Consider the following 55,247-nt stretch of genomic DNA (forward strand, 5'->3'; position numbering starts at 1 on the left):
GCGCCTGATGATCGCCCCGACGTTGGCCACCCCCTGATTGACCGAGTCGCCGGTCGAGAACGAGCGCCGCCACGTCAGCAGCCTCTCCCCCGCGAGGTCCGTGGCCACGGCGGAGACGTGGTCGACGTTGATCTCGACCCCGATGGCGGCGTACGGCGAGCCGTCCAGGACCAGCATCGTGGCCGGACGGCCCACGCGGTTCTCCGTCAGGCCCGTCTCGCGTACCAGCCGGCGGTCGATGAGGTCGGCGACCAGGCTCGACACCGTCGCCTTGTTGAGCCCGGTGGAGGCCGCGATGTCGGCCCGTGAGCAAGGTGCGTGCTCGCGGACGAACCGCAGCACCACCGCCAGGTTGGTGGCCCGTACGTCGGCGAAGTCGGCCGGCTGCGGGCCGGTCGTAGAAGTGATCAATATCAGCCCCGTTCCCGCCAAGAGATGACCCCAGCATGCCGCATTCGTGGTCTCCCTTCACCAACAAGAAAGCTGCTCCTCAGACCGCCGCCCCACTGCCGCGTCTGGTCGATGCCGCAGCGGCTGTCCGCTTCGCACCTTTCTCATTGGCACCAACCTGTGACCGTAGCGGTCTCTTGTGGCTGCGACCACAGTCTACTAATTTGTTTGGTCGCAATACCAACTAAATCTTACTGAGGCCATCCCCACCGGAGAAGGGAGCGAGCCATGGCAACCAACACGACTCGCCGCGGGTTCCTCGGCCTGGTCGGCGCAAGCATTCTGGTGGCGGGCTGCGCCGAGAAGAAGGCGACGTCCAAGGGTACGGCCGTGGCGGCCGACAAGCTCAAGAGCCTGGTGCCCACGCGGATCCCGTTCGAGATCCCTGGGCTCAAGCCCGATCTGCCCGGCAGCGAGTTCGTCGCGCCCGGCTTCCTGTCGCGCCCGGCCAGCATGGTGCAGGCGATCACCACCAAGCCGCTGACCAGCGGCAAAGAGGTGACCGCGATGACGCCGCTTTGGGGCACGGTGCCACCCGGGCTGGGCGACAACTCCTACTACGACTACATGAACGAGCGCCTGGGCGGCGTCGTCCGGTTCAACATCTCCGACGGCAACACCTACGGGCAGAAGCTGTCCACCGTCCTGGCCAGCGGCGACGTGCCCGAGATGGTCATGGTCCCGGGCTGGGAGCTCATCAAGATCGGCCACTTCACCGAGGCGGCCAACAAGCTCTTCGCCGATCTGGGGCCCTACCTGGCCGGGGACAAGGCCAAGGAGTTCCCGCTGCTGGCCAACTACGACACCGCGGCCTGGCAGTACGGCGTCTTCGGCGGCGTCCTGCAGGGCATCCCCTGGCAGAACGAGCCGTTCCCGTTCGCCACCTTCGTCCGCCAGGACATCATGGAGGAGCTGGGCCTGCAGCACCCCAAGAGCGGCGACGACCTGCTCGTGCTCGGCAAGGCCATCACCGACGCGAAGAAGAAGCGCTGGGCGTTCGGCGGCGGCATGGAGCAGGAGATGCAGCGGGCCTTCGGCGCGCCGCGCGAGTGGCGCAAGAAGAGCGACGGCACGCTCGAGTACAAGTACGAGACCCCCGAGTTTCTCGCGTCGATCGAGTTCATGACCAAGCTCTTCGAGGCCGGCTACGTCCACCCGGACATCGTGGCCAACAAGGACGCCGACAACAAAGGCATCTTCGGCAGCGGCCAGATGATCATCTACCGTGACGGCCTCGGCGCCTGGCACGAGTCCCTGGGCCGGTTCCAGGCCGACAACCCCAAGTTCAACATGCAGGTCGTCACCCCTTACCCGGGGAAGCCCGGAGGCAAGACGATCATGTGGCGAAACGAACCCGCCGGCATGTTCGTCTTCATCAAGAAGGGCCTGGGCGACGCCCGCACCCGCGAGCTGCTCGCCCTGTCCAACTGGTGCTCGGCACCCTTCGGGACGCAGGAGTACGAGCTGGTCTTCAACGGCGTCGAGGGCAAGCACTACAACGTCGAGGACGGCAAGATCAAGCAGACGGCGCTCGGGCGCAAGGAGGTCGCGCCCACGTACCTGTTCCTGTCCGGCCGGCCCCCCGCCAATGAGAAGAGCCAGTACGAGGGCCTGGTCCAGGCCCAGTACGACTGGCAGACGCAGGCCTCGAAGATCCTGGACAACGACCCGTTCGTCGGGATCCGCGTGGAGGTCCCCTCCAAGATGGCCGGTCTTGCGCAGCCCACCGAGGACAAGATGCAGGAGATCCTCCGCGGCAAGCGGCCCGTCTCCGAGTGGTCGAAGATCGTCAAGGAGTGGCAGGACCAGGGCGGCAACGAGGCACGCGAGTTCTACATGAAGGTCGCGCGGGAGAACGGCAGGCTGTGACACCGGTGAGGAGCGATTCGCGGGCGCGGGGCCGTTCATGGACACGCTGACGCCGGGGGTACTCCGATGGGCGTGATCACGGCCAAGCGCCCGGTCAAGCAGGCGAAGGCGGCCGGCACGCAGGAGAAGCTGCACTGGCGGGCCAAGCTGCGGCGGGACCGGCCGCTGCTGCTGATGAACCTGCCGATGCTGCTGCTGGTCCTGGCCTTCTGGTGGGTCCCCGCGCTAGGCAACGTCATCGCGTTCCAGGACTACAACCCCTACACCGGCGGGATCATCGAGAGCCCGGTCATCGGGTTCACCAACTTCGCGCTGCTCTTCCAGGACCCCCAGTTCCTGCGCGCGATGGCGAACACGCTGTCGATCACGGCCTTCCAGCTCGTCTTCTACTTCCCCGTGCCGATCATGCTGGCGCTGCTGCTGCACAGCATCGTCTCGGCCCGGCTGAGGGCGTTCGTGCAGGGCGTGGTCTACATGCCGTACTTCTTCTCCTGGGTGCTGGTCGTGGCCATCTTCCAGCAGATGTTCGGTGGGGCCGGGCTGCTGGCGCAGCTCCTGCGGGAGCGCGGCCACGAGGGCGTCGACTGGATGACGAACTCCGACACGTTCATCCTGCTGATCACCACCCAGACCATCTGGAAGGACGCCGGCTGGGGCGCGATCATCTTCCTGGCCGCGCTGAGCACCATCGACCCGAACCTGTACGAGGCCGCCGCCGTGGACGGGGCCCGCCGGTGGCGGCGCATGTGGCACATCACGCTGCCCGGGCTGCGTCCCGTGATCCTGCTGCTGCTGATCCTGCGCCTGGGGGATGCGCTGAACGTCGGGTTCGAGCAGTTCATGCTGCAGCGCAGCGCGGTCGGCAGCGGGGCTTCCGAGGTGTTCGACACGTTCGTCTACTGGTCGGGCCTGCGTACCGGCGACCTCGGGTACGGCGCGGCGGCCGGGCTGTTCAAGGGCCTGGTCGGGTTGCTGCTGATCCTGGCGGCCAACCGGGTCGCGCACGCGTTCGGCGAGCGAGGGGTGTATTCACGATCATGACGTGGGCATTGACGAAGCCGGGCGGCGCTGGGAATCCGGCCAAGCTGGCGCCGTGGGAGGAGCGGCCTTCGCCGATCGGCCGGCTGAGCAAGGGCGCGCTGGTGACGCTCATCGTCCTCGCCGTGCTCGGTCCCCTCTACACGATCCTGCTGACCAGCCTGAGCTCGTCCGCCACGGTCAACCGTGCCGGCGGGCTCGTGCTGGTGCCCGACGGGATCACGTTGGAGGCGTACCGGCAGATCTTCTCCGACTCCGTGGTCAGCAAGGCGGTGCTGGTCAGCACCGGGGTGACCGTGGTGGGGACGCTGATCAGCACGGCGGTGAGCATCCTGGGGGCGTACTCGCTGTCGCGGCCGGGGTCGTTCCTGCACCGGCCGCTGCTGTTCAGCATCCTGCTGATGTTCGTGTTCTTCCCCGGCATCATCCCGGTGTACTTGATGGTGAGCGGCCTGGGCCTGAAGGACAGCTATTGGTCCCTGATCCTCCCGACCGCCGTTTCGGCGTTCAACGTGGTCGTGCTGCGCTCGTTCTTCATGAACATCCCCGGGGAGGTCCTGGACAGCGCCCGCATCGACGGGGCCGGGGAGTGGCGGATCCTGTGGCGGATCGTCCTGCCCATGTCGAAGGCGGTGACGGCCGTCGTGGCGATGTTCTACGCGGTGGGCTACTGGAACGCGTGGTTCAACGCGATGTTGTACATCGACGACACGCGCAAGTGGCCGCTGGCGTTGATCCTGCGCCAGTACGTGGTGGACTCGAACCCGCTGCCGGCGGCGACGGCGGGGGTGACGGGCGACGCGCCGCCGACGCTGGCCATCAAAATGGCCATCGTGGTCATCGCCGTCGTACCCGCCTTGATCATCTACCCCTTGGTCCAGCGCCACTTCACCAAGGGCGTGATCGTCGGCGCCATCAAAGGCTAAAGCGGCCCTCACCTTCGGCGGCGGCGAGTCGGCGGAGAGCGCGGCCACCTTCGGTCATATCCTCCCGCTCCTGCCGCTGATATACCTCGTGATGGCCAAGCTCCGGCGGCGCGAGGCGACCTGGCCGGGACTGGCGATCGGGTTCGCCATCATCTTCGGCCTGCGACTGCTGGACGTGATCCCGCCGTCCGCCGTCTTCACCGCGATCGCGCTGACCGTCCTGGTCTTACCTGGTGGCGGCGGGCTGGTTCTTCCACGGCGTCCGGGCTGTTTTATACACCGCGTATATACCTCCGGTATATAGTCCCCTGAGTCAGACCGCTCCGGGTCTTGCTGCGGACATGCGGAGATGCGGTCCCCTCCTGCGCTCTGCCGAGGCGGGCCGTCCCCACTGCTGAAAGGACGACCTCTCCATGCGTCAAACGATCGAGTCCGGCAATGCGGGAACATCAACGCCGCGCCGTCGCCTGGCCGCCGTCGCCGGGCTCCTCGCCGTGGCCGTCTCCGCCGGATTCCTCTACGCCCCATCCGCGTCCGCCCGTTCCACGGCCACGCCGGGCGTCACGCCGTTCCTGCCCAAGCCGACCGGTTCCCAGCCGGTCGGCACCACGTCGCTGTACCTGAAGGACACCTCCCGCCCGGACCCCTGGGTCCCTGCGATGAAGGCCCGGGAGCTCATGGTCTCCCTGTGGTACCCGGCGAAGTCACCGGGCCGCGACCGGGCGCAGTACATGACCCCGAAGGAGTCCGAGCTCCTCCTGAAGGACGGAGAGATCACCGGGCTGCCGATGGACGTGCTGAGCAAGACCCGGACGAACGCCTTCACCGACGCCGAACCCGCCGGGCGCAAGCGCGGCCTGCCCCTCGTCGTGCTCTCCCCCGGCCACTCCAAGCCCCGGTCCGAGCTGACGGGGCTGGCCGAGGATCTGGCGAGCAGAGGGTACGTGGTGGCCGCGATCGACCACACGTACGAGAGCGTCGCCACCACCTTCCCCGACGGACGGGTGACCACCTGCGTCACCTGCGAGATCAAGAAGAACCCGGCCTGGTGGGAGAAGCTGAGCAAGAGCCGGGCGGCTGACGTCTCCTTCGTGCTCGACGAGCTGACCGGGGCACGCCCGAAATGGAAGGGCGCCCGCCTGATCGATCCGTCCAGGATCGCGATGGCAGGCCACTCGGCCGGCGGGGCGAGCGCCATCCAGGCCCTGCTGACGGACTCCCGGGTACGCGCCGGCATCGACATGGACGGCACCACGGACGCCCCGATCCCGGACAGCGGGCTGTCGCGGCCGTTCCTGTTCCTGGGCAAGCCGTCCACGTACACCCCGGGGAAGGGGGACACCGCCGCGACCTGGGAGCGTGACTGGAAGCAACTGACCGGGTGGAAGCGCTGGCTCCTGGTGACCGGGGCGGAGCACACCTCCTTCAACGACCTCGGCGTGCTGACCGATCAGCTCGGCATCGACGACGGAGCCGAGATCCCCGGCACCCGTGCCATGAAGATCACCCGTGCCTACGTCGCGGCCTTCTTCGACCTGCACCTGCGTAAGAAGCGCCAACCCTTGCTGGACAAGCCGTCGAACCGCTACCCCGAGGTCGAATTCTGCGCCCCGGAGAAGAAGGCCTGCGCATAGCGGGCCGGTGGCGGGGAGGTGCCACTCCGGGGGCCGGGGTGGCACCTCCCCTTCACGTCACGCCGACGTGCAGGTGACGGTGGCGGGTGGGGGGCCGGTACCGGACTGGGTGCCGGTGAAGCCGAACGACGCGGACGCGTTCGGGGCCAGGTTGCCGTTGTAGCCGGCGTTCGCCACGCTGACCTCGGCGCCCGTCTGGGTGTGGGTGCCGTTCCAGAGCTGGGTGATCTTCTGGTCGCCCGGCCAGGTCCAGGTGACCTTCCAGCCGGTGATCGCCGAGGAGCCGGTGTTCTGGACCGACACCTCCGCCTGGAAGCCTCCCGACCACTGGGTGCCCGGCTTGTACGTGGCCGTGCAGCCCGTGCCCGCCGTCGGGGTGACCGTCGGAGTGACCGTGACCGTCGGAGTGACCGTGACCGTCGGCGTCACCGTGACGGGCGGGCCGGTGCGGTCGCCGTAGATGATGCCGCGGCCGTTGGTGCCCAGGTAGACGCGGCCGTACACGCGCGGGTCGCCGGTGAGCGCCTCGCCCATGTTGCCCCACTGGTGCTTGTCGTCGTTGATCCGGACCCAGTTCGCCCCGGCGTCGTCGGAGCGGTACAGGCCGGTGACGCCGTCGATCGTGGCGACCGCGAAGACCGCCATGTACGTCCCGCCGGGCGCCGCCTTGCCGAAGCCGACGTTCACGGACTTGGTGATGCCGGAGACCTTGGTGAACGAGGCGCCGCTGTTCGTCGAGTGCCACAGGCCGCCGTCGCCGGCCAGCCACAGGTCGCCCTCACGTCCGGGCACCGCCTTGAACTTGCCGCCGGTCGGCAGGCCGGTCGCGGCGGTGGCGGTGAAGGTCGCGCCGCCGTTCGTGCTGACGTACATGCGGCCGCCGCTGAAGCCGTAGAACTTCGACGCGTTCACCCGGTCCGACTCCACGACCGCGTCCGTGGGCAGGCCGGACGCCTGCTGCCAGGAGTTGCCGTACCCGACCGAATAGACCGGGGTCACCCCGCGAGGCGCCCACACGAAGCGGGAGCCGTCGGCGGCGGCGGCCACCGTGCCGCCCTCGTTGACGCCGCCCGGCTCCGTGCCCTGGAACCAGTTGGCGCCGCCGTCGGTGGAGAAGGCCACGTGGCTGTCGTTCGGGCGGTCGGCATCGGTGAAGTTGCCGGCCCTGACCATGATCGACGGCGATTTCTCCGCGTAGTCGAGGCTGGTGGTGGAGGTGAAGACAGGCTGGGTGAACATCATCGGCGGCACGGCGTCCAGATTGGTGTGCCGGAAGCCGGCGATGTCGCCGAGGCCGCTGATCAGGGGCGCGCCGCTGGGCGGGCTGATCAGGTCGAGGACGGCCGTCTCCTCCAGGCCCTTCGCCATGGGTTTGATGGTGAACTGGCCGCCGGAGTCCCACTGCGTGAGGTTCTCGGTGCCGTAGATCGTGGCGCCGGTGCCGTACATCATGCGGTTGGAGTCGAACGGGTCGATCTCCAGCGACTCGGTCATCCAGCCGAGCTTGGGTGTGACCTCGGGTGGTTGCGGGTTCGTGCCGAACGTCAGCCACGGATTCTCGGTGATGTCCATCGTGTAGCGGAAGCTACGGTTCGGGTACGAGGTCCAGTCCCACACGCGGGTCCAGGTGGCGCCCGAGTCGGTGGACCGGAAGAAGATCACATCGGGCCACCAGGAGATCTGTGTGGCGACCATGATCGTGCTCGGGTCCTGCCGGTCGATGGTCAGGCCGCTGTAGCCGAAGTAGTCGTCGCTGCTGGAGGACGGGATGGGGCTGATCTGGGTCCAGGTGCCGGTCGCGGTGGCGTAGCGCCAGACGTCGCCCTTGGCGCCGTCGTACGGGCCGCCGGTGTCGCTCGTGGCGAGGTAGAGGTAGCCGTTGACCGTGTCGAGCACGCCCTTGTGGGCGAGATAGCCGGTGGGCTGGCCGGCCAGGCGCGACCAGGTGGCGCCGCCGTCCGTGGTGCGGTAGACGGTGTTCTCCTTGTCGGCGACGCCCACGTAGATGGTCTTGGTCGGAGTGCCGCGGGTGGACGAGCGCGGGTCGTAGGTCACCCAGACCACGCCCGGCCTGTGGCTCAGGTAGCCGTTGGCGTCATTGGGGTCCGGGGCGTAGTTGCCCGGGTTGGGGAAACTCGCCACCTTGGCCCAGGTCGCGCCGTAGTCGGTGCTGCGCCACAGGCCGTTGCCGTTGGGGGTGCCGAAGTAGAGCACGCGGTTGTCGTTGGGGTCGACGGACAGCGCCTCCCCCATGCCGCGGCCGGGCATGTTGCCGCCGAGCTTGAACGGCAGCGCCGTGACCTGCCAGGTGTCGCCCTTGTCGGTGGAGCGCAGGATCGCGCCGTTGTTGGGGTCCCAGCTGTTGGTGTACATGCCGGCGGCGACGTACACGCGGTTGGTCTGCACGGGGTCGGTGGCGAGGCTGATCACACCGTTGTAGCCCCACTTGTCCCATCCGACCCAGTCGAGCAAGGGGGTCCACGACTTGCTCGACTGGTTCCACCGATACGCCCCGCCGATGTCGGTACGGGCGTAGATCAGGTTCCGCTCCGCCGGGTTGAAGATGATCCCGGGTACGAAGCCGCCACCGTCGATCCTGACGTTCTTGTACGCGTACGGATCCGAGGCGACCGCCGAGACCGGCGACATCCTCACGACAGCCACCGACAGCAGGACGGCGGCGGTCGCCAGCATGACGAATAATCTTCTTCGCATGCGCGGCTCTTCCTTTCCAGGCACGCCAGCAGGCGCCCCAAAGGCTTCAGATGACCGCCATGCACGAGCAGAGTGCAGGACCCTGACCGTCGCCGCGCCTTCGCGCATGAGCTCATGACCACGATAGTTTGGATGGTCAACGAATTAAAGGGGAGACAGATGGACTTTCCCGAGTTCCGGGTCGACGGAAAGGTCGCCCTGGTCACGGGGGCGGCGCGCGGCCTCGGACGGGCGATTTCGCTGGCCCTGGCCAACGCGGGAGCCGATGTCGCCATGGGCTTGCGGGACGCCGGCGACGACGGCGGGCTGGCCGGCGAGATCATCGGGATGGGCCGGACCGCACTGCCGCTGCAGATGGACATGGCCGTCCCGGGGCAGATCACCCAGGCGGTGCGGGAGGTGCTCGACCGCTTCGGCAGGATCGACATCCTGGTCAACAACGCCGGCATCGCCCCGGGCAACCCGGCCGAGGACGTCACCGAGGAGGACTTCGACCGCACGCTGGCGGTCAACCTGAAGGGCACCTTCCAGGCCTGCCAGACCGCCGGACGGGCCATGATCAGGCAGGGGTACGGCAGGATCGTGAACATCGGGTCCCAGGCCGGCGAGGTCGCCCTGCCCGGCGAGTCCGTCTACTGCATGACGAAAGCGGCGATCGCCCATCTCACCCGCTGCCTGGCGGTCGAGTGGGGGCCGCACGGCATCACGGTCAACAACGTCGCCCCGACCTTCATCCGCACGCCGGGGACCGCCGCGGCGCTGTCCGACCCGGCGTTCGAGGCGGACGTGATCGAGCGGATCGCGGCACTGCACCGCATCGGCGAGCCCATGGACGTGGCCGGCGCCGTGCTGTTCCTGGTCTCCCCCGCCGCCTCCCTGGTCACGGGGCACACGCTGGTCGTGGACGGCGGGTGGACGGTCCGATGAGGAAGCCGGCGTTCGAGGACACGTTCGACGGAGACCGTCTCGACGAGACGAAGTGGATCCCTTATTACCTGCCGCAGTGGGCCACCCGCGCCAGGTCCGCGGCCCGCTACCGGCTCGGCGACGGCCACTTGACGCTGCTGATCGAGGAGGACCAGCCTCCGTGGTCTCCCGAGTCGGAGGGCGACCTGCGGGTCTCGTCGTTGCAGACGGGGCTGTTCTCGGGCCCGGCCGGGAGCCGGATCGGACAGCACGGGCGTGGCGCCGTGGTCCGGGAAGAGCAGCCCGAAGTGCGGCTCTACACACCTCAGTACGGCCGGATCGAGATGCGCGCGAAGGCCGTCGACGACCCGCGGTGCATGGTGGCGCTCTGGATGATCGGCTTCGAGGACGAGCCTGAGCGCTCCGCCGAGATCTGCGTCGCGGAGATCTTCGGCCGTGACGTCGGCGCCGGCGAGGCGAAGATCGGCATGGGACTGCACCCGTTCGGCGATCCCTCGATCACCGACGACTTCACGGTGGAGACGCTGCCCATCGACGCCCGGGAGTTCCACGTCTACGCCGCCGACTGGACGCCCGGCCACGTCTCCTTCTTCGTGGACGGGCAGCACGTCAGGACCGTGAACCAGTCGCCGGCGTATCCGATGCAGCTCATGCTCAACATCTACGAGTTCACACCTGGAGGCTCCTACCCGAAAGAGTTCCCCGTGGACTACGTTCGCGGATTCGCGTCGTAGCCACCCACAGCGCGATCCCGATGTAGAGGACCTGCTCGGGAATGCGCTGCCACAACGGCGACGCCGGCTCGCCTCCGAAGCTGATGTCGCTGAGCGCGGCGTAGATGTTCGCCGGGAGCATGACCACGAAGAGCAGCGCCAGGCAGATCCCGGCCGCCCTGCGGGTCCCCTCGAGCACGAGCCCCACAGCCCCGGCCAGCTCCAGCACGCCGGTCAGATAGACCATGAAGGCCGGGAACGGCACGAACGGCGGCACCATGGCCACCATGTCGGCGTGGTTGGGCATGAAGGTCACGCCCGCCGGGACGAAGTGCGCGCCGGCCGTCATGACCAGCATGACGGCCAGGCCGTGGGCGGCGCTGACCCGCCAGGTGGCGAACCGGGCCACGCCCAGCACGCCCAGCAGCCGGAACACCAGCATGGCGACCAGCAGAACGATCACAACCATCAGAACCCCCTTGGATAGCTAAGCTATCTAGATAATAGATAACGTTGCTATCCAAGAGCAAGCGGGTTCCGTGGCGGCCACGACAATGATCATGACCGCCACGAAAACGTCACCGGGCGAGCGCGAAGTCCTTGACGCGCAGGTCGCCCTTGAACACGAGGTACAGGGCCCCCGTGCCGGCCTTGACCGCGGCGTTCGCCGCTCCGTACTGATAGATCCCGCCGGTGGCGGGAACCTGGACGGTGCCGAGCAGCGTGCCCGTCGGCGAGCCGAGCCGCAGCTCGAACGAGCCGCCGTTCACCGAGGCCACCGAGGCCGTGAGGCGGGAGCCCCACGAGGCGCCGGTGAAGGAGATCCAGTCACCCGCCGACCCCTCGACGACCTCGCCGCTCTCCTTGCTCTCGTCGGCGAAGAAGACGCCCGAGTAGTCGTCGAAGTCCATCGCCCTGGTCGTCTTGGCCAGGTCGCGGACGGGGACGGTCTCGCCGGACACGCGCAGCGTGGTGGCCTGGCGGATCCGGTCGGAGGAGGAGCCGACGAGGACGTCATGGGTGGCGGTCTCGACGACCCACTTGTTTCGGGTGTGGTCCCAGACGGCCAGGTCCGCCTTCTTCAGGGTGAAGGTGACGGTACGGGTCTCGCCCGGGTTCAGCGTGATCCGCTGGAAGCCGCGCAGTTGCTTGACCGGCTGCTTGAAGCGGGAGTCGCGCTGGTGGGTGTAGAGCTGGACGACCTCGTCGCCCTTGACCCTGCCGGTGTTGGTGACCTTGACGCTCACCTTCTCGCCCTGCGCCTGCAGCCCCTGGTAGCCGAAGCTGGTGTAGCTCAGCCCGTGGCCGAACGAGTAGAGCGGCTTGCCCTTCCCGTACAGGTACGTCATCCCGGTCTTGGCCAGGTCGTAGTCCAGGATGCTCGGCAGGCCGTCGGTGGCCGGCCAGGTCTGGGTGAGCCGGCCGCCCGGGTTCACGTCGCCGAACAGCACGTCGGCGATCGCGTGCCCGGTCTCGTTGCCGGCGTGCGTGGTCCACAGCAGGGTCGGCGCGTCCACGATCACCGGGTAGCTGGTCTCCAGGACCACGACGGTCTTCGGGTTGACCTTGCGCACGGCCTCGATCAGCCGCCGCTGCCCGTCGCCGAGCTTCAGGTTGTCGCGGTCGTGGAACTCGCGCCCGGCCACGAACGGGTGGCTGCCCACCACCACGACCGCGACCTCGGACTTGGCGGCCTGTGCGGCGGCCGCGGCGATGCCGTCGGAGACGACCTCCTTGCCGAACTTCGCCGCCTGCGCCTTCGGGGCCAGCGCGAGCGTGCCTTCGGAGGTCACGGTCACGTACGGGTCGGGCAGGGCGTACCAGCTCTCGACGGTCTCGTAGCCGGCGTACCTGATCAGGTAGCTGCCGTCGGACTGGCGCTCCAGGGCGAACTGCTGCTGGACGTACCAGCCGTCGGGCTCGGCGTCGTCGGTGTCGAGCGAGCGCCAGTCACCGCCGAGCAGCTTGCCGTTGCCCGCGTTGCGCAGCGTGGACACGCCGCCGGTCCAGTCGGTCAGGTCCCATTGGGAGGCGGCCGTGGGCGCGGTGTCGGTGAGCGCGGCGTTGTCGTCGGGGCCCGTGCCGGTGGCGGTGATGTACTTGCCGGAGGTCAGGTGCTTGAGCGCGATCCGCTCCAGACCCTCGCCGGTGGCGACGTCGCCGACGCGCTCCTTGATCCCGTCGAGCGGGGTGACCTGGTAGGGCTGCTGGCCCGAGTACCAGTCGCGGTAGAGCTTGGCGGACAGCGGCCCGACCACGGCCGCCGACTTGGGCTTGGCGAGCGGCAGCACGCCGGAGTTCTTCAGCAGGACGGCGGCCTTGCCCGCGGCCTCGCGGTTGAGCTTCTGGTTCGCGGGACTGTTGATCACGTCCTTGGTGATCTTCTTGTACGGCCCGCCGTCCGGGTCGAAGTGCCCCAGCCTGGTCCGGATCGACAGGGCGTGGCGCACGGCGTTGTCCACGTCGGCCTCGGTGATCCGACCCTGGTCCAGGGCGGCCTTGAGGTTCGTGACCATCGGACCGCTGTTGCTGTCGTCGATGGTGAAGCTGTCCTGCCCGCTCTTCAGCACGGCGGCGAACGCCTCGGGCTTGTTGTCGAAGTACTTCTGCAGGTCGGTGAGCGCGTGCGGGCCCCACGCGTCGCTGACGTTGTAGAGCGTCTTGTCCGTCCACGACCTGACCACGGTGTTCAGGTCCGGATTGACGTGCGCCGGCCGCCCGTTGACCAGGTTGTACGAGGCCATGACGCCGGTCGCGGCGTCAGCCGAGATCGCCCGTTTGAAGCCCTGCTCGTAGTACTCGCGCTTGAGCTTCGGCGTCAGGTTGGAGGAGGTGAGGCTGCGGTTGGTCTCGTTGTTGTAGCCCAGGTAGTGCTTCAGCACGGGCGCGGCCTTCAGGTAGAAGGGGTCGTCGCCCTGCAGGCCCTTGCCGTAGGCCGTCGCCATGGCCCCGGTCAGGAGCGGGTCCTCCGAATATCCTTCCTCGTTGCGGCCCGCCCGCGGGTCTCGCAGCGGATCCACCACGGGCGCCCATACCTGCAGACCCCACAGGATCGGGTCGACGTCGTTGAAGCCCCGCACTTCGTCGCCGACCACGGAGCCGACCTTCTTCATCAGCTCCGGATCCCAGGTGCTGGCCAGGCCGACGGCCTGCGGGAACACCGTGCCGTCGGCGAACTTCTGTCTCCAGCCGTCGTTGAGGTGGTTGGACCAGGCGACGCCGTGCAACGCCTCGGTGCCGTTCTTGTGGTAGGCGATGCCGAGGCGGGGGATCGCCGCCTGCGACTGGTGCAGCAGGCCCAGTTTCTCGTCGAGCGTGAGCCGGCCGAGCAGGTCGTCGACCCGCTGCTCCAGCGGCAGGCTCGGGTTCTGGAACGGGTAGTCGACGGCCTGCGCCGGGGGCACGACGAGCAGTGAGGCCGCCAAGGTGAGGGTCGCTAACAACGGGATTCTTAGACGCATGGGGGGTTCTCCATCACTTGATGGCGCCGACCGTCACTCCACGGGTCAGCGTGCGCTGGAAGATCAGGAAAAAGGCGATCGCCGGCACGACTCCGAGCAGGGCCGAGGCGCTGGACATGGTGGCGTCCATGAACTTCTCGCCCTGCAGGACCGCGAGTGCGACGGGCACCGTCTGGGTGTCGTTCGAGATCAGGAAGATGAGCGGCAGGAAGAACTCGTTCCAGGTCCAGATGAAGAAGAAGATCAGCAGGACGTTGAGGGTGGGTCTGCTGATCGGCACCACGATCTGCCACAGTGAGCGCAGCCGCCCCGCGCCGTCGATCGCCGCAGCCTCGAGGATCTCCTTCGGGAACTGCCCCAGGACCGCGCTCAGCAGGTACGTGCCGAACGCCGCCTGGATCACGGTCATGACGATGATCACGGCCAGCTGGGTGTCGTACAGCCCGACGGCCTTGGACAGGTAGTAGAGCGGGTAGGCCAGCGCCTCCTGCGGCAACGTGTTGGCCACCAGGAACAGCACGAGGATCGACAGCCGGCCCTTCACCCTGCCGATGCCCAGCGCGTACGCGTTGAGCACCGACAGCACGACGGCGAACACCGACACGGAGGCGCTGATGACGAAGCTGTTCCAGAGCTTCGTGCCGAAGTCGACCCGGTTCCAGAAGTCGATGATCCCCTGGAGGTAGAGCCCGTCAGGCAGGCTGAGCGGGCCCTGCGTGTTGTACTCGGCCGGCGACTTGACCGCGTTGATCGCCACGATCGCGAACGGGAACATCATCACGACGGCCAGCACGACCATCGCGAACAGCACCGCCCAGCGTCCGGGGCCCCTCATTGCTCACGCTCCTGGACCCGCAGGAACAGGAACGTCACCACGATGATGATCAGCGCCAGCACCGTGGCGATCGCGGAGCCGTACCCGACGTTGCTCTTCTGGAAGAAGTTCAGGTACGAGAAGTACGACGGGACCATGGTCGCGTTGCCGGGCCCTCCCCGCGTGAGCACGAAGATCGGCCCGAACACCTTCAGCGCGGCGATCGTGCACGTCAGCAGCACCACGAAGATCTCCGGCCGGATCTGCGGGATCGTGATGTGCCAGAACTTGCGCCACCACGAGGCCCCGTCGATCTCGGCCGCCTCGTAGTAGGCCGGGTCCACCCGCTGCAGCCCGGCCATGAAGATGACGACCGGGTAGCCGAGCTGGAACCACACCATGACCGCCATGACCGTGGCCAGCGCCAGGTCGGGATCGCCCAGGTAGTCGAGGTCCAGCCCGAAGATCTGGTTGACCGCGCCGTACGACGGGTGCAGCATCCAGCCCCACACCACGCCGGCCACCGCCACCGGCAGGACCTGGGGCAGGTAGTACATCGCCCGCAGCGCCGAGGCCGTGCGCGGCCCGAACCGTTTGCCGATGTAGTCGAACAGGGCGGCCGCCAGCACGAGCCCGATCGCGGTCGGCACGATGGCCATGGCCACGATCAGGCCCACGTTGTGCTGGAACGACTGCCAGAACCGCTCGTCCTGGAGCAGCCTGGCGTAGTTGTCGAACCCGATCCACCTGGGCGTGCCCACCCCCGACCAGCGGGTGAAGCTGGCGCCCACGTTCATGAGGAACGGCACCACCATGACGCCCAGGAAGAGAATCAGGCTGGGGGTCAGGTAGAGCCAGTACCCCCTCGTGCGTACTCTCATCTAGTTGCCAATGTCGGCGAGGTTGTCCTCGTAGGGCTTGGCGATCTCGTCCAGCACCGCGGAGGGCGTCTTGCTTCCGTTGATGAGGTTCTGGACGCCGGCCACGAGGACGTCGTAATAGCCGGGCGCCGGCCAGTCGGGGTAGAAGGCCAGGCCGTCAGCGGTGGTCAGCTTGTTGAAGGACTCGATCAGCTCCTTGCTCTTGGCGTCGGTGATCGCGGCCGGGTCGGCGGCCACGGGTACGCCGCCGGAGTTGCCCAGGAGGTTCTGGATGTCCTTGCTCATCGTGATGTCGATGAAGTCGTAGGCCAGATCCTTGTTCTTGGAGTTCTCGGGGACGACCCAGAGGTTTCCGCTCGAACCGGGCGACATGGTGGTGCCGGGGAACAGGAAGTGACCCCACTGGAAGTCCTTGATCGTGGAGGCCACGCGGCCGTACCACCAGCTACCGCTGATCATGACGGGGAACTTGCCGTTCATGAACGCCACGCCCATGTCCTCGGCCTTGAGCCCGGCCGAGTTCTTGGCGATGTACCCCTTCTTCACCCACTCGGCGAACGTGTCCGCGCCGTAGGTGAACTCGGGGCCGTGGAAGTCGACCTTGCCCTTGTAGGACTGGAACGCATCCAGCCACGGCTTCTGCGCCTTGGTGAGCGCGAGCTGGTAGAGGATCTGCTGCGCCGGGTATTCGGCGCCGGCGTTCGCGATGGGCGTCACCCCGGCCTTGACGAACGTGTCCAGCCCGGCCGTGAACTCCTCGAACGTCGTCGGGACCTTGACCTTGTGCTTGTCGAACAGGTCCTTGTTGTAATAGACCATCACGAACTCGCCGTAGTTCGGGATGCCGTACCAGTTGCCGGCGCCCATGACGCCCCGGTCGTCATATTTGGCGGTCGTCTGGAGGCCGCCGGGTAGCAGCTTGTCCCAGCCGCGCTTGGTGGCCTCCTCGGTGAGGTTCGTCAGCAGACCCTGCTTGGACAGCAGACCGGCGGTGGCGTTGCCCTTGTTGTACTCCATGATGTCGGGCGCCTCGTCGGAGTTGAGCACCATGCTGGCCGTCTTCTGGATCTGTTCGAAGCCCTTCTCCTCGAACTTGACGGTCACATTCGGGTGCGACGCCTCGAACTTCTTGATCGCCTCGGCCCACGCCTTGGCCATGGCGCTGTCCTTGGACTCGTAGTGCCAGAGCTTCAGCGTGCGTGGCTGGTTGCTCTGCGCGGGCGACGGACTCTCCGAGCCGGAGCCGCAGGCTGCTAGGGCGAGCGCGGCGGCGGCCAGCACCGCGGCGCCTCTCAACTTGACCATGATCCCTCCAGGGGGTGTTACGAGATGACGGCCCGAGCGGGAGCTCCGGTCACCGGGGCGATCTCGACCGCGGTGACGCGCTTCGGGCCGGTGACGGCGACGTGCAGCTCGTCGCCGTCCCTGGTGGCGACGGCGACCGTCACGCCGTCTTCGTCGTGGATTTCGACAGTGCCGTCGCCGCCCCCGAAGGCGACGAGGGTGATCTCGGCCGGCACGTCGACCGTGTCACCGGGGGTGGTGACCGGGATGAGCGCGCCGTGCCGGGCGAAGAGGGGGATCTGGTCGAGCGGCTTGGCGACCCGGACGTAGCGGGAGCCCTCCAGCACCTCGCCCGTCCAGTAGTCGACCCACGTGCCGCGCGGCAGGTACACCTGCCGGACGCCCTCCGGCGCGATCATGGGGGCGACGAGCAGGTCACGGCCGAACAGGTACTCGAGGTCGGCCTGCCAGGCCACCGGGTCGTCCGGGTAGTCCACGCACAGCGCCCGCATCATGGGCGCGCCGGTGCGCGCGGCCTCGACGGCCGCCGAGTAGATGTACGGCATCAGCCGGTAGCGCAGCTTGAGCGCCTCCACGGCCTGCTTCTCGACGGCCGGGAACTCCCACGGTTCGCGGGTGGTCGTGCCGTGCAGCCGCACCAGCGGGGACACGGCGCCGAACTGGGTCCAGCGAACGTACAGGTCATCCGTCGGCCGGCCGGTGAAGCCGCCCGCGTCGTGGCTCCAGAACGGCACGCCGGACAGGCCGTGCGCGAGCCCGCCCCTGATCGTGCTGCCCATGGCGGCGTAGCTGGTGTAGGTGTCGCCGTTCCACTGGGCGCTGTGGCGCTGCCCGCCGAGGTACGACGAGCGCGCCCACACCAGCTCGTGCCCGTTGACCTCGCGGGTGACCTCGGCGACCGCGTCGTTGAACAGCAGCGTGTAGACGTTGTGCAGGTCGGTCCCGCTCATCCCGTTGTACGCGACGGCGTCCGCCGGCACGCCTTCGGCGAAGTCGGTCTTGAACGCGTCCACGCCCTGCCGCAGCAGGCTTTCCAGCAGCCCCTTGAACCAGGTGACGGCCGCCGGGTTGGTGAGGTCGACGATCCCGCAGGCGGGGAACGATCCGTGCCAGCAGTCGGCGACGTAGACCTCCCCATCCTCCCTCTTCATGAAATATCCGGCTTGCGCCGCCGTCTCGAAGGCAGGGCTGAGATGGGAAATGTAGGGATTCATCCAGAGACAGACCTTGAACCCCATCCCATGCAGCTCGTCCAGCATCCGCTCCGGCTCGGGGAAGTTGACGGGATCCCACTGCAGATCCGACCAGTGCCCGTCGGTCTGCCAGTACGTGTCCAGGTGCAGCACGTCGCACGGGATCCCGCGCTCCCTGATCGTCCGCGCCCTGGCCAGCACCCGCTCCTGGCTGTCCACGCAGAACCCCGACGAGATCCAGGTCCCGAACGCCCACTTCGGCGGCAGCGACGGGCGGCAGGTCAGCAGGTCGTAGCGGTCCAGGACCTCGGACGGGGTCGGGCCGGCGATCACGTAGTAGTCGATGACGTCGTCGGGCACCAGGATCTGCACGACGCTGTGCGTGGACTGGCACACGTCGAACTCCGTGGGCGCGCCGCTGTCGACGAGGATCCCGTAGCCCTTGCTGGAGACGTACAGGGGGACGTTCTTGTACGCCCGCTGCGACTCGGCGCCGAAGGCGTCGAAGTTCCACATGAGCGGGCGCTGGCCTCGCTTGTCCAGCCGCGTGAACGACTCCCCGAACCCGGCGAACGCCTCGTCGGGGGCGGCGGCGAAGCTCTCGTGGTAGGCGACGGAGGCGCCGTTCGCGGTCGAGCGGCCGAAGGGCAGCGTACGGAGCCTGCCGCTGATGTCGGTGTGCCCGCGGTCCTGCTCGACCAGCGTGTTCCCGGAGGCATCGGTGAAGCGCAGGTGCCACGGCGCGAGGCTGATCTCGGCCCGGATCGAGCCCGCGTCGATCACGATCGGCTCACCTGGGGTGACCCCGGCACGTGCCCCTGGATACGTGCCGGGGGCCACCATCGAGATGGCCCCCTCCGACCGCGGCCGCGTGGCCGCGTCTTCCGACAGCCGTACCCGGATCACGCCCTCACCGGCCACGCCCACCTGGACGACCAGCGTCTCCTCCGCCGTGGTGACCGCCTTCAGCATCACCTCGGCGCCGTCGGCCGCGACCAGCTCGGCCGCGGTCAGCGCCGACAGGCCACCCTCGCCTCGCGCGCGAACCGGAAGCTCGGGCGGGTCCGCGACGAAGTACTCGTGCGCGACCAATGGGGGGCGATAGGGCATGGAAGCTCCTTTTGAACGGCTGCGCCAACTCGTGAATTAGTTTGCTGTCCATACCAACAAACGTCAACGGTCAGCGCCCTGGTGTCTGCCCCGGAGCCCGTCGGAAGACCTAGGACCAGCGCCCGGTCCGCCACCCACCATGAACTGGGCACACTGATCCGCGTGATCTTTCCGGCCACGCGTCCCTTCCTCGTGGGCATGTTCGTCGACGCGCTCGGCAACGGCCTCTACCTGCCGTTGACGTTGCTGTTCATCCAGCAAGTGACAGGGTTGCCCGTCACCACGGTCGGCCTGGGCGTGACCGTGGCGGCCGCGCTCGGCCTGGCGGCGAACCCGCTCGCCGGGGTGATCATCGACCGGTTCGGCGCGCGTACCGTGCTGGTGGGCACGTACGTGATCCGCGCGCTCGGCTTCGCGCTCTACCCGCTGGTGGACGGCTTCGGCCCGCTCGTCGCGGTCGCGGCTGTGGACGGCCCCTCAGCCGGGCGCACCTTCCTGTCGCCTTCCGGACGCCTGCTCCGGTACGGCACGACAGCCGGCACCGCCGCGTTCGAGCAGCGCTTCCTGGACACCCTGAACGGCCGGGCCTAGCCGAGCTTCATCAGCCCGGACAGGTCCGCTTTCAGTGCGTCGAGGTCTTGGGCGGCGCGGGTGCGCGCCTGCGCCACCTCACCCGTCACCGGCACGACGACCTCCAGATAACACTTGAGCTTGGGCTCCGTGCCGGATGGGCGGACCACGACGCGGGCGTCTCCGGTCAGGCGGAAGCGCAGGCCGTCCGTCGGCGGGAGGCCGCCCTCGCCCTTCGCCAGGTCGTCCACGCCCAGCACCGTCCGGCCGGCCAGCTCGGCCGGCGGCGTGGTGCGCAGGCGGGTCATGGCGTCAGTGATCAACGAGAGATCGGCCACCCGGAACGACAGTTGCGACGTGGCGTGCAGGCCATAGCGTCTGGCCTGGTCGTCCAGGAGGTCGAGCAGGGTGCGGCCGTCGCGCTTGGCCGCAGCGGCGATGGCCGCCACCGTCAGCGCCGCGCCGATGCCGTCCTTGTCGTGGACCGGGAGTCCGGCGTCGGAGCCGACGCTGTAGCCGATGGCCTCCTCGTAGCCGAAGACCAGGCCGGGGCCGGCCTTGATGATCCACTTGAAGCCGGTCAGCGTCTCGCCGTAGCGGACGTCGTACGCTCGGGCGATCTTGCCCAGGAGGGTCGAGGAGACGATCGTGGTGGCCACCATGCGGTCGCCGGTGGTGTGGGTGATCACGTGTTCGGCCAGGAGGCCGCCCACCTCGTCGCCGGTCAGCATGCGGCAGCCGCCGTCGGGCAGCGGCACGCCCACCGCGCACCTGTCGGCGTCCGGGTCGTTCGCGAGGACCAGGTCGGCGCCCTTCTTGGCGGCAAGGGCGATCGCCAGATCCATCGCGCCCGGCTCCTCCGGGTTGGGGAAGGACACCGTCGGGAAGTCGGGGTCGGGCTCGCGCTGCTCCTCGACCGCCATGGGACTCTCGAAGCCGGCGTCCAGGAAGGCACCGGTCAGGGTGGCCGCGCCCACACCGTGCAGCGGCGTGTAGGCGACCTTGAGGTCCCGGGCCTCGCCCAGCGGCAGGGACGTCACGGCGTGGAGGTAGTCGTCGATGATGCCCTCGCCCAACTCCGTCAACGTGCCGGGGGCATGCAGCGGGAGCCGGTCGACGGGGCCGGCCGCGTCGATGGCGGCCGAGATCTCGCGGTCGATCGGCGGCACGATCTGGGAGCCATCGCCCCAGTAGACCTTGTAGCCGTTGTCCCGCGGCGGGTTGTGGCTGGCCGTGACCGTCACCCCGGCGTCGGCGCCCAGGTGGCGTACGGCGAAGGCCAGGACCGGCGTGGGCAGGGGGGCCGGCAGGAGGGAGGCGTGCAGGCCGGCGCCCGTCAGGACGGCCGCGGTGTCGCGGGCGAACACGTCGGACTTGCGCCGGGCGTCGTAGCCGATGACCACGTGCTTGCCGGGGCCGAGGACCTTGGCCAGGCCGGCGGCGGCGCGCATGACGGTGACACGGTTCATGCGGTTGGGGCCCGCGCCCAGCTCGCCGCGCAGGCCGGCGGTGCCGAACTCCAGCTTGGCCCCGAACCGGTCCCGCAGCCCGGCCAGGTCCTCGCCCTCGATCAGGGCCGACAACTCGGCGCGGGTGTCGGGGTCGGGGTCCTGCGCCAGCCACCGGCGAGCGGACTCCAGCAGGTCACCCGGGCCGCCGGCCACGACGGCGTCGCCGGTGGGACCGTGGTCAGAGCCGGTGGGGTCGCGCCGGTCGTTCGCGGGACTCACAGCCCGTCCACCACCTTGGCGAGCAGGACGCCCATGCGGGCCGCCGTCGAGCGGCCGACCTCCAGGACCTCCTCGTGGTTGAGCGGCTCGCCGGACAGCCCCGCGCCGGGGTTGGTGACCAGGGAGACGCCGAGCACCTCCAGGTTCGCCTCGCGCGCGGCGATGGCCTCCAGGACGGTGGACATGCCCACCATGTCGCCGCCCAGCGTGCGCAGCATGCGGATCTCGGCCGGGGTCTCGTACGTCGGCCCGCGGAAGGCCACGTACACGCCTTCGGCGAGGGTCGGGTCGATCTCCCGGACCAGGGCGCGCAGACGGCGCGAGTAGACCTCGGTGAGGTCGATGAACGTGGTCCCGGTGATCGGGTTGGCGCCGGTCAGGTTGATGTGGTCGCTGATCAGAACCGGGTCGCCGACGTTCTGCGTCTCGGGCCGCAGGCCACCGGCGGCGTTGGTGAGCACGATCGTGCGGACGCCGGCCGCTGCCGCGGTGCGCACGCCGTGCACGACCGCGTCCACGCCGAGCCCTTCGTACAGGTGTGTGCGCCCGAGGAAGACCAGCGCGTACCGCCCGGTCGAGGTGCGCATCACGCGGATCTTGCCGCCGTGCCCGGCCACGGCCGGCGCCTGGAAGCCGGGCAGGTCGGTGAACGGGATCTCGCTCACCGTCTCGCCGATCGCGTCGGCGGCGGGCACCCACCCCGAGCCCATGACGAGCGCCACGTCGAAGGTGTCGAGGCCGGCGGCGTTGTGCAGTGCCGCGGCGGCCTCACCGGCCAGGGTGTATGCGTCGTTGCTCACAGCTCAGTAGTTTAGGAGGAGCCTGTCCAGCACCCGCACCCCGAACTGCAGCGCGTCGACCGGCACCCGCTCGTCCACGCCGTGGAACATCGAGGCGAAGTCCATGTCCCCGGGCAGCCGCAGCGGCACGAACCCGAACCCGCGCACCCCCAGGTCGGCGAAGAACGTCTTGTTGTCGGTGCCGCCCGACATGCAGTACGGGATCGCCCGCGCCGTCGGGTCCTCGGCCTTCAGCGCCGCGATCATCGACTCGACCAGCGCCCCGTCGAACGTCGTCTCCAGCGCGATGTCGTGGTGCACGAACTCCCGCCGGACCCGCGACCCGATCAGCGAGTCGACGGTCTTGAAGAACTCCTCCTCGAACCCGGGCAGGAACCGCCCGTCGATCACGGCCGTGGCCTGGCCGGGGATCACGTTCGACTTGTAGCCGGCGCCGAGCTGGGTGGGGTTCGTGGTGTTCCGCAGCGTCGCGCCCACGAAACGCACGAGGGGCCCGATCTTGTCGAGGATCGGCTGCGGGTCCGACTCGTCGAAGGGGATGCCGAAGGCGTCGGCGACCTCGGTGAGGAACCGGCGCACGGTCGGCGTGTACGTCAGCGGCCACTCGTGATCACCGATCCTGGCCACGGCCTTGGCGATCTCGGTGACGGCGTTGTCGGAGTTGAGCATCGAGCCGTGTCCGGCGGTGCCGTCGGCGATGAGCTTCATCCAGGCCAGGCCCTTCTGGGCCGTCTCGATCAGGTAGAGCCGCAGCGACGCATCCACCTCCAGCGAGTAGCCGCCGACCTCGCTGATCGACTCGGTGACGCCCTCGAACAGCTCGGGGTGGTGCGCGGTGAGGTATTTGGCGCCGTACACGCCGCCGGCCTCCTCGTCGGCCACCCACGCGAACACGATGTCGCGGCGCGGCCGCCGGCCCTCGCGCTTCATCTGGCGCAGCACCGCCAGCATCATCGCGTCCATGTCCTTCATGTCCACGGCGCCGCGGCCCCAGATGTAGCCGTCGCGCACCTCGCCACCGAACGGGTCCACCGACCAGTCGGCGGCGTTGGCCGGCACCACGTCCAGGTGCCCGTGGACGAGCAGGGCCGGCAGGGACGGATCGGTCCCCTCGACGCGGGTGATCACGTTGCCGCGGCCCGGCTCGCTCTCGACGTACGTCGCCTCGATGCCGGCCTCGGCCAGCCTGGCCATGACGACCTCGGCCGCGGCCCGCTCGCCGGGGCCGGTGCCGTCCCCGTAGTTGCTGCTGTCGACGCGGATCAGCTCCACGCAGAGGTCGGCGACTTCCTTCTCGGCAGGTGTCATGGCGTTTTCTCCAGTGTGAGCAGTCCGGACTTGTGCAGGTGCCCCCGCTTGTAAGCGCGGGTGATGAGGGTCAGGTCGCTGTCGGTGATCTCGTCGAACGAACCGACGACGCCGGTCATGAAGCGGTAGAGGTCGGCCTCGTGAGCCGTGACCACCTGGACGATCAGGGAGTGCGTGCCCGAGGTGGCGGCACAATAACGTACGTTCGGGTGCCCGGCCAGTCGCTGCCCGACCTGGTCCAGCCCGTACGGGCGCACCTTCAGCCAGAGCATGGCCTCCACCTCCAGGCCGAGCAGCGCGGGCTCCACCTCCGCGCGCGGCAGCAGCAGCCGCCGCTCGATGAGCGAGGTCACCCGGCGGCGGGCGGTCGGGACGGACACGTCGAGGCGCTCGGCGACCGCGGTGAACGCGATCCTGCCGTCGGCGGCCAGCAACTCGGCGATCTCCTGCTCCAGAGGTGACAGGCCCTCCTCGTCGGGCAGCCTCTCAGGGGGCGGCACCGGCCGCAACTCGGCGACCTCCTGCTCGGTGAGGTACGGCGCGTGCCACTCCGCGACGGTCCTGAACGTGTGGAGAACAACTTGCGTCTGCGTCTGCAAGACCCCGTCTATCGCGCTGATTTCCGCGGACAGGATCCGGTGCAGCGCCTCGCGGGACGGCGAGACCAGCTCGCAGCCCAGGTCGGCGGCGCCGGTCAGCGCGTAGACCGAGCGCGTGTCGGGCCGGTCGGCCAGCGCCTTGGCGACCTGGCTCGCGGTGCCGGGGCGCACCTGGACGTGCAGGTGCGCGGGTCTCCCGTGCCCGGTGCGCAGGTCGTCGTAGATCGCCGTGACGCGTACCACGCCCTCCGCGATCAGCCGTTGCAGTCGGCGGGCGACCGTGCGCTCGTGCTCGCCCACGGCCCGGCCGATCTCGCCCCATGAGGCGCGCGGGCTGACTTGGAGCGCGGCGACGAGGCGCCGGTCGAGAACGTCCACCTGCAACCGTTTCTGTGTCGGGAATGTAAACATGCCGCCGGATATTTGACTGTTTCGGTCGTCTCTATGCAAAGTAAGCCATCACCGCACATGTAGCAAAGGAGCCCCCCGTGGCGACCTCCCCCGTCGCGCACTCACCCGTCGGCATCCCGAAGAGCCGTGTCCGCCAGCTCATGGCGGCCAGCATCGGCAACGTCGTCGAATGGTACGACTGGTATGCCTACAGCGCCCTCGCGACCATCTTCTCCGCCCAGGTCTTCCCGAAGAGCGCCGGTGGCCTGGTGCCGTTGCTGAGCGTGTACGGCATCTTCGCCGTCGGCTTCTTCATGCGCCCGCTGGGCGGCCTGCTGGTGGGCGCGTTCGCCGACAGGTTCGGGCGCAAGGCCGCGATGACGTTCACGATCGTGCTGATGGGCGCCGGGTCGCTGCTGCTGGGCGTGACGCCGACGTACGAGGCCGTGGGCCTGCTGTCACCGATCCTCCTCACCCTGGCCCGCCTCATCCAGGGACTGTCGGTGGGCGGCGAGTTCGCCGCCGCGACGACGTTCCTGGTGGAGTCGGCCCCGCCCGGCCGCCGTGGCCTGTTCTCGAGCTTCCAGTACGTCAGCACCACCATCGGCCAGCTGCTGGCCCTCGGGCTGGCCGCCCTGCTGACCTCCAGTCTGGCGAAGCCCGACATGGACTCCTACGGCTGGCGCATCCCGTTCATCGTGGGTGCCGTGCTCAGCCTCGTCGGCCTGTGGATCCGCAAGAGCGCGGACGAAACCTCGGCCGTCGCGGAGGAGATCCAGCGCGGCGAGGCCAAGCGGCCGAAGTTGTTCGAGTTCCTGGTGCAGTACCCCAGGGCCGCCGCCACGATCGTCGGCATCACGATCGCGGGCACCGTCGCCTACTACACCTGGACGACCTTCCTGCCGATCTACGCGCAGATCACCGTCAAGTTCGACGTGGCTGAGTCGCTCCAGGTCGGCACGATCTCGCTGTTCGTCTTCATGGTGTTGCAGCCGCTGCTCGGTATGTTGTCGGACCGGATCGGCCGCAGGCCCATGATGATCACCTTCGGGATCGCCTTCGTGATCCTGCCGGTGCCGCTGCTCAGCACGCTGTCCAACTCGTTCGGCAGCCTGCTGGCCGTGCAGCTGGTCGGCATGCTCTTCCTCGGGTGCTTCACCTCGATCTCGGCCGCGGTGAACTCCGAGCTGTTCCCGACCCGGGTGCGGGCGGCCGGTGCGGGCTTCCCGTACTCGGCGACCGTGGCGCTTTTCGGCGGCACCGCTCCGCTGATCGGCACCGCGCTCAAGGACGCGGGGAACGTTGGGATCTTCCCTTGGTACATGTCGGCGCTGGCGGTGATCTCCACGCTGGTCTACATCTTCGTGCTGAAGGAGACCAAGGACCAGCCGCTGCGCTAGCCGCCGAACGAGGTGCAGGGGCGCTCCCGCAGCTCCTTGACGTAGTCGTCGGGGGCGCCCGCCCGCTCGGCCGCCTCCGCCAGGCTGCCCAGGTAGCGGGCCGACGGCAGGCCGCCCTCGTAGCCGTCGAGCGCGTAGAACCAGGCCACGACGTCGCCGTCGAGGGTCTGCACCCGCAGCCGCACCTTGTGGTAGGCGCCGCGTACCGCACCCTCCCACTGGTCGAGCGAGGTCTCCTCCCACTCCGGCACGTCGTAGAGCACGACGAACACGTGCTCGTCCGGGTCCTCGACGATCGTGGCCAGCGCGCCGTCCCAGGCCGGGTCGTATCCGCCGAACGTCAGCCGCCAGCCGGTCAGCCAGCCGACGCCCCAGATCGGCGAGTGCGGGGCGCGCATGGCCATCTGCTCCGGGTCCATGTTCGAGCCGTACGCGGCATAAAGCCTGAGCTCATGCGGCTTTCCCGAATCTGCGAGCCACGCCACGATCCACCCCTCTCGCCGGGTGCTGCTCGTCGTCCAGCTACCGCGCCATCCTGCCATGCCGAGGGGCCGAGTCGATCCATCCGGACGTCCGTGCGCGGCGTCTGCCGCGAGGAATGAGCCCGGTTGCAGCTTGACCCCGCGCGTACGGGAGAATGGGACACGTGACGAGGATCGTGATCATCGGTGGCGGACCCGGCGGCTACGAGGCGGCGCTGGTGGCCGCCCAGCTAGGCGGGCAGGTCACGATGGTCGAGCAGGACGGCCCGGGCGGCGCGTGCGTGCTGACCGACTGCGTGCCGTCCAAGACGTTGATCGCGACCTCGGTCCGCAAGCAGGCGCTGCTCGACGCGCCCTCGCTGGGGCTGTCGTTCGACGGCGGGCCCGACGGCGACGCCGGGACGGTCGGCGTCGACCTGCCGATGGTCAACAAGCGGGTGAAGGAGCTGGCGCAGGCCCAGTCCGCGGACATCGCCGCCCGGGTCGAGGCCGAGGGCGTCGAGATCATCAAGGCACGCGGGCGGCTGGTGGACCCGCAGGTGGTGCGGGCGGGGGATCGGACGATCCGGGCCGACGTCTTGCTCGTGGCCACCGGCGCGACCCCGCGTGTGCTGCCCGGCGCCGAGCCCGACGGAGAGCGCATCCTCACCTGGCGGCAGCTGTACGACCTGGAGGAGCTGCCGGAGCACCTGATCGTGGTGGGGTCGGGCGTGACGGGGGCGGAGTTCGCCGGGGCCTACCGGTCGCTCGGCGCCGAGGTCACGCTGGTCTCCAGCCGGGACCGCATGATGCCCAACGAGGACGCCGACGGGGCCGAGGCGCTCGAGGAGGTCTATCGGCGGCGTGGCATGAACGTCATGGGGCGCTCGCGGGCCTCCTCCGTCAAGCGCACCGAAGACGGGGTCGTGGTGACGCTGGAGGACGGGCGTACGGCCGAGGGCTCGCATGCGCTGATGACGGTCGGCATGGTGCCCAACACCTCCGGGATGGGGCTGGAGGAGGCCGGGGTCCAGCTCGATCGGGGCGGTTTCGTCAAGGTCGACAAGGTCTCGCGCACGTCCGCGCCCGGCGTCTACGCGGCCGGTGACTGCACGGGCGTGCTCATGCTCGCCTCGGTCGCCGCCATGCAGGGGCGCATCGCCGTCTGGCACGCGCTCGGCGAGGCCGTCCAGCCGCTCCGCCTGGCCACGGTCGCCTCCAACATCTTCACGGATCCCGAGATCGCGGCGGTCGGGGTCGCCCAGCGGGCCATCGAGGAGGGGGAGATCGAGGCGAACGTCGTCAAGCTGCCGCTCGCCACGAACGCCCGGGCCAAGATGCAGGGCTTCAACGACGGGTTCGTCAAGCTGTTCTGCCGGCCGCACACCGGGATCGTGCTGGGCGGGGTCGTGGTGGCGCCGCGGGCGTCGGAGCTGATCCTGGCGGTGTCGGTGGCCGTCCAGCAGCGGCTGACGGTCGACCAGCTGGCGCACACGTTCGCGGTCTACCCGTCGCTGTCCGGCTCCATCACCGAGGCCGCCCGCCGCCTCATGCAGCCCCAGACGGCCAGCGGCATCTGACCGGCCGTCCCCCGTCAGGATCTCCGGCCAGGTCCCCGGCCATGGTCAAGGGACGGAACCCCCCTTCAACCCGCTGGAGCGCGACGCCCGGAATCCTCGCCGGGCGTCGCGCCATGGTTCAGTCCTTCAGGCGGAACTGCAGGTCGGTGTCCCAGTTGTTCATGTCGGGTTCCTCGGCCGGGTTCGTGTTGTAGAGCTCCAGCCGGCACCCCCAGTGCTCCGTCCCGTCCTTCTCCGTCATGTCCCAGGTCAGGCCCTGGTCCTTGGCCCACTTCAGCATCGAGTCGGTGACGCCGATGAGCTGGTCCGGGTGGCCGTGGTGGGAGACGGCGACGTAGCGGCCCGCGGGCAGGACGTCGGCGAAGATGTCGCCCTCGCCCTCCACCGGCGTGGCGAGCGGCACTCCCGCCTGCACCACCAGCCGATCGGCGGCCATGTCGATCTCGTCGTACCTGAAGAACGGCGCCCCGGCCGGATACTGACCGCGCTCGGCCAGCCAGCCGATGATCTCACCGATCCGGTCGCCGACGAGGCCGAACTGGGTCATGGTGATGGTCCTGCGCACGCCGACGTACGGACGCTCGGGAAGTTCGATGATCTCTGGCATGTCTCTGTTTCCTCCTTCACCTCTCAGTACGGAGCACGTGCCCGAAACTCATCGGCAGTCCGAAGTACGGGAACAGGCCAGGATCCAGGTACGTGGTGTCGCCGATGATCAGGCCGCCGGCGACGTCGAGGACCACCAGGGCGAACGGCTCGCCGTTCACGTACTGCCCGAAGGCCGGGGAGCCGTTGGCCCGCGTCGGGACGAGGCGGGAGCCGGCGCACGCGGCGTCGGCCTCGGCCGCGAGCAGGACGGTGCGGATGTTCTCGCGCCCGCGCAGCCACCACGTGAACGGCGGCATCGACGACGTGGCGTCCTCGTGGAGCAACGACACCAGCGCCGCCACGTCATAGCGCTCGAACGCCGACACGTAGCGGTCCAGCAGACTCTCGTCCACCTCCGCGTCGGCCTCCCCGGTCGCCGGGAGCCTGGCGCGGGCGCGTTGCAGGGCGCTGTTGACGGACGTGACCGTGGTGCCCAGCAGCCCCGCCGTCTCGGCGGCGGACCATTTCAGCACGTCGCGGAGGATGAGGACGGCACGCTGACGGGGCGGCAGATGTTGCAGGGCCGCCACGAACGCCAGCCGGATCGTCTCCTTCGCCACCGACACATCCGCCGGGTCGAGGGCGCGGGCGTCCGGAATGGGGTGGATCCACCGGTCCGGCGAGAGCGGGGCGCCGAGGCCGTCACCGGGGATCGCGTCGGGGACGAGGTCCATGGCGCGCGCCCGGCGCTGCGGGCCGCGCAGCATGTCGAGGCAGATGTTCGTGGCCAGATGGAACAGCCACGGGCGCAGCGGCCCCCTGGCCGGGTCGTACGTGCGCCAGACCCGGACGAACGTCTCCTGTACGGCGTCCTCGGCCTCGAACCCCGAGCCGAGCATGCGGTAGCAGTAACCGGTCAGCTCGATCCGGTGCCGCTCCAGGTCGATGGTGTCCACTACGCCGGAGTCACTTCCATCTGGAGCTCGGTCACCCACTCGTCCACGTTGTCCGGGCAATGCAGGGAGATCTCTCTGGCCAGGCCATGCGAGCGGAAGCCGTTCTCCTCGATCCAGTGCGCCAGCGCCTGGAACGTCGGCCCGACCTCCTCCATCGGCCCCTCATGGATGATCGTGGCCGCCGTCTCGATGGCGGGCAGGTCGAGCACCTCGAAGTCGTAGGAGTCGTCGGGCGGCACGGTGACCGGCAGGCATGCGTGCACCATGACCGATCCGTCCTCCTCCTCCATATAGCAGGCCAGACCGGGGCCCACGATCGGCACGCCGGCCGCCGCCGTCCGGCAGCAGATCTCGCGGAACAGCGGCTGGATGACGGGGCCCACGTCCTCGCCGTCGTAGCTGGCCGCGCGGGCACGGAGCTGGGCCACACGTAGCGGGGCCACCCTCTTCAACACGACCTCGGCCGTCTTCATATACCCCTCTGTCTCGATCGTGCGGAGCCTCGCCTCCACGCCCCGCAGCCTGGCGAGATCGGAGGCGATCTGGGCCTCGAGCTGGGCGCGGCGCAGGCGGACCATGCCGTGCAGTTCCTCCGCGCTCACCTTCTCGTCGAGGATCGCCCTGACCTGCTCCAGCGTGAAGCCGAGATCCTTGATCGCGACGATGCGGTTGAGCCTGGACAACTGCGCGGCCTGGTAGGACCGGTAGCCGGTGACCGGGTCCACGTGCGCGGGGCGCAGCAAACCGATCGCGTCGTAGTGGCGGAGCATGCGTACGGACACGAGCCCCAGCCTGGCGAAGTCTCCGATGCTGAACATGACCTCTCCAGGTGTAGGCCCTGACACGGTGTCAGGGTCAACCTATGGCGTTTAAAAGGGCGTTGGGATATTTCGCGATCTGGCCGGAGAGGTCGGCATGACCAACGCTGGCGGCGGGCCTCCTGGACGAGATCGTCCCGCAGGAGGCGCTGGTGGAGACGGCCATCGCCCGCGTCCGCCGCTGGACGGTCCCCGGCACTGCCACGGCCGTCCACCTGTCGCTGTTACGCCCTCCACGGGAGGAGGTCGAGCGGGCCTTCGAGCGCGAGACGGAGGCCGCCGGGCAGGTCGAGGAGACCGGGCTCGCACAGGCGGGCATGGCCAGGTTCGCCGAGTCGCGCAAGGTCAGGGAATGACGATCGCCACGACCACCAGCACGGCGCAGGGTCAGGGAGTAACGATCGCCACGATGACGAGCGCGACCGCGACGGCCAGCACCGCGATCGCGTCGTAGGACCAGACGGCCCGGACCGGCGCCGCCTCGCCGTCGCGGCGCCGGGCCGACTCGGCGCGCTCGCGGATCTGATCGCCCACCCAGTCGGCGTGCGTCTTGCCCGCGAACGCCTCCGCCGCCGCCTGCTCGCCCTTGCTCAGCACGGGCTCGGCGCTCAGCCGCCCGCGCCGCTGCCCGGACATGCCGCGCCGCTGCGCCTTGGCCCGCTCCCGGGCGCTGCTCATCGGCGTCCACAACCGCAGCACCTGCTCCTCGCCGTAGTGGAGGCCGATGGCGTGTGACACGGTGACGTCCTCGATGGACGTCCACGGCATGTACGTCGTACGGAACGGGTTGCGGGCGACCAGCTCCGCCTCTGTGAACACGGTCGCCGGCCGCAGCGCCACGACGTAGACCAGCGCGGTCAGCACGCCCAGCACGGCCAGCGCCACCAGGGACGGCTTGCCGTTGTACTTGCTGATCAGGTCCCAGACGTTGAAGGCGACGAAGGCCAGCCAGACCCACGCCAGCACGAACGCGGTCTTGCCCCGGTAAACCTGCTTCACGACTGCCACTTGAGCTGCGCGAACCCCGGCTTGATCCGGCCGTTGATGAGCGCCAGCCGCTCGTCGAACGGGATGAACGCCGACTTCATCGCATTGACCGTGAACCACTGCAGGTCGTCCCAGCCGTACCCGAACGCCTCGACCAGCTTGGCGAACTCCAGCGACAGGCTCGTCCGGCTCATCAACCGGTTGTCGGTGTTGACCGTGACCCGGAAGTAGAGCCGCCGCAGCAGCCCGATGGGATGCTCGGCGATCGACGCGGCGGCCCCGGTCTGCAGATTGGACGTGGGACACATCTCCAGCGGGATGCGCTTGTCCCGGACGTAGGCCGCCAGCCGCCCCAGCTTGGCGGGACCGTCGTCGGCCACGGCGATGTCGTCGATGATCCGCACGCCGTGCCCCAGCCGGTCGGCGCCGCACCACTGGATGGCCTGCCAGATCGAGGGCAGCCCGAACGCCTCGCCCGCGTGGATGGTGAAGTGCGCGTTCTCCCGCTGCAGGTATTCGAAGGCGTCGAGATGCCTGGTGGGCGGGTATCCGGCCTCCGCCCCGGCGATGTCGAAGCCCACCACGCCCACGTCGCGGTAGCGCACGGCGAGCTCGGCGATCTCCATGGAGCGGGCCTGGTGGCGCATGGCCGTGAGCAGCGTGCCGACGCGGATCCCGCGGCCCTCCGAGCCCTGCTTGAAGCCGTCGAGCACCGCCTCCACCACCTGGTCGAGGCTCAGCCCGGTGGTGGTGTGCTGCTCGGGGGCGAAGCGCACCTCGGCGTAGACCACACCGTCCGCCGCCAGGTCCTCGGCGCACTCGGCGGCCACCCGCACGAGCGACTCGCGGGTCTGCATGACCCCGACGGTGTGGTCGAACGTCTCCAGGTAACGTACGAGCGATCCCGAATCCGACGCCTCCTCGAACCACTGGCGCAGATTGTCGGCATCGGTGGTGGGCAGCCGACCGTAACCGGTCTCCCGGGCGAGCTCGACGATCGTCTCGGCGCGGAGCCCGCCGTCGAGGTGATCGTGCAGCAACACCTTGGGAGCCCGCCGGATCTCGTCAAACGTGGGGCTCATCCGGCCATGATATGCGGTCTCGGCCCGCGCTCTCCGGCGAGAAGGCGGGCAGGCAGATCGCGATGTATTCGGCACCCTCGGGACCGACGCTGTAGCGGACCTTCTCGCCCGGCGACGTCACCACCGACTGCCCGGCCGCGACCTCCGTCCGGCCGCCGTCGTGCTCCACGATCACGGTGCCGCGCAGGACCACGGTGTACTCGGTGAACGAGGGCGTCTGCGCCGGCTCCTCCCAGCCCGGCGGCGCGGTCATGCGGGCGATGGAGACGGCCTCTTCGCCGCTGCTGACACGGCCGACGTGCTCGTCGATGAGCTTGCCGCCGGGGACGGGGACGCGGGCCGGGCCCTCGATCTTTCTCACCACGAGGTCAGTGTGCCACGTCGAGCACCAGCCGGTTGGGCGCGGCCAGCTCCATGAGCTGGAACGCGGCCTGCCTGGCCAGCACCAGCCCGATGCCGACGCGGCCCTCGAAGTCGCCGGTCCGTACGACGTCGGTGAGGTTGCCCAGGTCGGCCGGGTAGATCGGGCCGCCCTCCCAGGTGGGCCGGCCGTCGTCGTCGTGGGCGTTGGCGGGGAAGAGCGTGAGTTGCAGGTACGCGCCCCCACGTACGTCGATGGGCTTGCCGGAGCCGTCCTGTACGAACTCGTCCACCCATCTCACGTTGTATCCAGGGATATCGCCTTTGAGGTCGATGACCAGGCGGTCGTACGTTTCGTGGGCGTCGTACCGCACGGCTGTCACGACGGCGGGCTCGATGCCGTCCCGTTCGACGTCGACCTCGGCCGTGCTGGTCGGGGCGCTCGGCGCGGGGGCCGCGGTCGATTCGGTCGCGGACGGGGTTTCGGGCAGGGCGGTCTGGATGGTCTGGCCGCAGGCGGTGAGGACGGCCAGGCAGGCGAGCGGGGCGACGACGCGGGCGCGCGACGACCTGCCTCCGGACGGGGATGACGGTCGCATGCCCGGTAGATGCCCAGGCCCACGCCTCCGCAAGCGGCGTTTCCCCAGATCCCAGGGCCTTTTCCGAGCGAGTACGGGATGACGGGAAGGGCCCCACCAGGACGGCGGGGCCCCTTTGTCCACAGCGTCAGACGGTCTCGTAGACCTTCGCGTCGTCCTGCTCCACGGCCGCGGCCTTGCGGCCGCGCAGCCCGGTCGCGGAGATCGCCAGCCCGACCAGGGCGAGCACCAGCGACACCACGATGGCCGCGCGCAGGGAGTCGATCGAGAGCGTCTCGCCGGCGCCGCCCGAGGTCAGCACGGCGGTGACCACGGCCAGCACGATGGCGCCGCCCACCTGCCCGGAGGTGTTGAGCAGCCCGGAGGCCAGCCCCTGCTCGTCGTCGTCCACGCCGCTGACGGCCTGGATGTTCAGGGCGGGGAACGACAGCGCGAACGCGACGCCGAGCAGCAGCATCCCCGGGATCACCATGCCGGCCAGGCTGGGCGAGGAGTCGATGCCCAGGAAGATCGCGTACCCGCCGGCCAGGGCGGCCGCGCCGATGACGATCATCTTGCCGGTGCCGAACCTGTCGGCGAAGTCGCCCATCTTGGTGGAGGTGATCGCGACCAGCAGACCGGCGGGCACGAAGGCCAGGGCGGTGCCCAGGGCCGACCAGCCCAGGAGGTTCTGGAAGTACTGCATGGCCACGAACTGGAAGGCCACGTACGAGCCGAACAGGATGACCAGGCCGAGGTTGGCCCGCACGATGTGACCGGAGCGCAGGATGCCGAGCCGCACCAGCGGGTGCTTCATCCGCAGCTCAGTGATGACGAAAAGCCCGAGCAGCGCGGCCACGGCCACCAGCGAGCCGATGGTGCGGAAGGAGGCCCAGCCGGCCTCGGGTGCCTGCACGACGGTGAAGACCAGCAGCAGCATCGAGGCGGTGATCAGCACGGCGCCGAGGACGTCATGGCCGCCCTCGGCCCGCTCCTCGGCGCCCTTCGGCAGCACCTTCAGCGCGGCGACCAGCGCGATGATCGCGACGGGCACCGGCATCAGCAGCGTCAACCGCCAGTCGAGCTGGGTCAGCAGACCGGAGATCACCAGGCCGAGCGAGTAGCCGCTCGCGCCGCAGGCGGTGAAGATGCTCAGTGCCTTGTTGCGCTCCGGGCCCTCGGGAAACGTCGTGGTGATGATCGAAAACGCCGCGGGCGCGGTGAACGCGGCGGCCACACCCTTGACGAACCTGGCCGCGATCAGCAAGGCGCCGTCGTCCACGATCCCGCCGAACAACGACGCCACGGCGAACACGCCCAAGGCGATCAGGAACACCCTGCGCCGCCCGAGCAGATCGGCGGTCCTGCCCCCGAGCAACAGAAGACCGCCGTAGCCGAGCACGTAACCGCTGACCACCCACTGCAGGGACGAGGTGCTCAAGCCCAGATCGTGCTGGATGGCCGGCAGGGCGACACCGACCATCGAGACGTCCAGGGCGTCAAGAAATATCACTGCGCAGAGAACGGCAAGCGCGGCCCAACGGGATGAAACAGGTACGGAAGGTGAGGGAGAGGAAGAGGACATGGATCAGAACAATACATGCATCCACATCTAATGCAAGCGCATTTAATTCCGTTGCATGAGTTTTAGCGGAGTGGTAACCTCCGCGACATGGACGAGCAGTTCGTGGTCGAGACCTGGCAATACGTCCTGGCCAAGCACGCCAAGGCCATGTGCGCTCTGGAGCGCGAGCTGGGCGATCGGCATGGGCTGGGGCCCAGCGAGTTCGAGGTGCTGGACCGGATCGTCCACCACGACAGGAAGCTGCGCCTGCAGGAGCTCTGCGACGAGGTCCACCTGAGCCAGAGCGCCCTGTCCCGGGTGGTGGCCCGGCTGGAGAGGGCGGCGCTCGTCTCCCGCGACGCCTGCAGCTCCGACCGCCGCGGCGTCTTCGTCTGCATCACCCCGGAGGGCCGCGCCCGCCACGCCGAAGCCCTCCCCACGCAACGCGCCGTCCTCAGGGATATCTTCGCCGACACTTCGGCCATGACGAGCTGACACCGCCCCGGGCGCCCTCATCGTGGCGCGCCGGGCAGCGGCGGGGCAGGGCCCGCCGCCTTCCGAGCCGTCAGGACGCGGTGATGCGGTCGATCACCAGCGGGAGCTGCTCCTCACTGGCCTCCCCCACCGCGTAGCCGCCCTCCAGCGCCTCCAAGGCCCGCTCGAAGCGAGCCGTCTCATCCGCGTGCAACGTCATCAACGGCTGCCCCGCCCGCACCAGATCACCGGGCTTGGCGTGCAACGTGACCCCGGCCCCGAACGACACCGGATCCTCCTTGCGCGCCCTCCCGGCCCCCAGCCGCCAGGCCGCCAGCCCCACCGCGTACGCGTCCAGCCGGGTCAGCACCCCGGACGCCGGCGCCTCGACGGTCATGGTCTCGGCCGCCCGGGGCAGCACGGCGTCCGGATCCCCGCCCTGAGCGGAGATCATCCGCCGCCACGCGTCCATGGCCGAGCCGTCCTGCAGCGCCTTGGCCGGGTCCTTGCCCGCGGACACCCCGGCCGCCTCCAGCATCTCCCGGGCCAGCCGCACGGTCAGCTCCACCACGTCCGCGGGCCCGCCACCCGCGAGCACCTCGACGGACTCCTCGACCTCCAGCGCGTTGCCCACGGCCCGGCCCAGCGGCCGGTCCATCGCGGTGAGCAGCGCGACGGTGCGCACGCCGGCGTCCGTCCCGAGCGCGACCATGGTCTCGGCCAGCTCCCGGGCCGCGGGAACGGTCTTCATGAACGCCCCGGACCCCACCTTGACGTCGAGGACGAGCGAGCCGGTGCCCTCGGCGATCTTCTTCGACATGATCGACGAGGCGATCAGCGGGATCGACTCGACGGTTCCTGTGACGTCGCGCAGCGCGTACAGCTTCTTGTCGGCGGGCGCCAGGCCTGAGCCGGCCGCGCAGACGACCGCGCCCGCCGAGCGCAGGACGTTCAGCATCTCGTCGTTGGAGAGCGAGGCCCGCCAGCCGGGGATCGACTCCAGCTTGTCGAGGGTGCCGCCGGTGTGACCGAGGCCGCGGCCGGACAGCTGCGGCACGTAAGCGCCGCACGCCGCCACCAGCGGCGCCAGCGGGAGCGTGATCTTGTCGCCGACGCCCCCCGTGGAGTGCTTGTCGGCGGTGGGCCGGTCCAGCGCCGACCAGTCCATGCGCTCGCCTGAGCTGATCATGGCCTGCGTCCAGCCGGCGATCTCGCGCCGGTTCATGCCGTTCAGCAGGATGGCCATGGCCAGAGCGGACATCTGCTCGTCGGCCACGTCGCCGCGGGTGTAGGCGGCGATCACCCAGTCGATCTGGGCCGTGGTCAGCTCGCCGCCGTCACGCTTGGCGCGGATGACCTCGATGGCGTCCATCACGTGCTCCGGCTCAGATCGTCCGGGCCGAACGCGTACGGCAGGATCTCGGACATCGGCTTCGGCCCGTCCACGGTCTCGACCAGCAGGTCCTCGCCGCCGAACTCGTACAGGAGCTGCCGGCAGCGGCCGCACGGCATCAGCAGCTCGCCGTGGCCGTCCACGCAGGTGAAGGCCACCAGCCGACCGCCGCCGGACGCCTGCAGCGCCGACACCAGCCCGCACTCGGCGCACAGGCCGAGCCCGTATGAGGCGTTCTCGACGTTGCAGCCGGTGACGATCCGCCCGTCGTCGACGAGCGCGGCCGCGCCCACCGGAAACTTCGAGTACGGCGCGTACGCGTGCCGCATGGCCTCCGCGGCCTCGTCACGCAGGCCGTCCCAGTCGATGCTCAATGTTGTTCCCCCCGGCGGTAGCGTACGCCGTCGGCCTTGGGCATCCGCAGGCGCTGCGAAGCCACCAGGAGCACGAGCAGCGTGAGCACGTGTGGCGTCATGTAGACGAACTCGTTCGGTAGTTGCTCGACGGTCAGCCAGAGCCAGAACAGCACGCCCGTGCCGACGACGGCGCCGCCTATCAGGATGTACTCCTTGGCGCCCATGGCCGCCAGCTCGGCGGGCCGGCCCGGCGCCAGCATCCGGCGGAGCTGGATCGCGAGGTAGACGAGCAGCAGCACCGCGCCGACGAGGAAGAACGAGGTGATCGCCCCGGTGCTGCGCAGCCGCAGGCCCTCGGCGTAGCCGAACAGCGAGGCGCCGGCGGCGAGCCCCCCGGGCCGCCAGTTGCCGAAGATCATGGCGGCGAGGCCGATGAAGCCACGCCCCTGCGTCTGGCCCTCGACGTACTTGGTGGAGAAGAAGACCAGGAACACGCCGCCGAGCCCGGCGAACGCGCCGGAGATGACGACCGCGGCGTACTTGATCCGGTAGACGTTGACGCCCAGCGACTCGGCCGCCCACGGGTTCTCGCCCGCCGAGCGCAGCCGCAGGCCGAAGGCCGTCCGCCAGAGCACGAAGAACGTCAGCGGCAGCAGCAGAACCGCCAGGATCGTCAGGAGGCTCACGTCGTGAGTGAGGCCGCGCAGGATGCCAGCGACGTCGGAGAGCAGGAACCAGTGGGTGTTCTCCAGCCAGCCGAACACGTCCGGCCCGTCGGACAGCACCGGCAGGCTGACCGAAGGCGCCGACCCGCTGATCGCGGGCGAGGTGGTGATGCCCGCGCCGGCGTCGGCCGCGGGCGTGCCCTCCTTGTAGAGCACCTCGGACAGGAAGCGGGTGACGCCGGGGCCGAGCAGGTTGATGGCGACGCCGCTGATGATGTGGTCCACGCCGAACGACACGGTGGCGATGGCATGGATGAGGCCGCCGAGCGCGCCGCCGAGCAGTCCGGCGATGAGCGCGGCCACGGGGCCCCACTGATATCCGGCCCAGCCGGCGAACCAGGTGCCGAGCACCATCATGCCTTCAAGGCCGATGTTGACCACGCCGGCCCGCTCGGCCCACAGGCCGCCGAGCCCGGCCAGGCCGATCGGCACCGCCAGGGCCAGCGCGACGGCCACGGTGCCGGACGAGGTGAGGACCGGGTAGTCCGTCACGACGCGGACGAGCGATATCAGCAGGATGAACCCGGCTACGGCGATGAGCGCCACATGGTACTTGCCGACCCTGGTCATGCTGCCACCTCAACCGGAGTGTTCCCGCCGAGCTGCTGGGCGGCCCGTCGTTCTTCTAGTCTGAGCGCGAGCCGGTTCGTCACCTCGTTGGCCACGACGACCAGCAGGACGGTCACACCCTGAATGATCGTGATGACGGACGGCGGCACGTCCGCGATCTGCAGGGCGCCCTGCGCCCGGTCGAGGAAGGCGAACAGCAACGCGGCGATCGCGATGCCGACCGGCGTGTTCCGGCCGAGCAGCGCCACCGCGATGCCCAGGAAGCCCAGGCCGGCGGTGAAGTTGGAGTTGAACGCGCCCCGGTCGCCGAGGATCTCGGGCAGGCCGATGAGGCCGGCGATCGCGCCGGACAGCACCATCGCCGCGATGATCATTTTTTTCGGGTTAACGCCCGAGGCGAGCGCGGCCGGCCCGTTGAGTCCGCTGGCCTTGACGTCAAAGCCGAAGCGGGTGCGCTCCAGCACGACCCAGATCACCACGCCGAGCACGATCGCCACGAGCAGGAAGCCCCACACGCCGCCGCCGCGGGTCGGCGCGAGCATCCCGAACCAGTTGAAGACGAAGTTCAGGTCAGGGATCATGGCCGACTCCGGCAGCTGCGGTGTCGACGTGGTGAGCTGCCCCTCGGCGCGCTGTCCCGCGAACGGGCCGCGTACGAGGTAGGACGTCAGGTTGATCGCGATGTAGTTGAGCATGATCGTGGAGATGACCTCGTTCACGCCCCTGGTCACCTTCATGACCGCCGGGATCAGCGCGTAGAGCCCGCCGACGGCCGCCGCCACGATGATGATCACCGCGATCTGGATCGGCGCGGGCGCCGTGAACGTCGAGCCCACGTACGCCGCGCAGATGGCGGCGAGCCGGTACTGCCCCTCGACGCCGATGTTGAAGAGGTTCATGCGGAAGCCGACGGCCACGGCCAGGCCGGCGATGAAGAGCGGCACCGCCCGGTTGAGGAAGGCCGCGATCGCGTTGGACTCCGCCCGTTCGTTGGCGCCGAAGTCGAAGAAGGCGGCGAAGGCGTCCAGCGGGCTGGCGCCCGCGGCGATGATCGCCACGCTGGAGATCGCGATGGCGAGCACGATCGCGACGACGGCGCCGGCCACGGTGAGCAGCGCCCGGTTGAGCCCCGCGGGCATCACGTCTCCTCGGTTCCGGCGATCGCGCCGGTCATGTAGCCGCCCAGCCGCTCGGGCGTGATGTCGGAAGGGTCGAGCGCGGCCACGAGCCGTCCCCTGTAGATCACCTGGATCGTGTCGGACAGGCCGATCAGCTCGTCGAGGTCGGCGGAGATCAGCAGCACGGCGAGACCCGCCGCGCGAGCGTTACGCAGGTGGTCCCAGATGGCGGCCTGCGCGCCGACGTCCACGCCGCGGGTGGGATGCGCGGCGATGAGGAACTTGGGCGTCCCGCTCATCTCGCGGCCCACGATCAGTTTCTGCTGGTTGCCGCCGGACAGCGCCAGGGCCAGGGTCTCGACGCTCGGCGTGCGCACGTCGTAGTCCTTGACGATGCGCTCGGTGTCGGCCTTGGCGGCGCGCCGGTCCACCCAGATGCCGTTGCGCGCGGGCTTCCTGGTCTGGTGGCCGAGCACGCGGTTCTCCCAGAGGGAGGCCTCCAGCAGCAGGCCCTGCCGGTGCCGGTCCTCGGGGATGTAGCCGATGCCCGACTCCCGGCGCTTGAGCGTGGACCAGGCGCTCATGTCCTGCTCGCCGAGGGTGATCGAGCCGTGCGCGGGGCGGATGCCCATGATGGCCTCGATCAGCTCGGACTGCCCGTTGCCCTCGACGCCCGCGATGCCGAGGATCTCGCCCTCGTGGATCTCGAACGACACGTCGTCGAGCAGCAGCCGCTTGCCGTCGGCGCGCAGCTTCTCGACGTACGTCGCGACCGGCGTGCCCTTCGGCGCCGGGTGATATCCCTCGGCCTCCATGGTGAGGTGGCCGGTCTTGAACGCCACGCGGTCGGTCACCGTGGACTCGCGGGTCTCGGGCGTGGGCAGCTCGCTGCCGACCATGAGCTCGGCGAGCTGGCGGGCGCTGGTGACCTCGCTTCTGGGCAGGCTCGCGACCGTGGTGCCGCGCCGGATCACGGTGATCGCGTCGGCGATGTCGAGCACCTCGTCGAGCTTGTGCGAGATGAAGATGACGGTCAGGCCCTCGGCCTTGAGCTCGCGCAGGTTCTGGAAGAGCTCCTCGACCTCCTGCGGGACCAGGACGGCCGTCGGCTCGTCGAGGATGAGGATGCGGGCGCCGCGGTAGAGGACCTTGAGGATCTCCACGCGCTGGCGGTCGCCGACGCCGAGGTCCTCCACGAGCTTGTCGGGGTCGACCCGCAGGCCGTGGCTCGCGGCCAGGTCGTCGATGCGCTTGCGTGCCCCGGCCGTGTCGAGCCTGCCGCCCTTCTTGGGCTCGGCGCCGAGGACGATGTTCTCCAGCACGGTGAGGTTGTCGGCCAGCATGAAGTGCTGGTGGACCATGCCGATGCCGACCGCGATGGCGTCGCTCGGCGTGCGGAAAGCGACTTCCGTGCCGTTGACCCTGATGGTGCCCTCGTCCGGCTTCTGCATGCCGTACAGGATCTTCATCAGGGTGGACTTGCCTGCGCCGTTCTCCCCGACGATGGCGTGCACCGTCCCGGGTTCGACGGTGATACGGATGTCGTGGTTCGCGACGACACCGGGGAAACGCTTGGTGATGCCCTCCAGCTCTACGGCGGGTTTCGCCGTGGCCAGGGTGTCAGCACTCATTTCGCCTCTCCTAGCAGCAGGGCGGGATAGACGAAAGGCCCGAAGCGGACGACTTCGGGCCCTCAGTCGTTGATCCTGCCCAGGTTACGGCTTGGCCGGAACCGTGATTTTGCCGTCGACGATGTCCTTCTTGGCAGCGTCGAGCTTGTCCTTGATGTCGTCGATCTCGCCGCCGGTGGTGGCCAGGCCCACGCCGTCGACCTTGAGGTCGTAGATGACGTTGCTGCCGCCCTTGGCGCCGCCCTGGAAGGCCTTGATGTACTCGAACACACCGACGTCCACGCGCTTGAGCATCGAGGTCATGATGACCGACTGCAGGTCGGTCTCCTTGACGGTCTGGCGCTGGTCGGAGTCGACACCGATGGCCTGCTTCTTGGCCGCGGCCGCCGCCTGGAACACGCCGAGGCCGGAGTCACCGGAGGCGTGGTAGACGATGTCCGCGCCGTCCTGGTACATCTTGTCGGCCGCCACCTTGCCCTTGTCGGGGGCCTTGAAGCCGGAGAAGTCCCCGTCGGGCGTGAGGTACTTGATGTCGATCTTGACGTCCGGCTTGACCGACTTCGCGCCGGCCACAAAGCCCGCCTCGAACTTCTTGATCAGGTCGTTCTCGACGCCGCCGACGAAGCCGAGGTGGCCGCTCTTCGACTTGGTCGCGGCCGCGACGCCCGCCAGGTAGGAGCCCTGCTCCTCAGCGAACAGCAGGCCGGTCACGTTGGACGCGTTGGACGCCGAGTCGACGACCGCGAACTGAATGTCCGGGTATTCCTCGGCCGCCTTCTTGATGTCCTCACCGTAGGCGAAGCCGACACCGATGATCGGGTTGTAGCCCGCGTCGGCGAGCTGGCGCAGCAGGTCGCCTCGGTTGGAGCCGTCGGCGGCCGGGCTCAGGTCCTTGATCTCGGCGCCGAGGTCCGTCTTGGCCTTCTCCAGGCCCGCGTACGCCGAGTCGTTGAAGGACTTGTCACCCCGTCCGCCGATGTCGAACGCGAGACCCACCTTGAGCGCGCTCTTGGGCGCCTCGCTGCTCGCGCCGCCGGTCGGCGCCTCGCTGGCCGTCGTGGCGCCCCCACCACCGCCGCCACAGGCGGCCGCTGCCATGAGCATGACGCCGGCGACCGTGCCGAGCGCCGTCCTGTTGAATCGCTTGCCGAGCAAGGCGACTCCCTTCCATTTCCCCGCCGTCGAACTTCATCGCAGGCGCGAAGAAACGTACGGCACCTGCACGGAAGATAGTTGCTTGACCAGGGCAGACCAAACCAGCACACAGGGTCGCAACCGCTCCGTTATCGACATCAGGCGCGTCCGTGACCTGAATCCCCATTTACGGGGCTACGCCGTGCGTTGGGCAACTTTTGCCCAACTTTGGTAGTTAATCACCTCTTGCCCGGGGCCGGATCATGGCGGAGATTCGAGCGACGGTGGAATCGTCCCGATCGGAGCCCCGTATGCACCCCAGGAAGGCACTGACCGTGCCGCTGGTCGCGATCCTCGTCGCGACCTTAGCCGGCACCACGCCCGCCACAGCAGACACTCCCGCCATCAAGATCGATAACAACGCCACCCAGCCGGTCTTCTCCCGGGCGGACGCCATCAAGCAGACGGTGTTCGTCGAGGTCGCCGGGACCGACAGCGACAACGACGGCCGGCCGGACCGGGTCGCGGTGGACATCCTGCGCCCCAAGGAGACCGACCAGGGCCTGAAGGTCCCGGTGATCATGGAGGCCAGCCCGTACTACGCGGGCGGCAACGACGTCTCCAACCATCCCGTGGACGTGGACGAGAACGGCAATCCGCTGCCCACGCTGAAGGCGCTGGCGAACAAGCTGGCCGCTGAGCCGTTCGACGGTTACTACGACAACTACTTCGTGCCCCGCGGCTACGCGATCGTGTTGGTGGAGAACCTCGGCAGCGGCCGCGCCACCGGCTGCCCGACCTCCGGCGACCGCAACGAGACGGAAGGCCCGAAGGCCGCGATCGACTGGCTGAACGGCCGCGCCAAGGGCTTCGACTCCGCCGGCAACCCGGTCGAGGCCACCTGGTCGACGGGCAAGGTCGGCATGATCGGCGTCTCCTACAACGGCACGCTGCCCAACGCGGTCGCCGCGACGGGCGTCGAGGGCCTGAAGACGATCGTGCCGATCGCGGCGATCTCCAGCTGGTACGACTACTACCGCGCCAACGGCGGCGTCCTGGCCCCCGGCGGCTTCCAGGGCGAGGACCTGGACGTGCTCGCCAAATACGTGCTGACCAGGGAGAACGGTCAGGAGGCCTGCGGCGCCCTGATCGACCGGATCACCGCCACGCAGGACCGGATCACCGGCGACTACAGCCCCGTCTGGGACGCCCGCAACTACCTGAACGACGTCGGCAAGGTCAAAGCCAGCGTCTTCGTGGTGCACGGGCTCAACGACTGGAACGTCAAGACCAAGCAGTTCGCCCAGTGGTGGTACGCCCTGGCCAAGCGGAACGTGCCCCGCAAGATCTGGCTGCACCAGGGCACCCACATGAACCCGTTCAGCCTGCGCACGGTGGAGTGGCTGCGCCAGCTGCACGGCTGGTTCGACCACTGGCTGTACGGCATCGACTCGGGCATCATGCGCGAGCCGCAGGCCGACGTGGAGATAGCGGCCGGCCAGTGGGCGCAGCACAGGTCGTGGCCGCTTCCCGGGTCGGCGACGGTGCCCCTGCGGCTGGGGCCGGGCTCGAAGCTGGGCCTGCTGCCCCGCCCGGCGGCCAGGGAGTCCTTCGTGGACCAGAAGGTCAGGACCGCCGAGCAGCTGGTGGAGGCCACGGGGACGGATCCGAACCGGCTGGCGTACGTGACCGGTGCGCTCCCCGCCGACGTGCGGATCTCCGGTACGCCCACGGTGTCGGTGCGGGCCTCGTTCAAGGACGGGGCGTCGCCGTACCTGACGGCGCTGCTGGTGGACTACGGCGAGGACGTCCGGCCGAACGGCACGCTGGTGTCGACCGGCCAGACCTACTGCTACGGCCAGGGTGTCCCGGGCGACACGGGCTGCACCACGCTGAGGGTGCTGGGCACGGAGACGACGCCGTACAAGATCGTCACCAGGGGCTGGCTGGACGTCCGCAACCGGCACCGGCCGGACAGGACCGAGCCGCTCCGGCCGGGCAAGGAATACACCTTCACCTGGGACTTCCAGCCGACGGACTACCAGTTCAAGAAGGGCCACCGGTTGGGGCTGGTGATCATCTCGACCGACTACGACTACACCCTGCGCTATCCGCCGGGCACGAAGATCACGGTCTCGCCAGGGCAGTCGTCCCTGCGACTGCCCGTGGTCTTCGGCAAGCTCCCCTAGGCGAGCGCGGTGGTGATCGAGTCGAGCGGGCCGACCTCCCAGAGGGCGGTCAGCGCGGTGGCGGCCATGAGCCGCACACCCATCGGGATCGCGCCCTCGTCCACGTCGAAGGTGCCCTGGTGGATGTCGTACGTCACGCCGTCCGGCGACCGCGTGCCCAGGCGGGCGAACGCGCCGGGGATCGACTCGAGGTACCACGCGAAGTCCTCGCCGCCGAGCGACTGCTGGGTCGGGATCACCGCGCCCGCGCCCAGCACGCGCTCGGCGGCCTCGGCCAGCATCTCGACGCTGACCTCGTCGTTGACCACGGGCGGCACGCCGCGCTTGTAGTCCATCGTGGCCTCGATGCCGTAGGCGCCGGCCACCGACTCCAGCAGGGACTTGATCAGGTCGGGGGCGGCGTGCCAGGCGTTCTCGTCCAGGCAGCGCACGGTGCCCTCGGCGATGCCGTCGTCGGGGATCGCGTTGGCCGCCGTGCCCGCCTCGACCCGGCCCCAGACGAGGCTGAGTGACGAACGGGGGTCGACGCGGCGCGACAGGGCCGCGGGCAGCTCGGTGAGGATCTTGGCCAGTGCGAAGACCAGGTCGGCGGTCAGGTGGGGGCGGGCGGTGTGGCCGCCGGGGCCGGAGACCCGGACGGTCAGCTTGTCGCAGGCGGAGGTGATCGGGCCGGGCCGGAGCCCGACCTGGCCGACGTCCACGCGGGGGTCGCAGTGCAGGCCGAAGATGCGGTCGACGCCGCTGATGCCGCCCTGCGCCATGACCTCCAGCGCACCGCCGGGCAACTCCTCGGCGGGCTGGAAGATCAGGCGGACGCGGCCGGGCAGCAGCCCCGCGGCGGCCTGCTGGGCGAGGAAGAGCGAGGTGCCGAGCAGGATCGTGGTGTGCACGTCGTGGCCGCAGGCGTGGCAGGCTCCCGCCACGGTGGAGCGGTAGGGCACGTCCTTCTCGTCCTGCAGCGGCAGCGCGTCGATGTCGGCGCGCAGCGCGACGGTCGGGCCGTCGCCGCTGCCCACGTCGCAGATGAGACCGGTGCCCCGGGGGAGCACCGAAGGGGTCAGCCCGGCGGCGGTGAGCCGCTCGGCGATCCGCTGTGTCGTGCGATATTCGGCGAAGGCCAGCTCAGGGTGCATGTGGAGATCGCGGCGGAATGCCACGAGATCCTGCTCGGTCTCCGCCAGGAACGCGTCGAGTTCCCCCCGAAGCTCACGTCCCCGCATATGTCACCGTCCTGTCCATGCCGCGCGCCCCAATATGTCCGACCACCGCGGCTCATCCGCTGTGAAAGCTCGTCCAGCCCGCCGTGGCCCCCGGTTGAGCGGCCACTCGGCGGATCAAAAAACACACCCTGTGGATAAGGGTGCGCAAGATCGTCAGCAATGGGCTTTGCGTGCGTCAGTCGCGCGTGCCGCTGCAGCCCGGGAGCACAGCGGTCGGCCGTGAGCCCGATGGCGATGCTTCGACTTTATCGCCCCCGCGTCGGTTCGCGCCGACAGATACACCAAAAGTTAGCCGACAGCACGTCCGAAACCGCAGGTGGTCACGTTGTGTACACGCCTGCCTGATCCGGAAATAGTCACAACGGATCATTAGATCGTGACCCGCGGACGCCACTTCCAAACGTGGTCAGCGATTCCGAATCCTGTCACCTTCTGTCATGGTCATGACACTCCGGCGCTGGCTGCATTAGAGAAGAATGCGTGTTTCACTCGCAATATGATCACTAATATCCCGTTCGGGGAGAAGCATGCTGGGTTGAGCATCTTCGAGCCGAGCGAGGGGACCCTGGTGGTCGTGCCCTCGCTCTCCCTTCCGCAGGACGAGCTCCGCCGCATCACGGCAGCCAGGTCCTACGAGGAGCGTCTTCTCTTCCTCCTGCTGACGCTCCGCGAACCCGGGGTAAAGGTGGTCTACCTCTCCTCCGCGCCCATAGATCCCGACATCATCGACTACTACTTCGCGTTCCTGCCCGATCCGGATGACGCCGCCAAGCGGCTCACGCTGATCACGCTCGACGATCCCTGGTCCCAGCCGTTGACCAGGACCCTGCTCGACCGTCCGGACATGATCGAGCAGTTGCGCTCGGAGATCGACGGTGACGCGTGGCTCGTGCCGTTCGTCCTGAGCGAGCTCGAGGAGGAGCTCGCATCGTTACTCAACGTTCCCCTCTACGGTCCGGCCACGTCTTTCGCCTATTACGGCTCCAAGAGCGGCGCCCGTGAGGTGGGCCACGAGGCCGGCGTGCCCATGGTACGCGGCTTCTGCGACGTGCGGACGGCACTCGAGATCGAGGAGGCGATCGAGGCGCTGCCCGGCGAGCGGGTGATCGTCAAGCTGAACGACGCCTACTCCGGGCTGGGCAACGCGATCGTCACCAAGGCGGACCGGTCGCTGACCAGCTTCTCGATGGCGGGCGAGACCTGGGACAACTTCACCGTGAAGGTCAGAGACCGGGGGGCGGTGGTGGAGGAGTACATCGAGCACCGGCCGCTCTACCACCCGAGCGCGCTGGCCCGCGTCACGCCGGGCGGGCACGCGCAGGTGGTGGCCACGCACGACCAGGTGCTCGGCGGCGCCAACGGCCACGTCTACCAGGGGTGCACGTTTCCCGCCGCGCCGGAGTACCGCGCCGAGGTGGGCGCAGCGGCGGACCGGATCGCGCAGGTGCTGGCCGAGCGGGGCGTGGTGGGGCTGTTCGGGATGGACTTCTTCGCGCTGAAGGCCGACGCCGGGTACGCGGCGCTGCTGTGCGAGATCAACCTGCGGATCGGCGGGACCACGCATCCGTTCGGCGCGGCGGTGCTGACGACCGGGGCGACGTACGATCCGGCCACCGGCCTGCTCATGGCCGGCGACCAGCCGAAGTACTACACCGCGACCGACAACTGCGCCTCCTCCTCCCTGCGCGGCCGCACTCCCGGTGAGGTCATGCGGACCGCGGACCGGCTCGGGATCGGTTTCGACCACGAGCGGCGTACTGGGAACGTGTTCCACCTGCTGGGGGCCATCCCCGAGCACGGGAAGCTGGGCTTCACCTCGATAGGCGACTCCCGGGAGGAGGCCGACGAACTCCACGCGCTCACCCGGCGCCTCCTTTGCGGCCCCTGAGCCCTCGCCAGCCGATGACGGCCAGCACGATGGCCAGGATGATGTTCACCGCGATCAGGATGCCGTGAACGACATAAAAGCTGGTCGGATGCCCATCGGCCAAGTTAAACCCGAGGTTCACCCACTCAAAGATCATGAATGCGCCGACGATGATGAGGAATGCGGCGATCTTTCGTGACATGGCTATCTCTCCGGTATTGAAGGCGGTTCTCGGGGGGATGTGTCGGTCCATGTGGCATTCACACGAAGCTACGCTGAGACCGCCATGTGGATGAAACTCGTGCCGGTCGCGGCACTCGTCGCCTCGGTCTCGCTCACCGGCGGGACCGCCTACGCCGAACCGGCGACACCCGTCGGAGGCGAGGCACTGGGCAGCCGCGGCCTGGTCACACCCGCAGGCGTCAAGAAGCCGCCCGCATCCAAGGCTACGTCGTACGTCATCGCGGACGTGGGCACGGGTCAGGTGCTCGCGGCCAAGGACGCCCACGGCCGCTACCTGCCGGCCAGCACGCTGAAGACGCTGACCGCGCTCACGCTCATTCCCAAGCTCGACAAGAACCGCAAGATCCGGCCCAGCCACAACGCCTGCAACCAGGAGGGCTCCGCGGTCGGGCTGTCGCCCAAGGCGACGTACAAGATAGATGACCTGTTCAAGGCGCTGATGATGTCGTCGGGCAACGACGCGGCCATGGCCCTGGCCGAGTCGAACGGCAGCCTCGCCAAGACCATGAGCGACATGAACGCCGAGGCCAAGCGGCTGCAGGCGTACGACACCGTGGCAAAGACGCCCAGCGGCCTGGACAAGCCCGGGCAGAGCAGTTCGGCCTACGACCTGGCGCTCATCGCCCGCGCCGGCCTGGCCAACCCGGACTTCAAGCGTTACATCAGCACGAAGGTCGCGAACTTTCCCGCGCCCAAGGGCAAGCACTACCAGATCAGCAACCACAACAAGCTGCTCTGGCGCTACCAGGGCATGGTCGGCGTCAAGAACGGCTGGACCACGAAGGCCCGCGCCAGCTTCGTCGGCGCGGCCACCCGCGGCGGCCACACGATCGTGGTGACCATCATGCGGCACGAGGGCTTCTTCTGGGACGAGGTGTCCAAGCTGCTCGACTGGGGCTTCTCGGTCCGGGGCAAGGCCGCGCCGGTCGGCCGGCTGGTCGACCCGCTGCCCGCGGGGCTGCCCGCCCCGCAGCAGCAGGCGTCCGCGCCCGCCTCGAAGGTCACTCCGGCCGCCCAGCCGCCGCTGCTGGACACGGCCGCCAAGAAGCAGAGCGACACCACCAAGACGGTCGGGTCCGTGGTGATCGGCGGCGGGCTGCTGTTCGGGCTGATCTACCTCTGGTACGGGATCCGCCGCAAGCGCGCCAGGTCACGCTTCTGACCGCGACGGCGGCACCGGCGACGGGGACGGCGGCGGGGAGAACCCCGCCGTGGCCGTCCACGCGGCGACGTACAACACGAGCCTGGCCGAGAAGTTCATCCAGAGCAGCAGGCCCACGATGACCGCGAACGCGCCGTAGACCGAGTTGCCGCCGAGCGTCTGCCCCAGCAGCAGCGTGGCCACCTGCTTGAGCAGCCCGAACCCGATCGCGCCGAGCAGCGCGCCCTTGGCGATCACCCGGAACGGCTGGTCGGACCTGGCCACCCAGCCGAGCAGGATCAGGAAGATCACCCAGTCGGCGCCCACGCTCGCCGCCACCCCGGCCACCCGCAGCGCGACGTTCGCCAGCGCGGGCTGGCTGCCGAACAGGAAGTTCAGCACGTTGTCCGTGGCCGTGGTGGCGAATCCGGCGACGAGCACGGAGGAGATCATCGTGCTCCCGAGCATGACGAGCGCGGCGAGGTCACGCAGCTTGCCGACGAAGAAGTTGAGCGGCGGCGCGGTGGTCATGGAAATTTCGCGCAGCGCCCCGCGCAGCGCGTCCAGCGCGCCGAGCCCGGCGTAGAGGAGGCCGAGCAGGCCGATGATCCCGGCCGTCGCCTTGGCATCGGCGATGGCTCCGATGTCGAGCTTGGGCGCGATGCCCGGCAGCCGCTCGACGATCGCCGCCTCCAGGGCCTTCGTGGTGGTGTCGCTCGTCGCCACCACGAACCCCAGCACCGCGTACGACAGCACCACCAGCGGGAAGAACGACAGGAAGGCGAAGTACGTGACCGCGCCCGCCAGCCGGTCGCCGAACTGCAGCTGGTAGCGACGCACCGCCCTGATGAGATGGTCGAACGACAGCCGGCGGACCCGCCAGTAGTCCACCCTGCCGCGGCTCCAGGTCTTGGCCTCCTCGAACCGCTCCACCAGGCTCGCCATCACGCCCTCCCTGCTCATGGCCTCACTCCGTGAGGCGGCTCGGTCGCCAGACGCCGCCGCCTTCCCCCGCTCTGGTCGCTTCGCTCCCGCCGCTCCTCCAGGCGACGGCACTCCCTCGCGGGTTCATGGCCTCACTTCGTGAGGCGGGCTCGGCCGCCCTGTGCCGCGGGTATCACCTCACAACCGCGGCGGCGGTCTCGCGCAACGAGGCGAGGACCGTCGCCAGGTCGTGGTGGAGCAACTGCCCATCTCTCTTGACCGCACGCCCCGCGACCAGCACTGTGTCCACGCAGCCGACTTCGGCGTTCAGCACGGCGGCGCCGATCGGGTCGTGGGCGGCGGCCATGCCGAGCGTGTCGGTCCGCAGCAGCACCAGGTCCGCCTGCTTGCCGGGCCGCAGCGACCCGATGACGTCGGCCAGGCCGAGCACTTCGGCGCCCTCGATGGTGGCCATGCGCAACGCGTCGCGGGTGGTGAAGCCGAGGCCGGCGCCGTCAGGGCGGCCGCGTTCGAGCAGATGAACAGTGCGCATCTGGCTGAACATGTCGCCCGACGAACACACGACGGTGTCGGCGCCGAGCCCGGTCGGGATCCCCGCCGCCCTGGCCCGCCCCGTGGCCGGGTAGCCCAGCCCCAGGTTCATCTCGTCCACCGGGGCGAGCGAGACGCTGCCGCCGCTGCCGGCGATGCGCTTGAACTCCTCGTCGGTGTAGTAGAGCGCGTGCACGAACGTGGTCGGGGTGTCGAGCAGCCCGTTCGACTCCAGGAACGCCAGCCCGCGCTCGGCGCCCTCCCGGCCGTGACCGCCGAGGTGCGCGGTGACCGGCAGGCCGAGCTCCGCGGCGAGCCGCCATTCCTCCAGCGCGCGCTCCTCCCCGGCGATCTCCGGCCCGAGGGCGGCCATGGCCATGGTGACCAGTCCGGGCGTGTCGAACAGCCGCTCGCGCACCTGCCGGACCTCGCTCGTCAGCCCGCCGGGCTCGCCCCCGTAGCAGTAGCCGAACACGGACCTGATGCCGGAGTCGCGCAGCGCCTGGACGGAGGAGTCGGTGTGGGCCGGGCTGAACTGGGCGTGTGACCAGTCGAGCAGTGTGGTGACGCCGGCGTCCAGGCATTCCAGCGCGCCGGCGAGGGTGCCGGCGTACATGTCGGCGGGGCGGAAGGCGGGGGCGATCTCGCGGAGGACGCGCTCAATGTAGACGTCGATGGTGGTGTCGGGCAGGGCGGCCCGGACGGGGGCCTGCCAGGTGTGCCGGTGGGTGTCGACGAAGCCCGGGAGCACGATCTTGCCGGTCGCGTCGATCACCTCCGCCCCGGGGACGTCCGGCAGGTCCGGGCCGACCTCGGCGATCACGCCGTCCTCGATCCGCACGTCGGCCCTGCCCAGCACGACCGGCTGCGGCTCGGTGTCGATGACGATGCCGTTCTTGATCAACGTGGTGGTTAACATAGCCGAAAGCTTAACAAGAAGCTTTTTAGAAAGCAATCCTGTGATGGGTATCCTCAATGACGTGAAGCCGGATGAGATCGACGTGCTGGTGGCCCGCTGGGAGCGACTGGGCATGTCGTCGTCCCTCATCGCCACGCTGGAGCTCAGCAAGCGCGTGGCCCGGCTCGACCAGCTGTTCGAGCAGGCGGTCAAGGCCGAGCTGGCGGAGCTGGGGCTCACCTACGCGGAGTTCGACGTGCTGATCACGCTGAGCCGGGCCGAGCCGCCGAACCGGATGAAGCCGAGCGAGCTGTCCAAGTCGCTGCACCTCACCTCCGGCGGCATCAGCAACGTGCTGCAGCGGCTGACGGCGGCCGGATACGTGGAGCGCGAGGCCAACACGGGCGACGCGCGCAGCCGCTGGGTCCAGCTCACGGACGAGGGGCGCCGCGTGGCGAAGGCGGCGCTGGAGGCGTCAAGCCGGGCACAGCAGGAGTTGACGGCCGGGATCCCGGAGGAAACGGTGCGGGAGGCGGCGGACGCGCTCCGCGAGGTCCTGGCCCCGCTGAGCCGCCGGCGCTTCCGCTAGCCCAGGTCGCGGCGGCCCGCCCAGGCGGCGACCGCCGCGGCGATCTCCTCCGGCCGGTCCTCCGCCGCATGGTGCCCGGCCGCGCCGCAGTGCTCGATCTCCAGGTCCGCGACGTTGTCCGCGCACCAGGCCGCCACCTTCTCCGTGATCAGCAGCGTCGGCGAGGAGTCGAAGGTGAGCAGCAGCTTGGGCACCTCGGCGCTGCCCGCCAGCCACTTGTCATAGTGCTCGATGCGCTCGACGACGTCGGCCGGGTCGCCGTCCAGCGGCGACGAGCGCGCCCAGGTCAGCAGCGGCCGCCGGCTCTCCCTGGTCTCGTACGGCGCCAGATACGGCTCCATCTCCTCCGCGGTCAGCGCCGTCAGCACCCCGCCCGTGAACGCGGTCTCCACGAGGAAGTTCCCGTCGAGCACCAGCGACTCGCCCTCGGGCCCGCGAATGGCCTCGGCGCGGGCGCGCGGCCTCTCCCCCAGTTCGGCCCAGCTCAGGGGGCGGACGATGGTCTCGAAGAACGCCACGCCGCGCACCCGGTCCGGATGCCGGGCCGCCCAGTCGAAGGCGAGCGCGCCGCCCCAGTCGTGGCCGACCAGCACCACGCCCTCCAGCCCGAGCGCGTCGAACCAGGCGTCCAGGTAGCGGGCGTGGTCGGCGAACCGGTAGGGGATGTCGGGCTTGTCCGAACGACCCATGCCGATGAGGTCGGGGGCGAGCAGGCGGCGCCCGGGACCGGCGACCCCGGGCAGGACCTTCCGCCAGGCGTGGGAGGAGGCGGGGTTGCCGTGCAGGAAGACGAAGGGGACACCGGCGCCGGTGTCCTCGTAGTGCAAGCCGGCCATGATGGGAGCCTTTCGTTCGTATAACTAACGTTAGTGACACCAACGAACCTACATCGTTAGTGCCACTAACGCAACGGGGTAGGATCACCGGCATGACGGACGCCATGGACGAGCAGGACACCCCCGCCCGGCTGCGCGGTCTGCCCAGCCGGATGTTGTCGATGGTCGCCATGCAGGCCGACCGGCTGGTGAGCGAAGGACTGGCCCGCGCGGACGCCCGCAAGTGGCACTACGCGGCGCTCGTGGCGCTTCGCGAGTCTGGCCCCGCCAGCCAGGCGGAGCTGAGCAAACGCACCGGCATCTACCGCAGCGACCTGGTCGCCGTCCTCAACGAACTGGCCGAACGCGGGTACGTCGAGCGCACCCCCGACCTCGCCGACCGCCGCCGCAACGTCATCACCGTCACCGAGCAGGGCCGCCGGCACCTGAGCCGCCTCGACAAGCTGATCACCTCGCTCCAGGACGACCTGCTGGCCCCGCTGACCCAACCGGAACGCGAGCAGCTGACCGCGCTCCTGGCCCGCGTTCTCGAGCATCTTTCACGTTCCTGACCTGGGCGGAAACCATGACGGAGCGAGTCCTGGAGCCCTAGCCTGTGGGTGTTGCGACCAAGCCAGGAGGCGCCACGCCCATGACCGAAATCAGCACCGGTCAGATGGTCAGACTCCAGCGCGAGCGAAGGGGCATGAGCACCACCGCGCTGGCGACCCAGTCGGGATGCACCCCCCGGCACATCGAGTTGATCGAGCACGGCAAGCGCACGCCCTCGCTGCCGCTCCTGCGGGAGATCGCCAAAGTGCTGGGTGTACGCACCGCAGTGCTGTTGGGAGAGACGCCCCGCGACTCGCACGAGCCCAGCCGGCCGCAGATCAGCGACATCGAACGCGCCCTGTTCACCTGCCGCTCCGTAGCTCCCGACATCGAGCCGCCCGACGCCGACCAGCTGGCCGAGCGGGTGGCCGCGGCCCGCAACGCCTGGTTCACCTCCACGCGCCGCTACTCGATCCTCATGGCGGCGCTGCCGTCCCTGGTCACCGACGCCGAGAGCCTGGCCGCCGAGCGCACCCCGCGGGCCTGCAGCGTCGCGACGGACGCGTACATGCTGGCCAGGGGCGTGCTCAAGCACCTGCGACGGGTGGACCTCGCGCATCTCGCGGCCGACCGGGCCATGCGTTTCGCCGAAGAGTCCGAGGACCCGCTGATGATCGCGTGGGCGTACTGGAGCCTCGGGCAGTCGATGTTGTCGGACGACATGCACCAGATCGCGTACGACGTCGCGCGGCGCGGCATCGAGCTCCTCGAGCCGCACGTCGCCGACGGCGACGAGCGGCACGTCAAGGCACTCGGCGCGCTGCACCTGCTCGCCGCCGTCGGCGAGGCCCGCTCGGGCGACGACGACCAGGCCAGGGAGCGGGTACGCGGGCCCGCGGCGCAGCTCGCCGAACACGTGCGGGACGCCTCGGACGTCTACGACCTGGCCTTCTTCGGTCCCACGAACGTCGCCATCCACCTGGCCAGCATCGAAAGCGACACCGGCCGCCCCGAAGACGTGCTGCGCATCGCCGACGACATCGACCTGCGCCACACCCCGTCCATCGAGCGGCGCACCACCCACCTCGGGCACGTGGCCCGCGCCTGCGAGGACCTGGGCGACGACGCGGCGAGCCTGCTCCACCTGCTGCGGATCGAGCGTGAGTGCCCCGAGGAGCTGGACCACAAGTTACTGCTGAGAGAGATGGTCCGGTCCCTGGCGCGGCGGGCGCGGCCGTCGTGGGCGCCGGAGGTCCGCTATCTCGCCGAGCGCCACGGCATTCTGATCTGATCGCGAACTGAGAGTTCGGACTTTCCGAACAGGGAGATCTGTCGCTCGAGTTCGTCACGGAACGGGGCTTGGATGCAACGCTGAGTTCATGACCACAGCGCCGAGTGCCGATTTCGTCATGGAACGACTACTACGGGAAGCCGTCAGGGAGTTCCCGGGGTGGGCGTTCGAGCGAGATCATTCCGGCTGGACCGCCATTCACGGCGACATCCGGTTCACCAGGCCGAGCCTGGCCGCCCTCCGTGCGATCCTGCGGGTCCATCGGGTGGCGCGGAGGGGTTGAGATCGAGGTGGCTTGGGGGGCCGCTCGCTAAGTCGCGATCCGGGCGCCGATCGAGTCGAGGACCAGGTCGAGACCGAAGGAGAAGCGGTCGAGCGCCCGCTGCACCGTGTACGGCAGCGTCGTGTCCGACACGGCGAACGCGCCCGCCTCCTCCAGCGCGGAGAACAGCGGAAAGCGCCCGTTCATGCGCTCCTCCAGGAACGGCACCTGCCGCTCCCACCACTCGTCGTCGCTGCTCCCGGTCTGCCCTGCCGCTATCTCGACGACGTCCTGCCCTTCTACACGGCGCTGGGTTCGATGTCACCTACCGCCAGGAACGCCCCAACCCGTACGCCGCCGTCCGTCGCGGCGGCATCGAGCTGCACTTCTTCGGCGTCCCCGAGTTCGACCCGGCCGAGTCCATGGGGAGCGTGGTCGTGCTGGTCGACGACACGCAGGCGCTGCACAAGTCGTTCGCCGCGGGGCTGCGGGCGGC

At 69.2% G+C, this 55,247-nt stretch carries 53 protein-coding genes (2 of these 53 only partly in view); 19 read left to right on the forward strand and 34 right to left on the reverse strand.

What is annotated here, in order from left to right:
- A protein-coding gene (locus ACIBX3_RS04320) for an ROK family protein (protein ID WP_397112928.1) crosses the window boundary here: on the reverse strand, positions 1 to 411 show its 5' portion. 801 nt of this gene lie to the left of the window's left edge; the window shows 411 of its 1,212 coding nt (coding positions 1–411); the start codon lies at positions 409 to 411; its stop codon lies off the left edge, out of view.
- A 267-nt stretch (positions 412 to 678) separates the two neighbouring features.
- On the opposite strand from ACIBX3_RS04320, the gene ACIBX3_RS04325 reads away from it, so the two are divergent.
- From ACIBX3_RS04325 to ACIBX3_RS04345, 5 genes are all read left to right on the forward strand, one after another.
- Positions 679 to 2,319, forward strand: a complete 1,641-nt coding sequence (locus tag ACIBX3_RS04325; RefSeq protein ID WP_397112930.1) for an extracellular solute-binding protein — start codon at positions 679 to 681, stop codon at positions 2,317 to 2,319.
- A gap of 66 nt (positions 2,320 to 2,385) precedes the next feature.
- On the forward strand, positions 2,386 to 3,360 hold the full coding sequence (locus ACIBX3_RS04330) for an ABC transporter permease (protein ID WP_397112932.1): 975 nt from the start codon (positions 2,386 to 2,388) through the stop codon (positions 3,358 to 3,360).
- A complete protein-coding gene (locus tag ACIBX3_RS04335; RefSeq protein ID WP_397112934.1) occupies positions 3,357 to 4,283 on the forward strand; it encodes a carbohydrate ABC transporter permease in 927 nt (308 codons plus the stop codon). Before ACIBX3_RS04330 ends, ACIBX3_RS04335 begins: the two co-directional genes overlap by 4 nt.
- Positions 4,284 to 4,371: 88 nt before the next feature.
- Entirely contained in the window at positions 4,372 to 4,587 is a 216-nt protein-coding gene (locus ACIBX3_RS04340) for a hypothetical protein (RefSeq protein WP_397112936.1), read from the forward strand.
- 109 nt (positions 4,588 to 4,696) lie between these two features.
- Positions 4,697 to 5,917 (forward strand): alpha/beta hydrolase family protein, encoded by a 1,221-nt coding sequence (locus ACIBX3_RS04345; RefSeq protein WP_397112938.1) that lies wholly within the window; start codon positions 4,697 to 4,699, stop codon positions 5,915 to 5,917.
- Positions 5,918 to 5,974: 57 nt separating this feature from the next.
- On the opposite strand, the gene ACIBX3_RS04350 is transcribed toward ACIBX3_RS04345, so the two are convergent.
- A complete protein-coding gene (locus tag ACIBX3_RS04350; protein ID WP_397112940.1) occupies positions 5,975 to 8,632 on the reverse strand; it encodes a cellulose binding domain-containing protein in 2,658 nt (885 codons plus the stop codon).
- 159 nt (positions 8,633 to 8,791) lie between these two features.
- Here ACIBX3_RS04350 and ACIBX3_RS04355 point away from each other — a divergent pair, with 159 nt between their 5' ends.
- A complete protein-coding gene (locus ACIBX3_RS04355) occupies positions 8,792 to 9,559 on the forward strand; it encodes an SDR family NAD(P)-dependent oxidoreductase (RefSeq protein ID WP_397112942.1) in 768 nt (255 codons plus the stop codon).
- On the forward strand, positions 9,556 to 10,293 hold the full coding sequence (locus ACIBX3_RS04360) for a glycoside hydrolase family 16 protein (RefSeq protein WP_397112944.1): 738 nt from the start codon (positions 9,556 to 9,558) through the stop codon (positions 10,291 to 10,293). The genes ACIBX3_RS04355 and ACIBX3_RS04360 overlap by 4 nt, the downstream gene beginning before the upstream one ends.
- On the opposite strand, the gene ACIBX3_RS04365 is transcribed toward ACIBX3_RS04360, so the two are convergent.
- From ACIBX3_RS04365 to ACIBX3_RS04390, 6 genes are all read right to left on the reverse strand, one after another.
- Entirely contained in the window at positions 10,229 to 10,741 is a 513-nt protein-coding gene (locus ACIBX3_RS04365) for a hypothetical protein (protein WP_397112946.1), read from the reverse strand. The two genes, ACIBX3_RS04360 and ACIBX3_RS04365, sit on opposite strands and share 65 nt — an antisense overlap.
- Before the next feature lie 109 nt (positions 10,742 to 10,850).
- Positions 10,851 to 13,733 (reverse strand): glycoside hydrolase family 3 C-terminal domain-containing protein, encoded by a 2,883-nt coding sequence (locus ACIBX3_RS04370; protein ID WP_397112947.1) that lies wholly within the window; start codon positions 13,731 to 13,733, stop codon positions 10,851 to 10,853.
- Positions 13,734 to 13,746: 13 nt separating this feature from the next.
- Entirely contained in the window at positions 13,747 to 14,568 is an 822-nt protein-coding gene (locus ACIBX3_RS04375; RefSeq protein WP_397112949.1) for a carbohydrate ABC transporter permease, read from the reverse strand.
- A complete protein-coding gene (locus tag ACIBX3_RS04380; RefSeq protein WP_397113393.1) occupies positions 14,565 to 15,206 on the reverse strand; it encodes a carbohydrate ABC transporter permease in 642 nt (213 codons plus the stop codon). The genes ACIBX3_RS04375 and ACIBX3_RS04380 overlap by 4 nt, the downstream gene beginning before the upstream one ends.
- 222 nt (positions 15,207 to 15,428) lie before the next feature.
- Positions 15,429 to 16,733 (reverse strand): extracellular solute-binding protein, encoded by a 1,305-nt coding sequence (locus ACIBX3_RS04385; protein WP_397112951.1) that lies wholly within the window; start codon positions 16,731 to 16,733, stop codon positions 15,429 to 15,431.
- A gap of 17 nt (positions 16,734 to 16,750) precedes the next feature.
- Positions 16,751 to 19,036, reverse strand: coding sequence for a TIM-barrel domain-containing protein (locus tag ACIBX3_RS04390; RefSeq protein WP_397112953.1), 2,286 nt, complete (start codon positions 19,034 to 19,036; stop codon positions 16,751 to 16,753).
- A 162-nt stretch (positions 19,037 to 19,198) separates the two neighbouring features.
- Here ACIBX3_RS04390 and ACIBX3_RS04395 point away from each other — a divergent pair, with 162 nt between their 5' ends.
- Positions 19,199 to 19,627, forward strand: coding sequence for an MFS transporter (locus ACIBX3_RS04395; RefSeq protein WP_397112955.1), 429 nt, complete (start codon positions 19,199 to 19,201; stop codon positions 19,625 to 19,627).
- On the opposite strand, the gene ACIBX3_RS04400 is transcribed toward ACIBX3_RS04395, so the two are convergent.
- The 4 genes from ACIBX3_RS04400 to ACIBX3_RS04415 form a co-directional block, all read right to left on the reverse strand.
- The gene (locus ACIBX3_RS04400; RefSeq protein WP_397113394.1) at positions 19,624 to 21,270 is read right to left on the reverse strand and encodes a phospho-sugar mutase; all 1,647 of its coding nucleotides are present in this window, start codon (positions 21,268 to 21,270) and stop codon (positions 19,624 to 19,626) included. The two genes, ACIBX3_RS04395 and ACIBX3_RS04400, sit on opposite strands and share 4 nt — an antisense overlap.
- Positions 21,271 to 21,332: 62 nt before the next feature.
- Entirely contained in the window at positions 21,333 to 22,136 is an 804-nt protein-coding gene (locus ACIBX3_RS04405) for a purine-nucleoside phosphorylase (protein ID WP_397112957.1), read from the reverse strand.
- A 3-nt stretch (positions 22,137 to 22,139) separates the two neighbouring features.
- Positions 22,140 to 23,444, reverse strand: coding sequence for a M20/M25/M40 family metallo-hydrolase (locus ACIBX3_RS04410; RefSeq protein WP_397112959.1), 1,305 nt, complete (start codon positions 23,442 to 23,444; stop codon positions 22,140 to 22,142).
- On the reverse strand, positions 23,441 to 24,421 hold the full coding sequence (locus ACIBX3_RS04415; RefSeq protein WP_397112961.1) for an Lrp/AsnC family transcriptional regulator: 981 nt from the start codon (positions 24,419 to 24,421) through the stop codon (positions 23,441 to 23,443). Before ACIBX3_RS04415 ends, ACIBX3_RS04410 begins: the two co-directional genes overlap by 4 nt.
- 110 nt (positions 24,422 to 24,531) lie before the next feature.
- Here ACIBX3_RS04415 and ACIBX3_RS04420 point away from each other — a divergent pair, with 110 nt between their 5' ends.
- Entirely contained in the window at positions 24,532 to 25,833 is a 1,302-nt protein-coding gene (locus tag ACIBX3_RS04420) for an MFS transporter (RefSeq protein ID WP_397112963.1), read from the forward strand.
- Here ACIBX3_RS04420 and ACIBX3_RS04425 read toward each other — a convergent pair.
- Complete coding sequence (locus ACIBX3_RS04425) at positions 25,830 to 26,318, reverse strand: gamma-glutamylcyclotransferase (protein ID WP_397112965.1); 489 nt, start codon at positions 26,316 to 26,318, stop codon at positions 25,830 to 25,832. The genes ACIBX3_RS04420 and ACIBX3_RS04425 overlap by 4 nt on opposite strands.
- A 161-nt stretch (positions 26,319 to 26,479) precedes the next feature.
- Here ACIBX3_RS04425 and ACIBX3_RS04430 point away from each other — a divergent pair, with 161 nt between their 5' ends.
- The gene (locus tag ACIBX3_RS04430) at positions 26,480 to 27,874 is read left to right on the forward strand and encodes an NAD(P)H-quinone dehydrogenase (RefSeq protein WP_397112967.1); all 1,395 of its coding nucleotides are present in this window, start codon (positions 26,480 to 26,482) and stop codon (positions 27,872 to 27,874) included.
- 118 nt (positions 27,875 to 27,992) lie between these two features.
- Here the strand turns inward: ACIBX3_RS04430 and ACIBX3_RS04435 are convergent, their stop codons facing one another.
- Genes ACIBX3_RS04435 through ACIBX3_RS04445 form a run of 3 tightly spaced genes read right to left on the reverse strand, consistent with a single transcriptional unit; the run spans position 27,993 to position 30,236 of the window.
- Positions 27,993 to 28,481 carry a GyrI-like domain-containing protein gene (locus tag ACIBX3_RS04435; RefSeq protein ID WP_397112969.1) on the reverse strand — a complete coding sequence of 163 codons (489 nt, stop codon included), beginning with the start codon at positions 28,479 to 28,481 and terminating at the stop codon, positions 27,993 to 27,995.
- Positions 28,482 to 28,497: 16 nt separating this feature from the next.
- The gene (locus tag ACIBX3_RS04440; RefSeq protein ID WP_397112971.1) at positions 28,498 to 29,418 is read right to left on the reverse strand and encodes a sigma-70 family RNA polymerase sigma factor; all 921 of its coding nucleotides are present in this window, start codon (positions 29,416 to 29,418) and stop codon (positions 28,498 to 28,500) included.
- Positions 29,418 to 30,236, reverse strand: a complete 819-nt coding sequence (locus ACIBX3_RS04445) for a MerR family transcriptional regulator (protein WP_397112973.1) — start codon at positions 30,234 to 30,236, stop codon at positions 29,418 to 29,420. The genes ACIBX3_RS04440 and ACIBX3_RS04445 overlap by 1 nt, the downstream gene beginning before the upstream one ends.
- Positions 30,237 to 30,388: 152 nt before the next feature.
- On the opposite strand from ACIBX3_RS04445, the gene ACIBX3_RS04450 reads away from it, so the two are divergent.
- On the forward strand, positions 30,389 to 30,592 hold the full coding sequence (locus ACIBX3_RS04450; protein ID WP_397112975.1) for a hypothetical protein: 204 nt from the start codon (positions 30,389 to 30,391) through the stop codon (positions 30,590 to 30,592).
- Between the two features lie 31 nt (positions 30,593 to 30,623).
- On the opposite strand, the gene ACIBX3_RS04455 is transcribed toward ACIBX3_RS04450, so the two are convergent.
- The 5 genes from ACIBX3_RS04455 to ACIBX3_RS04475 form a co-directional block, all read right to left on the reverse strand.
- Entirely contained in the window at positions 30,624 to 31,235 is a 612-nt protein-coding gene (locus tag ACIBX3_RS04455; RefSeq protein ID WP_397112977.1) for a hypothetical protein, read from the reverse strand.
- Positions 31,232 to 32,305 carry an adenosine deaminase gene (locus ACIBX3_RS04460; protein ID WP_397112979.1) on the reverse strand — a complete coding sequence of 358 codons (1,074 nt, stop codon included), beginning with the start codon at positions 32,303 to 32,305 and terminating at the stop codon, positions 31,232 to 31,234. The genes ACIBX3_RS04455 and ACIBX3_RS04460 overlap by 4 nt, the downstream gene beginning before the upstream one ends.
- Positions 32,289 to 32,669 (reverse strand): cupin domain-containing protein, encoded by a 381-nt coding sequence (locus ACIBX3_RS04465; protein ID WP_397112981.1) that lies wholly within the window; start codon positions 32,667 to 32,669, stop codon positions 32,289 to 32,291. Before ACIBX3_RS04465 ends, ACIBX3_RS04460 begins: the two co-directional genes overlap by 17 nt.
- A gap of 4 nt (positions 32,670 to 32,673) precedes the next feature.
- Positions 32,674 to 33,264, reverse strand: coding sequence for a hypothetical protein (locus ACIBX3_RS04470; RefSeq protein WP_397112983.1), 591 nt, complete (start codon positions 33,262 to 33,264; stop codon positions 32,674 to 32,676).
- Between the two features lie 127 nt (positions 33,265 to 33,391).
- Positions 33,392 to 34,756, reverse strand: a complete 1,365-nt coding sequence (locus ACIBX3_RS04475; RefSeq protein WP_397112985.1) for an MFS transporter — start codon at positions 34,754 to 34,756, stop codon at positions 33,392 to 33,394.
- 159 nt (positions 34,757 to 34,915) lie between these two features.
- Between ACIBX3_RS04475 and ACIBX3_RS04480 the strand changes: the two genes are divergently transcribed.
- The gene (locus ACIBX3_RS04480; RefSeq protein ID WP_397112987.1) at positions 34,916 to 35,302 is read left to right on the forward strand and encodes a MarR family winged helix-turn-helix transcriptional regulator; all 387 of its coding nucleotides are present in this window, start codon (positions 34,916 to 34,918) and stop codon (positions 35,300 to 35,302) included.
- 70 nt (positions 35,303 to 35,372) lie between these two features.
- On the opposite strand, the gene ACIBX3_RS04485 is transcribed toward ACIBX3_RS04480, so the two are convergent.
- From ACIBX3_RS04485 to ACIBX3_RS04510, 6 genes are all read right to left on the reverse strand, one after another.
- A complete protein-coding gene (locus ACIBX3_RS04485) occupies positions 35,373 to 36,653 on the reverse strand; it encodes a thymidine phosphorylase (RefSeq protein WP_397112989.1) in 1,281 nt (426 codons plus the stop codon).
- The gene (locus ACIBX3_RS04490) at positions 36,653 to 37,048 is read right to left on the reverse strand and encodes a cytidine deaminase (RefSeq protein ID WP_397112991.1); all 396 of its coding nucleotides are present in this window, start codon (positions 37,046 to 37,048) and stop codon (positions 36,653 to 36,655) included. Before ACIBX3_RS04490 ends, ACIBX3_RS04485 begins: the two co-directional genes overlap by 1 nt.
- Positions 37,045 to 38,325, reverse strand: a complete 1,281-nt coding sequence (locus ACIBX3_RS04495) for an ABC transporter permease (protein WP_397112993.1) — start codon at positions 38,323 to 38,325, stop codon at positions 37,045 to 37,047. The genes ACIBX3_RS04490 and ACIBX3_RS04495 overlap by 4 nt, the downstream gene beginning before the upstream one ends.
- Positions 38,322 to 39,464 (reverse strand): ABC transporter permease, encoded by a 1,143-nt coding sequence (locus ACIBX3_RS04500; RefSeq protein ID WP_397112995.1) that lies wholly within the window; start codon positions 39,462 to 39,464, stop codon positions 38,322 to 38,324. The genes ACIBX3_RS04495 and ACIBX3_RS04500 overlap by 4 nt, the downstream gene beginning before the upstream one ends.
- On the reverse strand, positions 39,464 to 41,074 hold the full coding sequence (locus ACIBX3_RS04505; RefSeq protein ID WP_397112997.1) for an ABC transporter ATP-binding protein: 1,611 nt from the start codon (positions 41,072 to 41,074) through the stop codon (positions 39,464 to 39,466). Before ACIBX3_RS04505 ends, ACIBX3_RS04500 begins: the two co-directional genes overlap by 1 nt.
- Before the next feature lie 84 nt (positions 41,075 to 41,158).
- Positions 41,159 to 42,229 carry a BMP family protein gene (locus tag ACIBX3_RS04510; protein WP_397112999.1) on the reverse strand — a complete coding sequence of 357 codons (1,071 nt, stop codon included), beginning with the start codon at positions 42,227 to 42,229 and terminating at the stop codon, positions 41,159 to 41,161.
- 290 nt (positions 42,230 to 42,519) lie between these two features.
- Here ACIBX3_RS04510 and ACIBX3_RS04515 point away from each other — a divergent pair, with 290 nt between their 5' ends.
- Positions 42,520 to 44,397 carry a Xaa-Pro dipeptidyl-peptidase gene (locus ACIBX3_RS04515; RefSeq protein WP_397113001.1) on the forward strand — a complete coding sequence of 626 codons (1,878 nt, stop codon included), beginning with the start codon at positions 42,520 to 42,522 and terminating at the stop codon, positions 44,395 to 44,397.
- On the opposite strand, the gene ACIBX3_RS04520 is transcribed toward ACIBX3_RS04515, so the two are convergent.
- On the reverse strand, positions 44,394 to 45,617 hold the full coding sequence (locus ACIBX3_RS04520) for a M20 family metallopeptidase (protein ID WP_397113003.1): 1,224 nt from the start codon (positions 45,615 to 45,617) through the stop codon (positions 44,394 to 44,396). The two genes, ACIBX3_RS04515 and ACIBX3_RS04520, sit on opposite strands and share 4 nt — an antisense overlap.
- 535 nt (positions 45,618 to 46,152) lie before the next feature.
- Between ACIBX3_RS04520 and ACIBX3_RS04525 the strand changes: the two genes are divergently transcribed.
- Positions 46,153 to 47,505, forward strand: coding sequence for a peptide ligase PGM1-related protein (locus ACIBX3_RS04525; RefSeq protein WP_397113005.1), 1,353 nt, complete (start codon positions 46,153 to 46,155; stop codon positions 47,503 to 47,505).
- On the opposite strand, the gene ACIBX3_RS04530 is transcribed toward ACIBX3_RS04525, so the two are convergent.
- Positions 47,477 to 47,686: an SCO4848 family membrane protein gene (locus ACIBX3_RS04530; RefSeq protein ID WP_397113007.1), complete on the reverse strand. Its 210-nt coding sequence runs from the start codon at positions 47,684 to 47,686 to the stop codon at positions 47,477 to 47,479. The two genes, ACIBX3_RS04525 and ACIBX3_RS04530, sit on opposite strands and share 29 nt — an antisense overlap.
- 90 nt (positions 47,687 to 47,776) lie before the next feature.
- On the opposite strand from ACIBX3_RS04530, the gene ACIBX3_RS04535 reads away from it, so the two are divergent.
- Entirely contained in the window at positions 47,777 to 48,889 is a 1,113-nt protein-coding gene (locus ACIBX3_RS04535) for a D-alanyl-D-alanine carboxypeptidase family protein (protein WP_397113009.1), read from the forward strand.
- Here the strand turns inward: ACIBX3_RS04535 and ACIBX3_RS04540 are convergent.
- Entirely contained in the window at positions 48,878 to 49,831 is a 954-nt protein-coding gene (locus ACIBX3_RS04540; protein WP_397113011.1) for a YihY/virulence factor BrkB family protein, read from the reverse strand. The genes ACIBX3_RS04535 and ACIBX3_RS04540 overlap by 12 nt on opposite strands.
- A gap of 154 nt (positions 49,832 to 49,985) precedes the next feature.
- Positions 49,986 to 51,263 (reverse strand): amidohydrolase family protein, encoded by a 1,278-nt coding sequence (locus ACIBX3_RS04545; protein WP_397113013.1) that lies wholly within the window; start codon positions 51,261 to 51,263, stop codon positions 49,986 to 49,988.
- Positions 51,264 to 51,324: 61 nt separating this feature from the next.
- On the opposite strand from ACIBX3_RS04545, the gene ACIBX3_RS04550 reads away from it, so the two are divergent.
- The gene (locus tag ACIBX3_RS04550; protein ID WP_397113015.1) at positions 51,325 to 51,831 is read left to right on the forward strand and encodes a MarR family winged helix-turn-helix transcriptional regulator; all 507 of its coding nucleotides are present in this window, start codon (positions 51,325 to 51,327) and stop codon (positions 51,829 to 51,831) included.
- Here ACIBX3_RS04550 and ACIBX3_RS04555 read toward each other — a convergent pair.
- Positions 51,828 to 52,667 carry a haloalkane dehalogenase gene (locus tag ACIBX3_RS04555; protein ID WP_397113017.1) on the reverse strand — a complete coding sequence of 280 codons (840 nt, stop codon included), beginning with the start codon at positions 52,665 to 52,667 and terminating at the stop codon, positions 51,828 to 51,830. The two genes, ACIBX3_RS04550 and ACIBX3_RS04555, sit on opposite strands and share 4 nt — an antisense overlap.
- Positions 52,668 to 52,759: 92 nt before the next feature.
- Here ACIBX3_RS04555 and ACIBX3_RS04560 point away from each other — a divergent pair, with 92 nt between their 5' ends.
- The 3 genes from ACIBX3_RS04560 (at position 52,760) to ACIBX3_RS04570 (ending at position 54,772) form a co-directional block, all read left to right on the forward strand.
- Positions 52,760 to 53,218 (forward strand): MarR family winged helix-turn-helix transcriptional regulator, encoded by a 459-nt coding sequence (locus ACIBX3_RS04560; RefSeq protein ID WP_397113019.1) that lies wholly within the window; start codon positions 52,760 to 52,762, stop codon positions 53,216 to 53,218.
- A gap of 80 nt (positions 53,219 to 53,298) precedes the next feature.
- Positions 53,299 to 54,489, forward strand: coding sequence for a helix-turn-helix domain-containing protein (locus tag ACIBX3_RS04565; RefSeq protein ID WP_397113021.1), 1,191 nt, complete (start codon positions 53,299 to 53,301; stop codon positions 54,487 to 54,489).
- Between the two features lie 88 nt (positions 54,490 to 54,577).
- Positions 54,578 to 54,772: a hypothetical protein gene (locus ACIBX3_RS04570; protein ID WP_397113023.1), complete on the forward strand. Its 195-nt coding sequence runs from the start codon at positions 54,578 to 54,580 to the stop codon at positions 54,770 to 54,772.
- A gap of 27 nt (positions 54,773 to 54,799) precedes the next feature.
- On the opposite strand, the gene ACIBX3_RS04575 is transcribed toward ACIBX3_RS04570, so the two are convergent.
- Both ACIBX3_RS04575 and ACIBX3_RS04580 read right to left on the reverse strand, forming a co-directional pair.
- Positions 54,800 to 54,979 (reverse strand): hypothetical protein, encoded by a 180-nt coding sequence (locus tag ACIBX3_RS04575; protein ID WP_397113025.1) that lies wholly within the window; start codon positions 54,977 to 54,979, stop codon positions 54,800 to 54,802.
- Between the two features lie 71 nt (positions 54,980 to 55,050).
- Positions 55,051 to 55,247, reverse strand: the final stretch of a protein-coding gene (locus tag ACIBX3_RS04580; protein WP_397113027.1) for a hypothetical protein. Its footprint extends 256 nt past the window's final position; only the last 197 of its 453 coding nucleotides appear in the window; its start codon lies off the right edge, out of view; its stop codon occupies positions 55,051 to 55,053.

This window comes from Nonomuraea sp. NPDC049480 (assembly GCF_044465905.1).
Taxonomy (GTDB): Bacteria; Actinomycetota; Actinomycetes; order Streptosporangiales; family Streptosporangiaceae; genus Nonomuraea.

What these genes read in the sequence shown, in the direction of transcription:
- ACIBX3_RS04325 (WP_397112930.1), top strand. Translation starts at nt 679, where the DNA reads ATGGCAACCAACACGACTCGCCGCGGGTTCCTCGGCCTGGTCGGCGCA.
- ACIBX3_RS04330 (WP_397112932.1), top strand. Translation starts at nt 2,386, where the DNA reads ATGGGCGTGATCACGGCCAAGCGCCCGGTCAAGCAGGCGAAGGCGGCC.
- ACIBX3_RS04335 (WP_397112934.1), top strand. Translation starts at nt 3,357, where the DNA reads ATGACGTGGGCATTGACGAAGCCGGGCGGCGCTGGGAATCCGGCCAAG.
- ACIBX3_RS04345 (WP_397112938.1), top strand. Translation starts at nt 4,697, where the DNA reads ATGCGTCAAACGATCGAGTCCGGCAATGCGGGAACATCAACGCCGCGC.
- ACIBX3_RS04350 (WP_397112940.1), bottom strand. Translation starts at nt 8,632, where the DNA reads ATGCGAAGAAGATTATTCGTCATGCTGGCGACCGCCGCCGTCCTGCTG.
- ACIBX3_RS04355 (WP_397112942.1), top strand. Translation starts at nt 8,792, where the DNA reads ATGGACTTTCCCGAGTTCCGGGTCGACGGAAAGGTCGCCCTGGTCACG.
- ACIBX3_RS04360 (WP_397112944.1), top strand. Translation starts at nt 9,556, where the DNA reads ATGAGGAAGCCGGCGTTCGAGGACACGTTCGACGGAGACCGTCTCGAC.
- ACIBX3_RS04365 (WP_397112946.1), bottom strand. Translation starts at nt 10,741, where the DNA reads ATGGTTGTGATCGTTCTGCTGGTCGCCATGCTGGTGTTCCGGCTGCTG.
- ACIBX3_RS04370 (WP_397112947.1), bottom strand. Translation starts at nt 13,733, where the DNA reads ATGCGTCTAAGAATCCCGTTGTTAGCGACCCTCACCTTGGCGGCCTCA.
- ACIBX3_RS04375 (WP_397112949.1), bottom strand. Translation starts at nt 14,568, where the DNA reads ATGAGGGGCCCCGGACGCTGGGCGGTGCTGTTCGCGATGGTCGTGCTG.
- ACIBX3_RS04380 (WP_397113393.1), bottom strand. Translation starts at nt 15,206, where the DNA reads ATGGCCATCGTGCCGACCGCGATCGGGCTCGTGCTGGCGGCCGCCCTG.
- ACIBX3_RS04385 (WP_397112951.1), bottom strand. Translation starts at nt 16,733, where the DNA reads ATGGTCAAGTTGAGAGGCGCCGCGGTGCTGGCCGCCGCCGCGCTCGCC.
- ACIBX3_RS04390 (WP_397112953.1), bottom strand. Translation starts at nt 19,036, where the DNA reads ATGCCCTATCGCCCCCCATTGGTCGCGCACGAGTACTTCGTCGCGGAC.
- ACIBX3_RS04410 (WP_397112959.1), bottom strand. Translation starts at nt 23,444, where the DNA reads ATGACACCTGCCGAGAAGGAAGTCGCCGACCTCTGCGTGGAGCTGATC.
- ACIBX3_RS04435 (WP_397112969.1), bottom strand. Translation starts at nt 28,481, where the DNA reads ATGCCAGAGATCATCGAACTTCCCGAGCGTCCGTACGTCGGCGTGCGC.
- ACIBX3_RS04445 (WP_397112973.1), bottom strand. Translation starts at nt 30,236, where the DNA reads ATGTTCAGCATCGGAGACTTCGCCAGGCTGGGGCTCGTGTCCGTACGC.
- ACIBX3_RS04460 (WP_397112979.1), bottom strand. Translation starts at nt 32,305, where the DNA reads ATGAGCCCCACGTTTGACGAGATCCGGCGGGCTCCCAAGGTGTTGCTG.
- ACIBX3_RS04470 (WP_397112983.1), bottom strand. Translation starts at nt 33,264, where the DNA reads ATGCGACCGTCATCCCCGTCCGGAGGCAGGTCGTCGCGCGCCCGCGTC.
- ACIBX3_RS04480 (WP_397112987.1), top strand. Translation starts at nt 34,916, where the DNA reads ATGGACGAGCAGTTCGTGGTCGAGACCTGGCAATACGTCCTGGCCAAG.
- ACIBX3_RS04485 (WP_397112989.1), bottom strand. Translation starts at nt 36,653, where the DNA reads ATGGACGCCATCGAGGTCATCCGCGCCAAGCGTGACGGCGGCGAGCTG.
- ACIBX3_RS04495 (WP_397112993.1), bottom strand. Translation starts at nt 38,325, where the DNA reads ATGACCAGGGTCGGCAAGTACCATGTGGCGCTCATCGCCGTAGCCGGG.
- ACIBX3_RS04500 (WP_397112995.1), bottom strand. Translation starts at nt 39,464, where the DNA reads ATGCCCGCGGGGCTCAACCGGGCGCTGCTCACCGTGGCCGGCGCCGTC.
- ACIBX3_RS04505 (WP_397112997.1), bottom strand. Translation starts at nt 41,074, where the DNA reads ATGAGTGCTGACACCCTGGCCACGGCGAAACCCGCCGTAGAGCTGGAG.
- ACIBX3_RS04515 (WP_397113001.1), top strand. Translation starts at nt 42,520, where the DNA reads ATGCACCCCAGGAAGGCACTGACCGTGCCGCTGGTCGCGATCCTCGTC.
- ACIBX3_RS04520 (WP_397113003.1), bottom strand. Translation starts at nt 45,617, where the DNA reads ATGCGGGGACGTGAGCTTCGGGGGGAACTCGACGCGTTCCTGGCGGAG.
- ACIBX3_RS04530 (WP_397113007.1), bottom strand. Translation starts at nt 47,686, where the DNA reads ATGTCACGAAAGATCGCCGCATTCCTCATCATCGTCGGCGCATTCATG.
- ACIBX3_RS04535 (WP_397113009.1), top strand. Translation starts at nt 47,777, where the DNA reads ATGAAACTCGTGCCGGTCGCGGCACTCGTCGCCTCGGTCTCGCTCACC.
- ACIBX3_RS04540 (WP_397113011.1), bottom strand. Translation starts at nt 49,831, where the DNA reads ATGAGCAGGGAGGGCGTGATGGCGAGCCTGGTGGAGCGGTTCGAGGAG.
- ACIBX3_RS04545 (WP_397113013.1), bottom strand. Translation starts at nt 51,263, where the DNA reads ATGTTAACCACCACGTTGATCAAGAACGGCATCGTCATCGACACCGAG.
- ACIBX3_RS04555 (WP_397113017.1), bottom strand. Translation starts at nt 52,667, where the DNA reads ATGGCCGGCTTGCACTACGAGGACACCGGCGCCGGTGTCCCCTTCGTC.
- ACIBX3_RS04560 (WP_397113019.1), top strand. Translation starts at nt 52,760, where the DNA reads ATGACGGACGCCATGGACGAGCAGGACACCCCCGCCCGGCTGCGCGGT.
- ACIBX3_RS04565 (WP_397113021.1), top strand. Translation starts at nt 53,299, where the DNA reads ATGACCGAAATCAGCACCGGTCAGATGGTCAGACTCCAGCGCGAGCGA.
- ACIBX3_RS04570 (WP_397113023.1), top strand. Translation starts at nt 54,578, where the DNA reads ATGACCACAGCGCCGAGTGCCGATTTCGTCATGGAACGACTACTACGG.